46 protein-coding genes (1 of these 46 running past the window's edge) are annotated in these 57,671 nt (G+C 71.4%); 32 read left to right on the top strand and 14 right to left on the bottom strand.

The window, feature by feature from the left end; genetic code table 11:
- The first annotated feature begins 218 nt into the window (after positions 1 to 218).
- Together AB6V29_RS15505 and AB6V29_RS15510 are read left to right on the top strand one after the other, a co-directional pair.
- Complete coding sequence (locus AB6V29_RS15505) at positions 219 to 1,847, top strand: DUF4407 domain-containing protein (RefSeq protein ID WP_369359749.1); 1,629 nt, start codon at positions 219 to 221, stop codon at positions 1,845 to 1,847.
- Positions 1,847 to 2,326, top strand: coding sequence for an NUDIX domain-containing protein (locus AB6V29_RS15510; RefSeq protein WP_307313546.1), 480 nt, complete (start codon positions 1,847 to 1,849; stop codon positions 2,324 to 2,326). The genes AB6V29_RS15505 and AB6V29_RS15510 overlap by 1 nt, the downstream gene beginning before the upstream one ends.
- A 511-nt stretch (positions 2,327 to 2,837) precedes the next feature.
- On the opposite strand, the gene AB6V29_RS15515 is transcribed toward AB6V29_RS15510, so the two are convergent.
- A complete protein-coding gene (locus AB6V29_RS15515) occupies positions 2,838 to 3,812 on the bottom strand; it encodes a zinc-binding dehydrogenase (RefSeq protein ID WP_210076023.1) in 975 nt (324 codons plus the stop codon).
- A 103-nt stretch (positions 3,813 to 3,915) separates the two neighbouring features.
- Between AB6V29_RS15515 and AB6V29_RS15520 the strand changes: the two genes are divergently transcribed.
- Positions 3,916 to 4,485, top strand: a complete 570-nt coding sequence (locus tag AB6V29_RS15520; protein ID WP_369359752.1) for a TetR/AcrR family transcriptional regulator — start codon at positions 3,916 to 3,918, stop codon at positions 4,483 to 4,485.
- Positions 4,486 to 4,502: 17 nt separating this feature from the next.
- Here AB6V29_RS15520 and AB6V29_RS15525 read toward each other — a convergent pair whose 3' ends face one another.
- On the bottom strand, positions 4,503 to 4,817 hold the full coding sequence (locus AB6V29_RS15525) for a YbjQ family protein (RefSeq protein ID WP_210076028.1): 315 nt from the start codon (positions 4,815 to 4,817) through the stop codon (positions 4,503 to 4,505).
- 144 nt (positions 4,818 to 4,961) lie between these two features.
- Here AB6V29_RS15525 and AB6V29_RS15530 point away from each other — a divergent pair, with 144 nt between their 5' ends.
- From AB6V29_RS15530 to AB6V29_RS15550, 5 genes are read left to right on the top strand one after another with little or no spacing between them, the layout of a single operon-like run.
- The gene (locus AB6V29_RS15530; RefSeq protein ID WP_369359755.1) at positions 4,962 to 5,591 is read left to right on the top strand and encodes a GntR family transcriptional regulator; all 630 of its coding nucleotides are present in this window, start codon (positions 4,962 to 4,964) and stop codon (positions 5,589 to 5,591) included.
- Positions 5,588 to 7,114: an MmgE/PrpD family protein gene (locus AB6V29_RS15535; protein WP_369359757.1), complete on the top strand. Its 1,527-nt coding sequence runs from the start codon at positions 5,588 to 5,590 to the stop codon at positions 7,112 to 7,114. The genes AB6V29_RS15530 and AB6V29_RS15535 overlap by 4 nt, the downstream gene beginning before the upstream one ends.
- Positions 7,114 to 8,013 carry a methylisocitrate lyase gene (gene prpB / locus AB6V29_RS15540; RefSeq protein ID WP_369359759.1) on the top strand — a complete coding sequence of 300 codons (900 nt, stop codon included), beginning with the start codon at positions 7,114 to 7,116 and terminating at the stop codon, positions 8,011 to 8,013. The genes AB6V29_RS15535 and prpB overlap by 1 nt, the downstream gene beginning before the upstream one ends.
- A gap of 36 nt (positions 8,014 to 8,049) precedes the next feature.
- Complete coding sequence (locus tag AB6V29_RS15545) at positions 8,050 to 9,234, top strand: bifunctional 2-methylcitrate synthase/citrate synthase (protein WP_369359761.1); 1,185 nt, start codon at positions 8,050 to 8,052, stop codon at positions 9,232 to 9,234.
- Entirely contained in the window at positions 9,234 to 10,412 is a 1,179-nt protein-coding gene (locus AB6V29_RS15550; protein ID WP_369359763.1) for a thiolase family protein, read from the top strand. The genes AB6V29_RS15545 and AB6V29_RS15550 overlap by 1 nt, the downstream gene beginning before the upstream one ends.
- 142 nt (positions 10,413 to 10,554) lie before the next feature.
- Here the strand turns inward: AB6V29_RS15550 and AB6V29_RS15555 are convergent, their stop codons facing one another.
- Positions 10,555 to 10,989: an N-acetyltransferase family protein gene (locus AB6V29_RS15555; RefSeq protein ID WP_369359765.1), complete on the bottom strand. Its 435-nt coding sequence runs from the start codon at positions 10,987 to 10,989 to the stop codon at positions 10,555 to 10,557.
- A gap of 49 nt (positions 10,990 to 11,038) precedes the next feature.
- Here AB6V29_RS15555 and AB6V29_RS15560 point away from each other — a divergent pair, with 49 nt between their 5' ends.
- Complete coding sequence (locus AB6V29_RS15560; protein WP_369359767.1) at positions 11,039 to 11,755, top strand: Type 1 glutamine amidotransferase-like domain-containing protein; 717 nt, start codon at positions 11,039 to 11,041, stop codon at positions 11,753 to 11,755.
- A 127-nt stretch (positions 11,756 to 11,882) separates the two neighbouring features.
- On the opposite strand, the gene AB6V29_RS15565 is transcribed toward AB6V29_RS15560, so the two are convergent.
- Positions 11,883 to 15,632 carry a choice-of-anchor I family protein gene (locus tag AB6V29_RS15565; RefSeq protein WP_369359769.1) on the bottom strand — a complete coding sequence of 1,250 codons (3,750 nt, stop codon included), beginning with the start codon at positions 15,630 to 15,632 and terminating at the stop codon, positions 11,883 to 11,885.
- Between the two features lie 160 nt (positions 15,633 to 15,792).
- On the opposite strand from AB6V29_RS15565, the gene AB6V29_RS15570 reads away from it, so the two are divergent.
- The 3 genes from AB6V29_RS15570 to AB6V29_RS15580 all read left to right on the top strand — a co-directional run bounded on the left by AB6V29_RS15570 (position 15,793) and on the right by AB6V29_RS15580 (position 18,667).
- Positions 15,793 to 16,530 (top strand): VIT family protein, encoded by a 738-nt coding sequence (locus AB6V29_RS15570; protein WP_369359771.1) that lies wholly within the window; start codon positions 15,793 to 15,795, stop codon positions 16,528 to 16,530.
- Positions 16,531 to 16,610: 80 nt separating this feature from the next.
- On the top strand, positions 16,611 to 17,789 hold the full coding sequence (locus AB6V29_RS15575; RefSeq protein ID WP_369359773.1) for an acyl-CoA dehydrogenase family protein: 1,179 nt from the start codon (positions 16,611 to 16,613) through the stop codon (positions 17,787 to 17,789).
- An 89-nt stretch (positions 17,790 to 17,878) separates the two neighbouring features.
- Positions 17,879 to 18,667, top strand: coding sequence for an enoyl-CoA hydratase-related protein (locus tag AB6V29_RS15580; RefSeq protein ID WP_307313525.1), 789 nt, complete (start codon positions 17,879 to 17,881; stop codon positions 18,665 to 18,667).
- A 4-nt stretch (positions 18,668 to 18,671) separates the two neighbouring features.
- On the opposite strand, the gene AB6V29_RS15585 is transcribed toward AB6V29_RS15580, so the two are convergent.
- Positions 18,672 to 19,199: a MarR family winged helix-turn-helix transcriptional regulator gene (locus AB6V29_RS15585; RefSeq protein WP_267788399.1), complete on the bottom strand. Its 528-nt coding sequence runs from the start codon at positions 19,197 to 19,199 to the stop codon at positions 18,672 to 18,674.
- 136 nt (positions 19,200 to 19,335) lie between these two features.
- Here AB6V29_RS15585 and AB6V29_RS15590 point away from each other — a divergent pair, with 136 nt between their 5' ends.
- The 3 genes from AB6V29_RS15590 to AB6V29_RS15600 all read left to right on the top strand — a co-directional run bounded on the left by AB6V29_RS15590 (position 19,336) and on the right by AB6V29_RS15600 (position 22,673).
- On the top strand, positions 19,336 to 20,112 hold the full coding sequence (locus tag AB6V29_RS15590; protein ID WP_369359776.1) for an electron transfer flavoprotein subunit beta: 777 nt from the start codon (positions 19,336 to 19,338) through the stop codon (positions 20,110 to 20,112).
- A complete protein-coding gene (locus tag AB6V29_RS15595; protein ID WP_369359778.1) occupies positions 20,112 to 21,077 on the top strand; it encodes an electron transfer flavoprotein subunit alpha/FixB family protein in 966 nt (321 codons plus the stop codon). The genes AB6V29_RS15590 and AB6V29_RS15595 overlap by 1 nt, the downstream gene beginning before the upstream one ends.
- 225 nt (positions 21,078 to 21,302) lie before the next feature.
- Complete coding sequence (locus AB6V29_RS15600; protein WP_267788396.1) at positions 21,303 to 22,673, top strand: cytochrome b/b6 domain-containing protein; 1,371 nt, start codon at positions 21,303 to 21,305, stop codon at positions 22,671 to 22,673.
- Between the two features lie 128 nt (positions 22,674 to 22,801).
- Here AB6V29_RS15600 and AB6V29_RS15605 read toward each other — a convergent pair whose 3' ends face one another.
- Complete coding sequence (locus AB6V29_RS15605) at positions 22,802 to 23,371, bottom strand: TetR/AcrR family transcriptional regulator C-terminal domain-containing protein (RefSeq protein ID WP_369359780.1); 570 nt, start codon at positions 23,369 to 23,371, stop codon at positions 22,802 to 22,804.
- Between the two features lie 65 nt (positions 23,372 to 23,436).
- Between AB6V29_RS15605 and AB6V29_RS15610 the strand changes: the two genes are divergently transcribed.
- Genes AB6V29_RS15610 through AB6V29_RS15620 form a run of 3 tightly spaced genes read left to right on the top strand, consistent with a single transcriptional unit; the run spans position 23,437 to position 25,324 of the window.
- Positions 23,437 to 24,033, top strand: coding sequence for a biotin transporter BioY (locus AB6V29_RS15610; RefSeq protein WP_267788394.1), 597 nt, complete (start codon positions 23,437 to 23,439; stop codon positions 24,031 to 24,033).
- Between the two features lie 38 nt (positions 24,034 to 24,071).
- Entirely contained in the window at positions 24,072 to 24,734 is a 663-nt protein-coding gene (locus tag AB6V29_RS15615; protein WP_267789355.1) for an energy-coupling factor ABC transporter ATP-binding protein, read from the top strand.
- A complete protein-coding gene (locus tag AB6V29_RS15620; protein WP_267788393.1) occupies positions 24,728 to 25,324 on the top strand; it encodes an energy-coupling factor transporter transmembrane component T in 597 nt (198 codons plus the stop codon). Before AB6V29_RS15615 ends, AB6V29_RS15620 begins: the two co-directional genes overlap by 7 nt.
- Positions 25,325 to 25,466: 142 nt before the next feature.
- Here the strand turns inward: AB6V29_RS15620 and cofE are convergent, their stop codons facing one another.
- Complete coding sequence (cofE, locus tag AB6V29_RS15625) at positions 25,467 to 26,249, bottom strand: coenzyme F420-0:L-glutamate ligase (RefSeq protein WP_369359783.1); 783 nt, start codon at positions 26,247 to 26,249, stop codon at positions 25,467 to 25,469.
- Between the two features lies 1 nt (position 26,250).
- Complete coding sequence (locus AB6V29_RS15630) at positions 26,251 to 26,757, bottom strand: N-acetyltransferase family protein (protein WP_369359785.1); 507 nt, start codon at positions 26,755 to 26,757, stop codon at positions 26,251 to 26,253.
- Positions 26,758 to 26,899: 142 nt separating this feature from the next.
- Here AB6V29_RS15630 and AB6V29_RS15635 point away from each other — a divergent pair, with 142 nt between their 5' ends.
- Positions 26,900 to 27,460, top strand: a complete 561-nt coding sequence (locus AB6V29_RS15635) for an acyl-CoA thioesterase (protein WP_267788389.1) — start codon at positions 26,900 to 26,902, stop codon at positions 27,458 to 27,460.
- Positions 27,461 to 27,538: 78 nt separating this feature from the next.
- On the opposite strand, the gene AB6V29_RS15640 is transcribed toward AB6V29_RS15635, so the two are convergent.
- Both AB6V29_RS15640 and AB6V29_RS15645 read right to left on the bottom strand, forming a co-directional pair.
- On the bottom strand, positions 27,539 to 28,516 hold the full coding sequence (locus AB6V29_RS15640) for an acetylxylan esterase (protein WP_267788387.1): 978 nt from the start codon (positions 28,514 to 28,516) through the stop codon (positions 27,539 to 27,541).
- 67 nt (positions 28,517 to 28,583) lie between these two features.
- Entirely contained in the window at positions 28,584 to 29,699 is a 1,116-nt protein-coding gene (locus AB6V29_RS15645) for a S1 family peptidase (protein ID WP_267788384.1), read from the bottom strand.
- Positions 29,700 to 29,970: 271 nt separating this feature from the next.
- Here AB6V29_RS15645 and AB6V29_RS15650 point away from each other — a divergent pair, with 271 nt between their 5' ends.
- Positions 29,971 to 35,466, top strand: coding sequence for an alpha-L-arabinofuranosidase C-terminal domain-containing protein (locus AB6V29_RS15650; RefSeq protein ID WP_369359787.1), 5,496 nt, complete (start codon positions 29,971 to 29,973; stop codon positions 35,464 to 35,466).
- Positions 35,467 to 35,701: 235 nt separating this feature from the next.
- Here AB6V29_RS15650 and AB6V29_RS15655 read toward each other — a convergent pair whose 3' ends face one another.
- The gene (locus AB6V29_RS15655; protein WP_267788380.1) at positions 35,702 to 36,826 is read right to left on the bottom strand and encodes a S1 family peptidase; all 1,125 of its coding nucleotides are present in this window, start codon (positions 36,824 to 36,826) and stop codon (positions 35,702 to 35,704) included.
- A 230-nt stretch (positions 36,827 to 37,056) separates the two neighbouring features.
- Between AB6V29_RS15655 and AB6V29_RS15660 the strand changes: the two genes are divergently transcribed.
- The 4 genes from AB6V29_RS15660 to rocD all read left to right on the top strand — a co-directional run bounded on the left by AB6V29_RS15660 (position 37,057) and on the right by rocD (position 44,799).
- Positions 37,057 to 40,755, top strand: a complete 3,699-nt coding sequence (locus tag AB6V29_RS15660; RefSeq protein WP_369359790.1) for an aldehyde dehydrogenase family protein — start codon at positions 37,057 to 37,059, stop codon at positions 40,753 to 40,755.
- A 167-nt stretch (positions 40,756 to 40,922) separates the two neighbouring features.
- Positions 40,923 to 42,437 (top strand): alpha-N-arabinofuranosidase, encoded by a 1,515-nt coding sequence (locus AB6V29_RS15665; RefSeq protein WP_369359792.1) that lies wholly within the window; start codon positions 40,923 to 40,925, stop codon positions 42,435 to 42,437.
- A 263-nt stretch (positions 42,438 to 42,700) separates the two neighbouring features.
- Positions 42,701 to 43,585 (top strand): dimethylargininase, encoded by an 885-nt coding sequence (gene ddaH, locus AB6V29_RS15670; RefSeq protein ID WP_267788374.1) that lies wholly within the window; start codon positions 42,701 to 42,703, stop codon positions 43,583 to 43,585.
- Positions 43,582 to 44,799 carry an ornithine--oxo-acid transaminase gene (gene rocD / locus AB6V29_RS15675; protein WP_369359794.1) on the top strand — a complete coding sequence of 406 codons (1,218 nt, stop codon included), beginning with the start codon at positions 43,582 to 43,584 and terminating at the stop codon, positions 44,797 to 44,799. Before ddaH ends, rocD begins: the two co-directional genes overlap by 4 nt.
- 135 nt (positions 44,800 to 44,934) lie before the next feature.
- On the opposite strand, the gene AB6V29_RS15680 is transcribed toward rocD, so the two are convergent.
- Positions 44,935 to 46,473, bottom strand: a complete 1,539-nt coding sequence (locus tag AB6V29_RS15680) for a molybdopterin-dependent oxidoreductase (RefSeq protein WP_369359796.1) — start codon at positions 46,471 to 46,473, stop codon at positions 44,935 to 44,937.
- A 145-nt stretch (positions 46,474 to 46,618) separates the two neighbouring features.
- Here AB6V29_RS15680 and AB6V29_RS15685 point away from each other — a divergent pair, with 145 nt between their 5' ends.
- From AB6V29_RS15685 to AB6V29_RS15715, 7 genes are all read left to right on the top strand, one after another.
- Entirely contained in the window at positions 46,619 to 47,665 is a 1,047-nt protein-coding gene (locus AB6V29_RS15685) for an acyl-CoA dehydrogenase (RefSeq protein ID WP_369359798.1), read from the top strand.
- Positions 47,659 to 49,026, top strand: coding sequence for a PIG-L family deacetylase (locus AB6V29_RS15690; RefSeq protein WP_369359800.1), 1,368 nt, complete (start codon positions 47,659 to 47,661; stop codon positions 49,024 to 49,026). The genes AB6V29_RS15685 and AB6V29_RS15690 overlap by 7 nt, the downstream gene beginning before the upstream one ends.
- A gap of 5 nt (positions 49,027 to 49,031) precedes the next feature.
- On the top strand, positions 49,032 to 49,742 hold the full coding sequence (locus AB6V29_RS15695; RefSeq protein ID WP_369359802.1) for a glycosyltransferase family 2 protein: 711 nt from the start codon (positions 49,032 to 49,034) through the stop codon (positions 49,740 to 49,742).
- A gap of 86 nt (positions 49,743 to 49,828) precedes the next feature.
- The gene (locus AB6V29_RS15700; protein WP_307313482.1) at positions 49,829 to 51,010 is read left to right on the top strand and encodes a zinc-dependent alcohol dehydrogenase; all 1,182 of its coding nucleotides are present in this window, start codon (positions 49,829 to 49,831) and stop codon (positions 51,008 to 51,010) included.
- Positions 51,011 to 51,077: 67 nt separating this feature from the next.
- On the top strand, positions 51,078 to 52,805 hold the full coding sequence (locus AB6V29_RS15705; protein ID WP_369359804.1) for a circularly permuted type 2 ATP-grasp protein: 1,728 nt from the start codon (positions 51,078 to 51,080) through the stop codon (positions 52,803 to 52,805).
- Complete coding sequence (locus AB6V29_RS15710) at positions 52,799 to 53,731, top strand: alpha-E domain-containing protein (protein WP_115917012.1); 933 nt, start codon at positions 52,799 to 52,801, stop codon at positions 53,729 to 53,731. The genes AB6V29_RS15705 and AB6V29_RS15710 overlap by 7 nt, the downstream gene beginning before the upstream one ends.
- A 46-nt stretch (positions 53,732 to 53,777) precedes the next feature.
- The gene (locus AB6V29_RS15715; RefSeq protein WP_369359806.1) at positions 53,778 to 54,623 is read left to right on the top strand and encodes a transglutaminase N-terminal domain-containing protein; all 846 of its coding nucleotides are present in this window, start codon (positions 53,778 to 53,780) and stop codon (positions 54,621 to 54,623) included.
- 135 nt (positions 54,624 to 54,758) lie between these two features.
- On the opposite strand, the gene AB6V29_RS15720 is transcribed toward AB6V29_RS15715, so the two are convergent.
- A complete protein-coding gene (locus tag AB6V29_RS15720) occupies positions 54,759 to 55,394 on the bottom strand; it encodes a helix-turn-helix domain-containing protein (protein WP_369359808.1) in 636 nt (211 codons plus the stop codon).
- Positions 55,395 to 55,466: 72 nt separating this feature from the next.
- On the opposite strand from AB6V29_RS15720, the gene AB6V29_RS15725 reads away from it, so the two are divergent.
- Positions 55,467 to 56,936, top strand: a complete 1,470-nt coding sequence (locus AB6V29_RS15725; protein WP_267788361.1) for an MDR family MFS transporter — start codon at positions 55,467 to 55,469, stop codon at positions 56,934 to 56,936.
- Positions 56,937 to 56,951: 15 nt separating this feature from the next.
- Here AB6V29_RS15725 and AB6V29_RS15730 read toward each other — a convergent pair whose 3' ends face one another.
- Positions 56,952 to 57,671 carry the 3' portion of a LacI family DNA-binding transcriptional regulator gene (locus AB6V29_RS15730; RefSeq protein ID WP_307313472.1) on the bottom strand. The gene runs 276 nt beyond the window's last position, so only the last 720 of its 996 coding nucleotides appear in the window; its start codon lies off the right edge, out of view; it ends in the stop codon at positions 56,952 to 56,954.

The raw sequence follows: 57,671 nt of genomic DNA on the forward strand, positions 1-57,671 counted from the left end.
GAAACGCTTCCTGCGACGGGAAACGCGGTGTGCTCGTGTTTCCCGTCGCGTACAGCGTTTATGCGTGAGGGGGTGGATGCCGCGGACGCGGTGCTGGCGTCGGCGCAGTGCCGCGGGGGCGACGGCAGGTATCAGGCCGGCGCGGAGCGGTGGCGGCGCCCGGCTGCGCCTCAGGCCCCGCTCAGGAGAGAACGGTGCGGGCGTCGTACCCTGTGCGAATGTCCTTTTCCGCTCACCGGCCCGGCCGTTTCGGCTCCGACGGCCGTATCGAGTTCACGACGGACGAGGAACGCGAGCAGTATCTCGACGACATCCTCGCCGCGCAGAACGCGGCGAACCGTCCCGCCGAACCACAGGATCACACTGCCGAGCCGTGGGGCGCGCCGCCCGCCGACGACGACCCACGCTCCTCCATCGCCGCCGACCCGAGCGATACCGATCCGCTCGACGTCGACGCCGCCGACGCCCGCGACACCGTCGTGATCGATCGCGCCGAGCGTGCGCGCGCCGACGACGAGACCGCGGTCCCGTCCGACGAGGCGCCCGAGCCCGCGGCATCCATCCCCGTGGCATCCGAGCCGCGCCAGCCCCGCCTGCGCCGACATGACCCGCGCCGCCCGCGCCTGTCTCTGATCCGCCGCATGGCCGTGCTCGGCGGCGCCGACAACGACGTGCTCGACGAGGTGCCCGAAGAGGTGCCGCGCTTCGTGCAGATGTTCCTCGTGCTCGCGGGAACCGCTCTCGTCTCGTCGCTGTCGATGATGTTCGCGCTGCTGACGGGCGTGCGGGTCAGCCTCTGGCTCGCGATCCCCCTCGCGATCGTGTGGGGCCTCATCATCTTCAACCTCGACCGCTTCCTCACCTCCACGATGCGTTCGACGAAGAACATCTTCCGGCTGCTCGGTCTCGCCATGCCCCGCGTGATCATGGCCGCTCTCATCGGCATCGTCGTGGCCGAGCCCCTGGTTCTGCAGGTGTTCCAGAACGACATCGTGCGCGAGGTCAACTCCACGAACGTCACGCAGGCCCTCACGGACCAGGATGCCGTCACCAACGGCCCCGAGAAGCAGGCGCTCGACGCCGCGAGCGCGCAGGTGTCGGCGCTCGAGAACCAGGCGGCGACCGGCATCGTGACCGGCACCTCGTCGACCTCGGCCGAATCCGCCGCTGCGCAGCAGAGCGTCGACCAGCTCACGCAGCAGCTCGCCGCCCAGCAGAGCGTGATCGACCAGGCGCGCGCCGTGTACCAGTGCGAGCTCACCGGCCAGGGCGCCGGAACGGTTCCGGGCTGCACCGGTGTCGCCGGCAACGGCGCGAGCTCCGATGCGGCGCAGGCGCAGCTCGCACAGGCGCAGTCGGCATACGACTCGCTGTCGACCCAGCTCGCGCAGGCGCAGTCGACGCTCGCCGCGGCGAACTCCGCCGGCGCCGAGGCCGCCGCGTCGTCCGCCGACCAGAACAAGCAGCAGGCCGAAGACCAGCTGCCCGCCGCTCGCGCCCAGTACGACTCGGCGCTCACGGCGTACAACGCGAGGGCGTCGTCGGTCGCCGACGGCAATGCGGGAGCGGTGGGTCTGCTGAGCCAGATCACGGCCCTCGAGCGCCTGTCGGATCGCGAGCCGACGCTGCGCTCGGCGCACTATCTGATCGCAGCGCTGTTCTTCATGATCGAGCTGCTGCCCGTGCTGGTGAAGGTGCTGACCGGCTTCGGCGGCCCTTCGCTCTACGAGAAGGCCGAGAAGATGCGTGGGCAGATCGCCCTCGACCGGGTGTCGGCCCGCACCTTCCGCAGGCGCGCCGACATCATCGCCGACGAGGCGAACCGCGTTCCGGCGACCGTCTCCTGATGGTCGTGTGGAGCGCGGGACTCCTGCTGTACCGGCTCGCGCCCGAGCCGCAGGTGTTCGTCGCGCACATGGGCGGCCCGTTCTGGGCGAAGAAGGACGCCGGCGCCTGGTCGATCCCGAAGGGCGAGTACGACCCCGACACCGAGGGGGCGCTGGATGCCGCCCGCCGCGAGTTCCGCGAGGAGCTCGGGGTCGATGCGCCCGAGGTCGAGTGGGCCGAACTCGGCACGTTCGCGTATTCGAGCGGCAAGAAGGTGGTCGTGTTCGCGGGTGACGGCGCCGGCTTCACGGCATCCGACTTCGCTTTCGGCACCTTCGAGATGGCGTGGCCACCCCGCTCGGGCAAGACCGCGACGTTCCCCGAGGTCGACCGCGCGGAGTGGATGGGGCTGGATGCCGCGCGCGAGGCGCTCGTGAAGGGGCAGCGCCCCGCGATCGAGGCGCTCGCCGTCGCCCTCGAGGGCCTGGGTGGCGATTGAGGCGCTCCCCGCTGGGGGTGGAGGTCGTGCGTAACTCCTGAGAAGCCGCGGCGCAGCCGGATATCCGCGCCGGTTCTCCCGGCGAACAGGCGGCCCCCTCCGCGCTTCTCAGGACTTGTGTACGCCCCGGCCATCCCCGGCGCGTGCCGCCTCCTTCGCCCGTGCCGCCGCTACCCGCGTGCCACCCCTCGGCCGCGCACGCCGCGGCGGCCGCCTCGATCGGGCCGTGGAATGGTGCGTAACTCCTGAACGGAGGCGGCCCCGTCTCCTCGGCGCCCCGGGATACAGGGCACAGCGCCCGGCGTGCGCCGTTCTCTCAGGAGTTACGCGCGGCGACCCTCCCCGCGCTGCCGCTCCGCCCGGGGCTCCGCATCGCCTTGGGCGCCCGCGCCCCGAACGCACGAGTGTCCAGAACACCCGGACGTTTCGAAAAATCGTCCGGGTGTTCTGGACACTCAAGAGGGGCTCGGGCCCGCGCGTCGCGGGACGCGAGCCCCGCGGCGCGACCCGCTTACGGGCGGATGAGGATTTTGCCGACGCGGGGCGCGTCGCTCGCGGTGACGGCTTCGACGATGTCGTCGAGACCGAAGGTGGCGGCGACGGGCAGGGTCAGGGTGCCGTCGGCGAGGTAGCGCGACAGCTCGCCGAAGAGGGCGCCGCGGGTCTCGGCATCCATCGTCTTGCTGACGACACTGCCCCAGAAGCCCTTCACGGTGGCCTGGCGGAAGATGAGGTCGCCGGCGCCGAGCTCCAGCTTGCCCGCGCCCATCGAACCGAAGATCACGAGGGTGCCGTTCTCGCTCAGCAGCGAGAGCACCTGGCCGGCGGCGGGGCCACCGACGGAGTCGACACCCGCGACGACCCGTCCGTCGCCCACGAGGGCGAGGGCCTGGTCGCGCCAGTCGTCGGCGTCGGTCGACACGACGTTGTCGATGCCCTGGGCGGCGAGCTCCTCGACGGCGCTCTGACGGCGCACGAGGCCGACGACGTTGACGCCGCGCGCCTTGGCGATCTGCGCGACCATGCGGCCGACGGCGCCGTTGGCGGTGTTCTGCACGATCCAGTCGCCGGCCTTCAGGTCGAGCGAGTGCAGCAGGCTGATGGCGCTGAAGGGCATCGAGACGAGCTGCGAGGCGACCTCGTCGCTCAGGCCCTCGGCGACGGGGATGAGGCCCGCGGCCTTGGCGACGACCTGCTCGGCCCACACCCCGAACGTGCCGCCGGTGGCGACGCGCTGGCCGACGGTCAGGTTCTCGACACCCTCGCCGAGTTCCTCGATGACGCCGACGGCCTCGGTGCCGGCGCGGGCGGGCAGCTCGGGCTTGAAGCCGTAGGTGCCGCGGATGGTCCACAGGTCGTGGTTGTGGATGGGCGACAGGAGCACGCGCAGGCGCACCTCGCCGGGGCCGGGGGTCGGGTTCTCGACCTCTTCGACGCCGACGACGTCGGCCGGCTCGCCGAACTGGTGGTGGATGACTGCGCGCATGGATTCCTCCTGTGGTTATTTTGTAACGACCGGTCTAATATAGACCTCGGGCCTGCGAATGCAACCCAAGACGTCAAGTGGCGAGAGAGAGAACATGGGCAGGATGCCGAGCTTCGAACGCTCCGCCGTCGTCGACGCCGCGCGCGACGTCTTCTGGCGCCGCGGGTACGCCGAGACGGGCATCGCCGAGCTCGAAGAGGCCACGGGCCTCACCCGCTCGAGCCTCTACAACGCCTTCGGCAGCAAACGCGGACTCTTCGACGCCGTCCTCTCGGCATACCTCGACGACGTCGTGCGCACGCGCCTCCGCCCCCTCGGCGGGGGAGACCCCGGCGCGCTCGAGGCCTACGTCGACGAGATGCGTTCGGCCATCGAGACCGACGCCCCGCGCGCGCGGCTCGGCTGCCTGCTGCTGAACGCGGGTTCGTCTCCGCTGGCGAGCGACGACGCCGAGGTGCGCACCCTCGTCTCGGACTACGCCGCCGAGATGCGCGCCGCGATCCGCTCGGCGGTCGCCGACCGGCGTCCGGATCTGACCCCGGATGCCGTGGACGCCCTCGCCGCGGTGTGCGCCTCGCTCGTGGTGGCCGGCCTCACCCTCGCGCGGGCCGATCGAGACGCGGCGCTGGCGACCCTGGCATCCGTCTCCTCGACCCTGGAGTCTTGGGGCTGAGTCGGCCCCCGGCGGTGTCAGCCCAGCTTCACGGCCGTGCCGTAGGCGACGACCTCCTGGAAGTTCTGCGCCACCTCGCTCGTGTCGAAGCGCATGGCGATGACCGCGTCGGCCCCGACGGCTTCGGCGGCCTCGACCAGGCGCTGCTTGGCTTCGTCGCGACTGTCCTGCAGCTGCTTGGTGAGGCCCTGGAGCTCACCGCCGAAGATCGACTTGAGTCCGGCGCCGAACTGCACGCCGATGTTGCGGGCGCGCACGGTCAGGCCGGTCACCTCGCCGTACACCTCGACGATCTGGCGGCCGGGGACATCGTTCATGGTCGTGACGAGCATGCGCCCAGTGTGGCAGGTGACGGGCCGCTCCGCGAGGGGTGAATCGAGCCGCTCTGTGTATACCTAGACGGCATGCGGGAGGCAATATATCCCCGTTTCGTCCGCGGATTGCATACACTGGAGCAATGACGGCGAGGGGGCAGCATGCGGGCGAGTGAACGCGCCTACGCGACCCTCCTCGACGAGATCCAGACCGGCACGCTGGCGCCGGGGACCGTCCTCGCCGAAGTGGAGCAGTCCACCCGCCTCGGAGTCAGCCGCACCCCTCTTCGCGAGGCGCTGCGCCGATTGGCATCCGACGGCCTCGTCGCTCAGGCTTCGGCCCGCGTGACCGTGGTCGCCGGCATCGACGCCGACGACATCCGCTCGCTCTTCGACCTGCGTCGGGCGCTCGAGACCGAGGCGGCGCGACTGGCCGCCCGGCGCGGCGATCGCGGGGAGTTCCGACGCCTCGCGACCGAGTTCGCCGCCGTCGACACCACCGACGCCGACGCGTACTACGCCCTGATCGCCCGCTTCGACGCCGCGATCGACGACGCCGTCGACAACGCCTATCTCTCCGCCGCGCTCCGGAGCGTGCGCACCCACCTCGTGCGGGTGCGGCGCATGGCGCGGGACAACCCCCTTCGCCTCTCGGCCTCGGCCGGGGAGCATGAACTGATCGCGAGAGCGATCGGCGCCGGCGACCCCGAACTCGCCGCCCACGCCGCCCATGTGCACCTGCACAACGCCCTCACCACCATCCTCGAAGCCCTCACGGAGGACCCCTCATGACGATCACCCACCACGTGCGCGTGCACCGCAGCGACGAGAACCTCGCCCGTGAGGGTCAGCTCGCCTGGGCCCTCGCGCGCGTCGCGGTCGACCCGGTGGCCGTCGACGACGACGTGACCGACATGATCGTCAACCGCCTCATCGACAACGCGGCCGTCGCCGCCGCCTCGATCACCCGTCAGCCCGTGAGCGCTGCGCGTCAGCAGGCTCTCGACCACGCCGTCTCGATCGGCGGACCGGGCGCCACGGTCTTCGGCTGCCTGCTCGAGCGCCGTACGAGCCCCGAGTGGGCGGCATGGGCGAACGGCGTGGCCGTGCGCGAACTCGACTACCACGACACCTTCCTCGCCGCGGACTACTCGCACCCCGGCGACAACATCCCGCCCGTGCTGGCCGTCGCCCAGCACACCGGTCGCGACGGCGCCGCCCTCGTGCGCGCTCTCGCCACGGCCTACGAGATCCAGATCGACCTCGTGCGCGCCATCTCGCTGCACAAGCACAAGATCGACCACGTCGCCCACCTCGGTCCCGCCGCGGCCGCCGGCATCGGTACCCTGCTCGACCTCGACCAGGAGACGATCTACCAGGCCATCGGCCAGGCCCTGCACACCACCACCGCCACCCGCCAGTCGCGTAAGGGCGAGATCTCGACGTGGAAGGCGCACGCTCCCGCCTTCGCCGGGAAGATGGCGATCGAGGCCGTCGACCGGGCGATGCGCGGTGAGACCAGCCCCTCCCCGATCTACGAGGGAGAGGACGGCGTGATCGCGTGGATGCTCGACGGCCCCGACGCCTCGTACGACGTGCCCCTTCCGGGTGAGGGCGAGAGCAAGCGCGGCATCCTGGACTCGTACACGAAGGAGCATTCGGCCGAGTACCAGGCGCAGGCCTGGATCGACCTGGCCCGTCGCCTCGGCACGGAGCGCCCCGATCTGCGCGACCCCGCGAACGTGGCATCCATCGTCCTGCACACCAGCCACCACACGCACTACGTCATCGGCTCGGGCGCGAACGATCCGCAGAAGTACGACCCCACCGCGTCGCGCGAGACGCTCGATCACTCGATCCCGTACATCTTCGCCGTCGCCCTGCAGGACGGCGCGTGGCACCACGTCGACTCCTACACCCCCGAGCGCGCGGGCCGCGAAGACACCGTCGCGCTGTGGCACAAGGTCACCACGGCCGAGGATGCCGAGTGGACGCGCCGCTACCACTCCGACGACCCGAACGAGAAGGCCTTCGGCGGTCGCGTCGTGATCACCCTGACCGACGGGTCGATCGTCGAAGACGAGATCGCCGTCGCCGATGCCCACCCGCTCGGCGCCCGGCCGTTCGCGCGCGAGGACTACGTGCGCAAGTTCCGGCTGCTCGCCGAGCCCGTGCTGCTGCCCGACGAGATCGAGCGCTTCCTCGAGCTCGTGCAGCGCCTGCCCGAGCTGACCCCGGCCGAGGTGATGCAGCTCACCATCGTGGCGAAGCCCGGCGTGCTGGCCCTGGCACCCGCGCCGAAGGGGCTGTTCTGATGCTCCACGCCCAGACCACCGCTCAGCAGAAGCGTCGCGCGCTGCGCGAGAAGCTGGCATCCGGTGAACTCGTCCGGATGCCGGGAGCCTTCAACCCGCTGTCGGCCCGACTCATCGAGCGCAAGGGCTTCGACGGCGTCTACATCTCGGGCGCGGTGATCTCGGCCGACCTGGGTCTGCCCGACATCGGCCTCACGACCCTCACCGAGGTCGCGGGTCGCGGTCAGCAGATCGCGCGCATGACGGAGCTGCCGGCGATCATCGACGCCGACACCGGGTTCGGCGAGCCGATGAACGTCGCCCGCACGATCCAGACCCTCGAAGACGCGGGGCTTGCGGGCACCCACATCGAGGACCAGGTCAACCCGAAGCGCTGCGGCCACCTCGACGGCAAGAGCGTGGTCGACGCCGACACCGCGGTCAAACGCATCCGCGCCGCGGTCGATGCCCGCCGCGACCCCGACTTCCTGATCATGGCGCGCACCGACGTGCGGGCGGTGGAGGGACTGGATGCCGCCATCGACCGCGCGAAAGCCCTGGTCGACGCGGGCGCCGACGCGATCTTCCCCGAGGCGATGCGCGACCTCGCAGAGTTCGAGGCGATGCGCTCGGCGCTCGACGTGCCGATCCTGGCGAACATGACCGAGTTCGGCAAGAGCGAGCTGTTCTCGACGCAGCAGTTGCAAGACGCCGGGGTGAACCTGGTGATCTGGCCGGTGTCGCTGCTCCGACTCGCGATGGGCGCGGCGGGCCGCGGCCTCGACGCCCTGGCATCCGAGGGTCACCTTCGCGACCAGCTGAGCGAGATGCAGCACCGCGCCGACCTGTACGACCTCATCGACTACGAGGGCTACACCCGCTTCGACGCCGACGTGTTCGATTTCACCGTCGAACGCTGACGCGGCCGCACACGAGCACGACTCAAGGGAGAGACGATGACCGACATCAAGAAGGGCCTCGCCGGGGTCACGGTCGACGAGACCGCCGTCAGCAAGGTGAACCCCGAGACCAACAGCCTGCTGTACCGCGGTTACCCCGTGCAGGAGCTCGCCGCCACCCAGCCGTTCGAAGCGGTCGCGTACCTGCTGTGGAACGGGGAGCTTCCGGATGCCGCGCAGCTCGCCGACCTGCGCCGGACCGAGCGTGCGCACCGCGCGTTGAGCGACGACGTCCGCGCCGCGATCGACCTTCTGCCCACGAGCGCCCACCCGATGGATGAGGTACGCACGGCCGTGAGCGTGATCGGCGCGCGCGAGACCGCGGGGATCTCGAACGTGATGGATGCCGTGGGCACGCCCGAACAGAATCTCGAGCGCTCGATCCGCCTGTGGGCGCAGCTGCCCGCCGTGGTCGCGTACGGTCAGCGTCGCCGCCGCGGAGAGGAGCTGGTCGAGCCCCGCGACGACCTCGACTATGCGGCGAACTTCCTCTGGATGACCTTCGGCGAGGAGGCCGACGAGGTCGTCGTCGATGCGTTCAACCGCTCGACGATCCTGTACGCCGAGCACTCCTTCAACGCCTCGACCTTCACCGCTCGCGTCATCGCTTCGACCCTCAGCGATCTGTACTCCGCGGTCGTCGGCGCGATCGGCGCTCTCAAGGGTCCCCTGCACGGCGGGGCGAACGAGGCCGTGCTGCACGTGTTCACCGAGATCGGCTCGGCCGAGAACGTCGGGCCGTGGCTCGACACCGCCCTCGCCGACAAGCGCAAGATCATGGGCTTCGGTCACCGCGTCTACAAGCGCGGCGACTCGCGTGTGCCGACGATGAAGGCCGCCCTCGACACGCTCGTCGAGCACTACGGTCGTCCCGACGTCGCCGCCCTCTACGCCGCGCTCGAGTCGCAGTTCGTCGAGCGCAAGGGCATCTACCCGAACCTCGACTACCCCTCGGGTCCGGCCTACGACCTGATGGGTTTCGACACGCTCACCTTCACCCCCCTCTTCGTCGCCGCGCGCGTGACCGGCTGGACCGCGCACATCCGCGAGCAGCAGGCGTCGAACGCCCTCATCCGCCCCCTCTCGGAATACGTCGGTCCCGACGAGCGCCACGTCGAGGGCTACGTCCCGGATGCCGCCGACGTCGAGGCCCAGGAGCGCCCCGAGGAAGCGGCCGGCTGATGTCGTCTCCGAAGATCGTTCTGGTCTCGGGCGCCCGCACGCCCATCGGCTCGTTCGGCGGAGCGCTCTCGGGCGTGGACGCCTACGAGCTCGGCGCGGTCGCCGTCACCGAGGCCCTGCGTCGCGCCGGCGTCGAGAAAGGCGCGGTCGACGAGGTCGTGATGGGCTGCATCGCCCAGAACGGGCCCGATGCCTACAACGCCCGTCGCGTTGCGCTCGCCGCGGGCCTTCCCACGCGCGTGCCCGCGTTCACGGTGAATCGCCTCTGCGGTTCGGGTCTGCAGGCGATCTGGTCGGCCGCCCAGGAGCTTCGCTGGGGCGGGATCGACGTCGCCGTGGCCGGTGGCGACGAGAGCATGTCGCGCACGCCCTTCCTCGAGTACGGTGCCCGCGGCAACGCACGGCTCGGCGATCGGCAGCTCCTCGACGGCACGCTCGCGATCCTCGCCGACCCCTTCAGCGGCCGGCACATGGGCACGACGGCCGAGGTCGTGGCATCCCGATACTCCGTCTCGCGGACGCAGCAGGACGCCTTCGCCGTCGAGAGCCAGCGCAGAGCGGCGACGGATGCCGCGCGCGCGGCCTTCGCGGAAGAGATCGTGCCGGTGACCACCGGCGGCCGCACGCCCGTCGAGGTCTCGGTCGACGAGCACCCGCGTCCGGGGACGACCCTGCAGGCCCTCGCGGACCTGCGCCCGGCGTTCGAGAAGGACGGATCGGTCACGGCCGGCAACTCGTCGGGCATCAACGACGGCGCCGCGGCTACCGTGCTGATGCGCGAGGACGACGTGCGCGACCGCGGTCTGTCGGGGCTCGCGACGCTCGAGGCCGTGACCACCGCCGGCGTCGACCCCGAGATCATGGGCTACGCGCCCGTCATCGCGCTGCAGCGGCTGTGGGAGCAGACCGGGCTCAGACCGGCCGACGTCGACGTGATCGAGCTGAACGAGGCCTTCGCCGCCCAAGCGGTGGCGGTGATCCGCGACGCGGGCCTCGACCCCGAGAAGGTGAACCCCTACGGCGGCGCGATCGCCCTCGGCCACCCGGTCGGTGCGACGGGCGCGATCCTCACGGTGCGCGCGGCCCTCGATCTGCGCCGTCGCGACCTGGAGTACGCCGTCGTGACGATGTGCATCGGCGGCGGACAGGCCCTGGCCGCGCTGCTGCGGCGGTACTGAGTCGGGTTTCGCCCTCACCAGGCGGGCCGTCCCGCGGAGTTCGTCGGCGACATGCCGGGTCGGCGGGCTGGTGGGCGGTGTGTCGGGGGTGGGGTCCGCGGGACGGCCCGCCCAGGGCGATGCGGGCCGCGGCGCGGGGGCATCAGGTGTGCGCCGGGCGGACCAGGAACACGTCGACCTCGTCCTCGGAGTCGAGGGTGAATCCGGCGCGCTCGTAGAGGCGGCGGGCGGGGCTGCCCTGCAGCACGTTCAGGCGCGTCGGGCCGTCCCACGGTTCCGCCAGCACGCGAGAGAGGACCTCGCCGCCCACGCCCCGACCCTGCAGAGCGGATGCCAGGTAGAAATGCTCGATCCAGCGCGACGCCCCGTCGGTGCGGACGGTGAGAGAACCGGCATCCGCCCCGTCGACGACGATGATGCGCGTGTGTTCGGGACGGAACCCGGTGCGCAGGCGCTCGCGGACGCGATGCTCGTCGAAGCGGCCGAGGCGCTCGAGGTCGGCGCGCAACACCTCGGCGCGCAGCTCGACGAGCCAGGTGATGTCGGCGGGCACGCTCGGCCGGAGGCGGATGTCCATGCGTCGAGTCTAGGAATCGCGACGTGGACGGGCCCGCGATACTGGGCGTATGAGCGTGTTCCTTCTCGGTGGCGGGCGCGATGTCACGCGCTGCGGCGACCTGCTGCGTCCCTTCGTCCGCGAGGCGCGCGAGCGCGCAGGCGAGCGCGCTCCGGTGATCGCGCTGCTGCTCGTGCTCGAGGCCGAAGACGACACCAGGATCGCCCTCCACCGCGCCATGTTGGACGCAGCGCAGGCGGTGCCCGCCGAGATCCGCGTCAAGACGATCGTTGAGGGCGAAGTCTTCGATGCCTCGGCGCTCGCCGCCGACGCGCTGTTCGTCGGCGGCGGCCTCACCCCGGCCTACCTGGATGCTTTCGCGCAGATCCGGGATGCCGTGATCGCGCGTGTCCGCGAGGGGATGCCGTACGCCGGGTTCTCCGCCGGCTCCGTGATCGCCGCCGGTCCGGCGCTGGTCGGCGGATACCGTCTGGGCGGGGTCGAGGTCGTGTCGGAGAACGCCGGCGAGGAACTCGACGAGCTCGAGGTCCGCGCGGGCCTCGGACTGCTGGACTTCGCCGTCGATGTGCACGCCGCCCAGTGGGGGACCCTTTCTCGTCTGGTCGCCGCGGTCGATGCCGGGCTCGTCTCCGACGGCGTGGCGATCGACGAGCACACGGCCCTGGTGATCTCGGCACAGGCGGCCCCGGCCGTCCGCGGCGGCGGGCAGGTCTGGCGCGTGGAGTCCTCGGCATCCGGAGTCCACGTCCAGGTGCTCCGCGCCTGAGGCGCCGCGCTCGTCGCGAGCCGCCGGGATCTGTCTCTCGCGCGAGTCCTGACGCGGCGGAGTCCGGCGATTCCTGCACGCAACGGCCCCCACCCCGAGGGGTGAGGGCCGTTGCGGAATCCGCGCGTCAGGCGGTGCGGCGGCGACGCAGGGCGAAGGCGAGACCGCCCGCGACCACGAGGAAGCCGCCCGCGAGGGCGATGCCCCACGGCGCTTGCGCGCCCGTCGCCGCCAGGGCCCCCTTACGGACCACCTCGACCGCGAGAGCGGGGAGCACGGTGCCGTCGGCGCGCTTGATGACCACCGTGTGCGCCCCGGGTTCGAGAGTCGCGGGCACGTTCACCCGGAAGGTCACGGTGCCGGAGGCATCTGCGGCCGGGATGCCGGTGATCACGATCGGCGTGCTGTTGAGCGTGGCCGTCAGCTGCTCGCCGGCGTTCAGCCCCGAGACGGTGACGGTGAACGACCCGCCCTGCTCGACGCGCGCCGCGCTCGCCGTGATGCGCGCCGAGGTCGACGGCGAAGCCGTGGGGCTGCCGGTGGGCTGACCCGTGGGGTTGGCGGTGGGCGTCGGCTTCGGCGTGCCTTCGTCGACCGGCGTCGAACCGACCAGGTACGCCCGGCCGAGAGGTGAGGGCGCGATGGTCTTCTTCGCGGTGAAGAAGTCGACCGTGGCCTGCAGGTCGATCTGGCCCGAGTCGGCCTTGTTCGTGCCCTGCGCGAAGACGCCGAAGTTGTCGCCTCCCGCCGCGAGGAAGGAGTTGGTCACGACGCGGTACGAGGTCGTCGCGCCGATGGGCGTTCCGTTCAGTGCGATCGATGAGATCCGCGAGCCCTCGGCCGCCTTCGGGTCGTACTGGAAGGTGAAGCCCTTCGAGACGCCGAGCGCGAGCACCGGGCGAGCCGCACCCGACGGCTGCCACTGCTGCTCGAGCACCTGCTTCAGCTGCGCGCCGGTGAGCGACAGCGTCACCAGCGTGTTGCCGAAGGGCTGCACGTTGGCCGCCTCGCGGTACGACACGGAGCCGTTGTCGGAGCCGTAGAGCAGGTCGGCCCGCAGACCGCCGGGGTTCATGAACGCGATCTGCGCGTCCTGCCCGTTGAACGAGGGGTTCTCGCTCGTGGCCCAGAGGTACACGTCCGCGACGGTGTTGCCGAGCGTGGAGTACGCACCGCGATCCTCACCACCCGAGCTGTTCTTCGCGCGCGTGATGTCAGCGGTGATCGTGCCGACCTCGACCTTGCCCTTCGTGTCGGCGGTGGCCTTGGCATCCGCGACGACCTTCGCCGCGGCGGCCTGGGGGTAGGCGATGTACTGGCCCACGGTGGAGTCGTAGAGCGAGCGCACGCCGGGCGCGATCGAGACGAGCTTGCCGGTGGCATCCAGATCGATGTCGAGCGTGCCGAGGTTCGTGCCGTACGAGCCGGTCTGGATGACCGAGCGGCCCCCGATGGTGCACGAGTACTTCTGGTGCGTGTGCGCCGAGACGATCGCGTTGACGTCGGCGGAGGCACCGCGCACGACGGCGCCGAAGTCGCTGGATTCGGTCGCGATCGTGGTGCAGTCCGTGCTCTCCGAGCCGTCGTGGACCAGCACGATGACGATGTCGGCACCTGCCGCGCGGGCGTTCTTCGCCTCGCGGTTCACGGCCTCGGTCTCGTCGCCGAACTCGATGTCGGTGATCTTCGAGGGGTCGACCATGCCGGCCGTCTGCGGAGTGACGGTGCCGACGAAGGCGACCTTCGTGCTGCCGACCTGCTTGATCGTGTAGGGCTTGAGGGCGGGGGTGTTCGTGCCCTTCTTGTAGACGTTCGCGCCGAGAGCGAAGTCGCTCGATGCTCCCGTGTTGCCGCCGTAGGTGGGAATGACCCGCTCGGTCAGGTCGGCGAAGCCGCGGTCGAACTCGTGGTTGCCCACCGCGCTGACGTCGAGCGTCGCGGCTTTGAGGGCCTTGATGGTCGGGGTGTCCTGGTCGATGAACGACTCGAAGGCGCTCGCGCCGATGTTGTCGCCGGCCGAGACGAACAGGGTGTTCGGGTTCTGCTGGCGGTACTTCTCGACGGCGCCGGCGAGCACCGCGGCCCCGGCGACGCCACCGGTCTCCTGCAGCAGGCGCCCGTGGAAGTCGTTGATCGTGAGGATCTGCAGGTCGGGGGTCTTCGGCTTCGTCGGACGCACCTCGAACACGGTCGTGGTGCCCGAGACCTCGTTGCCCGTGACCAGCAGCGGCACGCCGGTGGGCGAGCGCAGGGCTGACACGAAGGTGATGCCCTCGGGGCCGAGGTCACCGGACGCGGCGAAGTCGATCGTGTCGTCCGCCTTCGTGGTGTTGACGTTGCGGTTGTTGACGTAGGTGACGTAGCTCGCCTTCGTCGGGTCGGTGATGTCGTAGACCATCACGCCGCCCGCGCGCTCGAGGCCGATGAAGGCGTAGGTGCGGCCGTCTACGACGCCGATGGTGACGTTCTCGGGCTCGGGGCCCTTGTCGTCGCTGCGGTCGTCGAGGGTGTTGTTGTCGTTCGAGACGTTGAACAGCTGCGGGGCGACGTTCTTGAGCTTCTGCTCGAACTGGTCGCCCGAGTCGAAGACGAGAGCGCCCTTGGTGTCCCAGATCGAGAAGGAGCGCCCGCCGTAGGCGTAGAGCTCGCTGTAGCAGCCGTCCGCTGTCTTGCCGAGGTCCGTGACGACCTTGAGGCGACCGGCGGCGTCATTGGCGGTCTGGCCCGCGAGCGGGCTCGAGGCGCAGATGGGCGCCAGGCCGTTCTTGCCGAAGGCGTTGATGCGCGCCTCGTCGTCGAAGGAGCCCCACTTGCGCCCGTCGCCCTCGTTGGCGGTGACGAGGTAGGTCGTGGCCTTGCCGTTGGTGTTCGCCGAGTACGAGGCGATTCCGTCGGGCATGTAGAGGCCCTTGAGCCCAGCGACGGTGTGGATGCTCTCGGCGGCCGTCGTGCCGTCTTTGTCGCTCGGGTCGAGTCCGACGGTGCCCCAATCCTTGTAGCCCAAAGGCAGGATGCCGGTCACCTCGGCCTTCGTGAGATCCACCGTCGCAACGGCGTTGTTCTCCTGCAGGGTGACGTAGGCCACCGTGCCGTCGGTGGTGATGTACTCGGGTTCGAGGTTGCGCGAGACGCGGTTGGTCGACAGGGTCGCCGGGTCCTGGCCCGGGGCGGCCACGTCGGGGCCGAAGACGCGCACCTTCGCATCGAGCGTCTTCGTGCCGCCCGGCTCGAAGGCGCGGAACCCGGCGGTCTTGACCGCGCTCTGCGCGGGGGCGGCGAGAGCGGAAGACACCGCGACGACGCTGACCGAGCCCTCGGGGTCGACCGAGAAGTCCGCCGCCGGCTCGCCCTCGTTGGCGACGACGACGTACGAGCCGTCCTTCGAGAACGTCACCATGTCGGGCAGGGCGCCGACGGTGACCTCGCCGAGCTTCGCACTCGCGGCATCCGACTTGTTGGCGTCGAAGAAGACGAGGTGACCGGGGTCGGTCTTCGTCCTGGCCTCGAAGGCGATCACGCCGAGACCGTCGTCGCGGACGGCGACCGAGTTGGCGACACCGTTCGACGAGATGTCGAACAGCTTGACGGGCTTTTTGGGATCGCTGTTGTCGAGCACCGTCACGGTGCCGGCCTGCGCGTTGACGACGAACAGGCGGTCGCGGTAGGCCTGCACGATCTCGGCGGCCGACTCCTTGTAGACGCCGGTGTCGTACGAGCCGACCGGGGTCACGCTGATCGCGGCGTCGGAGACGCTGTTCGAGACGGGCTGCGAAACGATCGCGGCGGATGCCGCGGTGGTACTCGACAGGGCGAGAGCGCACACCGCCGCGGTCGTCGCGGTGAACGCGGCGGCGCGGCGAAGGAAGGTCGAAGGCATGGCTGTGTCCTCGGATTCGGGTGGGGGAGCGACCCGCGCGGGCGGCGCGATCCTGTGGATTTTGCCTGGAGTTCGTGACGACCCGGTGAACGGGGAGGGAACGCGACGGCCGTGAACCGTCATCGGCCCGTCGGGACGGACGCGGTCGTACGCTCGTCGCATGACCGAGAACGCGCCCGCGGCGACGCCCCCGGGGCCCCACTCCGATGAGCCCCATCGCCAGGGGCTCTCGCAGAGACTGAACTGGTTGCGCGCCGGCGTGCTCGGCGCCAACGACGGCATCGTCTCGACGGCCGCGGTCGTGGTCGGTGTCGCGGGGGCCATGAGCGACACCGGTCCGGTGCTGATCGCGGGCCTCGCCGCCCTCGTCGGTGGGGCCATCTCGATGGCGCTCGGCGAGTACGTCTCGGTCTCGAGCCAGCGCGACAGCGAGCACGCCCTCATCCAGAAAGAGAGGCGTGAGCTCGCCGATGACCCCGAGGCCGAACTCGCCGAGCTCGTGGGCATGTACGAGGCCCAGGGGCTCTCGCGTGACACGGCGACGCGCGTGGCGAACGAGCTCACGGCATCCGACGCCCTCAAGGCCCACCTCTCGGTCGAGCTCAACATCGACGCAGAGGATGTCGTGAGCCCGTGGGCCGCGGCCTTCGCCTCGGCGGTCGCCTTCACCATCGGCGCGCTGCTGCCGCTCGCGACGATCCTGCTGGCGCCGGTCGAGATCCGCGTTCCGCTCACCTTCGTCGCCGTGCTCATCGCGCTCGCGATCACGGGCTACGTCGCCGCCGTGCTCGGTGGGGCGCGGCGCGGGCGGGCGGTGCTGCGCACGGTGGTCGGCGGTGCGCTCGCGCTCGCCGCGACCTACGCGGTCGGCGCGTTGTTCGGGGTCTCCGCCTCGTAGTCGGTACCTCTATCAATTAGTAGGACGTCCAGGTAATCTGAGGGGAGCGACGACGCCGTCGCTTTCCGAAGGAGAGCCGCATGGACACCACCCCTGCTCCCGCGCTCGACGCCCCGTCGACCGGCACCCTGAGTTCCGACGAGCGCGATGCCATCCTCGACGCGGTGCGCGACTTCGCGGCGACCGAGTTCGCCCCGCGCACCCTCGAATGGGATGCCGAGAAGCACTTCCCCCGCGACGTGCTGCGCCGCGCGGGGGAGCTGGGTCTCGGCGGCGTCTACGTCAACGACGACGTGGGCGGCGCCGGGTTGTCGCGCGTCGACGCGGTGGCGATCTTCGAGGAGCTCGCCTACGGCGACCCGACGGTCACGGCCTACATCACGATCCACAACATGGTCGCGTGGATGATCGACACCTACGGCACCGCCGAGCAGCGCGAGCGGTGGCTGCCGTCGCTGGTGGCCATGGAAGATCTCGGCGCCTACTGCCTCACCGAGCCCGGCGCCGGGTCCGACGCCGCGGCCATCACCACCTCGGCGATCCGGCACGGCGACACCTACGTGCTGACGGGGGTCAAGCAGTTCATCTCGGGCGCGGGCGAGGCGTCGGTCTACGTCGTCATGGCTCGCACGGGGGAGCCGGGAGCGCGCGGCATCAGCGCCTTCCTCGTGCCCGCCGACTCCGAAGGACTCTCGTTCGGAGCGAACGAGAAGAAGATGGGCTGGAACGCGCAGCCCACCCGTCCCGTCATCTTCGACGAGGTGCGCGTGCCCGCCGAGAACCTCCTCGGCGGCGAGGGACGCGGCTTCTCGATCGCGATGAACGCCCTCAACGGCGGTCGCCTGAACATCGCCACGTGCTCGATCGGCGGGGCGCGCTGGGCGCTCGATCGCGCGATCGCCTACGTGCACGAGCGTTTCACCTTCGGCGAGGCCCTCGCCGAGAAGCAGTCGGTCGTGTTCGCGGTGGCCGACATGGCGACCGAGCTCGAAGCCGCACGACTGCTCGTGCGCGATGCGGCGTCCGCCCTGGATGCGAAGACTCCGGACGCCGCGACCCGGTGCGCCATGGCGAAGAGGTTCGCGACCGACGTCGGCTTCCGCGTCGCCAACGAGTCGCTGCAATTGCACGGCGGATACGGCTACCTGCAGGACTACGGCATCGAGAAGGTCGTTCGCGATCTGCGTGTGCACCAGATCCTCGAGGGGACGAACGAGATCATGCGGCTCATCGTGGGTCGCAGCGTCCTGGCCGCGTGACGCGCGCGGAGGAAAGGCCCGGGCGGATGTCGGCGGGTCGTGCGAGCATGCCGGTGCGGGCTTCGCCGCGCCGATGAGACGGGAGTGACATGACGGATCACGATGCAGGGTACGAGACGATCCGCGTCGAGCAGCGCGCACGAGTCGGGTGGATCACCCTCGATCGCCCCGAGGCGCTGAACGCGCTCAACACACGGACCATGACCGAGGTCGTCGCGGCTGCCGAGGCGTTCGACGCCGACGAAGGCGTCGGCGCGATCGTGGTGACCGGCAGCGAGAAGGCCTTCGCGGCCGGGGCCGACATCAAAGAGATGGAGCAGAAGTCGGGTCTCGACATGATGCTCACCGACCACTTCGGCGCCTGGGCGCGCTTCGCCGCCGTCCGCACGCCCGTGATCGCCGCGGTCTCGGGGTACGCCCTGGGCGGCGGGTGCGAGCTCGCTCTCATGTGCGATGTGATCCTGGCATCCGATCGCGCGAAGTTCGGCCAGCCCGAGGTGCAGCTCGGCGTGATCCCGGGCATGGGCGGCACCCAGCGGCTCGTCCGCGCGCTCGGGTACTACAAGGCCGCCGAGCTCGTGCTCACCGGACGCATGATCGACGCCGCCGAGGCCGAGCGCGCCGGACTCGTCTCTCGTGTGGTGGCGTCGGCCGACCTGCTCGACGAAGCCGAGGCGGTCGCCCGCACGATCGCAGAGAAGCCGCTCCCGGCCTTGTACGCGGCCAAGGCCGCTCTCGACGTGGCCCTGGAATCGACGCTGGCCGAGGGCGTGCGCTTCGAGCGGCAGGCGTTCGCGGCGCTGTTCGACACCGCCGATCAGAAGGAGGGGATGGCGGCCTTCCGCGAGAAGCGGTCGCCGTCGTTCACGCACCGATGAGCGCTCAGAGCGGATCGGGCACCGGCGCGGGGTCGGCGAAGTCGCCGGCGCCCTTGCGGAAGCGCGCGATGATCCGCACCAGTGCCGTCGCGTCATCGTCGTCGAGGCCCAGATCGGCGAACACCTCGTTCAAGGCCGTCGTGGCGTCGTCGACCCGTCGACGCCCGTCCTCGGTGAGCGCGAGCAGGGCCGCACGCCCGTCGGTCGGGTGCGGTTCGCGCGTCACGAGCCCGTCTCGAGCGAGGCGCTCGACCGTGTTCGTGACGCTCGTCGGGTGCACCTGGAGGCGCGCGATCGCGCTGGCCATCGGCATCCGGCCCTCTCGCGTGAAGGCGAGCAACCGCAGCATCTCGAACCGCGAGAACGACAGGTCGAAGGGCTTGAGCGCACGATCGATGGATGCCAGGAGCAACTGGTGCGCGCGGATCACCGAGGTCACGACCGTCATGCCGTCGGCGGCGGCGTCCCACCCGTGTGCGAGCCACTGGCGCTTGGCCTCGGCGATCGGGTCGACCGGTAATCGTCGCGTCATCGGTCCTCCTCGCGTTTCACGGTACCGCTCGCCCGCGGGCCGCGCTGCCCGGCGGCGGCTGAGCCCGTCGGCGCTCCGAGTCCGGCCGCTGCCGCGGGGCGGCGGCATTCGTCCTCTCACCGAAGGAGCATGATCGATGAAGATCGTGGTGCTGATCAAGGAAGTCCCCGATACCTGGGGTGAGCGTCGCCTCGACCTCGAGACCGGGCTCTCCGACCGTGCCGCGTCGGCCCCGGTGCTCGACGAGATCGACGAGCGCGCGGTCGAAGCCGCCCTCGCATACGCCGACGCGAACCCCGGCACCGAGGTCGTGGTGCTCACGATGGCTCCGGCCTCGGCCACGGCGACCGTGCGAAAGGCGCTCGCGATGGGCGCGACCTCGGCCGTGCACGTCGTCGACGACGCCCTGCGCGGTGCCGACCTGCTGTTGACCGCCGACGTGCTCGCGGCAGCCATCCGGCGCACGGGGTTCGACCTGGTCATCGCGGGCAACCTCTCCACCGACGGCGGTGGGGGAGTCGTTCCGGCGATGGTCGCCGAGGTGCTCGGCGTGCCGCAGCTCACCGCGCTGTCGAGTCTCGAGGTGACCGACGACACCGTGTCCGGTGACCGCGTGAGCGATGCCGGGACGATGCGGGTGTCGGCGTCGCTTCCCGCGGTGGTCTCGGTGACCGAGGCGCTGCCCGAGGGGCGGTTCACGACGTTCAAGGGCATCATGGCCGCGAAGAAGAAGCCGTACGAGACCCCGGATGCCGTCGAGCTGGGCGTCGAGGCCGAAGACCCGGCGCAGGCCCGGTACATCATGCTGTCGGTCGCCGAGAGGCCGCCGCGAGAGGCCGGGACGAAGATCATCGACGAGGGCGATGCCGGCGAGAAGCTCGCGGCCTTCCTCGTGGCCGAGGGGGTGGCGTGATGAGCACTGCTCTTGTGCTGCTCGAGGTGCTGCCCTCCGGAGCGCTGGCGGCCTCGTCCCCCGGGCTGCTCGTGGCCGCGGACTCGGTGGGAGAGCCGGTCGCGGTGATCGCGGCCCCCGCCGGGGTGCTCGACCGCGCCGCCCGGGAGGCCGCGGAGCTCGGGGCGGTCCGCGTCCTCTCCGCCGAGGTGGACCCCGCCCTCCTGACCGGCCCGGTCGTCGACGTGCTCGCGGCCGCCGTGGCAGCCGAGAACCCCGACCTGGTGCTCGCCTCGAACGCCATCGAATCGCGTGATGCGGTGGCCCGCCTCGCGGTGCGGCTGCGCCTTCCCCTCGCCACCGACGTCGTCGGCGTCGCTCGAGACGACCTCGGTGTGGTGGCCCACCATTCGGTGTTCGGCGGTGCCTTCACCGTCGACGGCGCGCCCACCTTCGGGCCCCTCGTCGCGACCCTGCGGCCCGGGGCGGTCGAGGGGCGCCTCGACGCGCAGCCGCTCGCCGTGCGAGACCTCGAGGTGCCGGCATCCGCGATGCCCTCCGCGCGCGTCGAGGCGTTCTCCGAGACGACCGCTCCCTCGAGCCGGCCGGAGCTGCGCGGCGCGGCGACGGTCGTCGCCGGGGGCCGGGGCGTGGGATCGAAAGAGGACTTCGTCCTCGTCGAGCAGCTCGCCGACGCCCTGGGCGCTGCCGTCGGCGCCTCGCGCGCGGCCGTCGACGCGGGGTACGTACCCGCGACCGCGCAGGTCGGGCAGACGGGGGTGTCGGTCTCGCCGAGGCTGTACGTCGCCCTGGGGATCTCGGGTGCGATCCAGCACCGCGCGGGCATGCAGACCGCTCGCACGATCGTCGCGATCGACAAGAACCCCGAGGCGCCGATCTTCGACATCGCCGACTTCGGTATCGTCGGAGATCTGTTCACCGTCGTCCCGCAACTCATCAGCGCGCTCGAGGCTCACAAGAAGTAGATGGCGTCCACACCCCGCACTCCGCGTCGCGGGCTGCCGCGCGTCCCCGGTGGGGAGCCCTGGCCGCTCGCGGGCTCGGACGCGCCCTCGACGTCTTCGCCTCACGATGACGCGGACGGCCCCGCAGCGGCCGTCGAGAAGCGCGGCGCCGGCTCTCCCGCAGCGGATTCGAATTCGTCCACGGGAATTGGGTCGGAGGCACCGTCGCGCCCGGATCCGGGGCACGTGTCCGAATCCGTCGAGCTCGCGAGCCCTTCGCTCGGTCCGGAACAGCAGAGCGTGACGTCGGATGCCGCGGCGACCGGCGTGCGCCGAGGTCTGCCGCGCGAGCCCGGCGGGGAGCCCTGGCCTCCGGCATCCGGTGCTGCATCCGGTGTGCGCTCGGCGTCGGATTCGGGAGTGCGCAGCGGAATCGGGTCGGAGGCGCCGTCGCGTCCGGATCCGGTGCACGCGTCCGAATCCGCTGGGGCGTCTGCGGCGACAGTCCCCGCCGAGCCGGCTGACGGCGCGATCGGCGCGACCTCGGTGCCCGTGCCCCCGGCCGAGGCACCCGGGGCCCTCGCGCACCCGGCCCCGCGGCCGCCCCTCACCGTTGCACGCACCGTCTGGCCCGGCGCCGCGGCCCGTCGCTCCGCGACTCGCGCGGTACCCGGCGCGAAGCCCCGGGTAGCCGCCCTCGGCGACTACTCGCCCGTCCAGCTGCTCGGATCGACCGCCGTTCTCGGCGTCTTCGCACTCGCTCTCGTGGGCATCGTCGTGCTTCTCGCGCGATTCGTGCTCGCGATCGGCCCCGGGCGGGAGTTCCTCGCGGCATTCCCGGGCGAGTACCACCTGCCCGCATCCGCTCCGGTGGGGCTTCCGGCGTGGCTGAACTGGTCGCACTTCCTCAACAGCTTCTTCCTGCTGCTGATCATCCGCACCGGGTGGCAGGTACGCCGAGAGAAGAGGCCCTCGGCCTTCTGGTCGCCGCGCAACAACAAGAAGCGCCGCATCAGCCTCGCGCTGTGGTTCCACCAGGCGCTCGACATCCTCTGGATGGCGAACGGCGTCGTCTTCGTGGTGCTGCTGTTCGTCACCGGGCAGTGGATGCGGATCGTGCCGACGTCGTGGGAGGTCTTCCCCAACGCGCTCTCGGCCGCGCTGCAGTACGCCTCTCTCGACTGGCCCACCGAGAACGGCTGGGTGAACTACAACAGTCTCCAGCAGCTGTCGTACTTCGCGATCACCTTCGTCGCCGCGCCTCTGGCGATCGTCAGTGGTGTGCGTCTGTCGGGCGTGTGGCCCAAGAACGCCGAGAGGCTCAACCGTCTGTACCCGGTCGAGTGGGCGCGCAAGGTGCACTTCCCCACGATGCTCTTCTTCGTGGCGTTCATCATCGTGCACGTCGCCCTCGTCCTCGCCACCGGCGCCCTGCGCAACCTGAACCACATGTACGCCGCGCGCGGGGCGGTCGATCCCGAGGCGTTCGTGAGCGATCCCACCGGATTGCTGATCTTCGCGGCATCCCTCGTCGTGATGGCCGCGGCCTGGGTGGCCGCGCGCCCCGCGGTGCTCGTGCCGATCGCGCGCCTGTTCGGCGAGGTCAAGCAGCGCTGACGCTGCCGCGGGTCGCCGTCCCCGGGATCACGAGCCGGCGGGCCAGATCACGAGCCGATGCGCGGCATCTCGGGTCGTCTCGGGGAACGCGGGTGGTCCCTGTAACTCCCCTGGTGGCCGCTCGGGCCTCAGACGCGACCGTTCGCGCGCAGCCCCGCGGCGATGAGATCGAGGCCGAAGGTGAAGTCGTCGGCGGAGGATGCAGCGGTGAAGGGCGTATCCCGTGCTCCCTCTCGGGCCCCGGCGCTGTCGTACTGCAGGCGCTGCTGCTCGTGCCAGACGAACCCGAGGACGTAGTGCAGCACCGTGGTGGCGACCCGCCGAGCGGTGTCGGGGGCGAAGCCGTCGGCGGCGACCGCCTGGGTCAGTCGGTCGAGCGCGAGGGTCGAGCCCAGGCCCAGAGCGAGCGTGCTCGAGACGACCTCGGCGCCGTCGCGGTAGGCCAGTAGGGCATCGCGCAGGGCACCGGCCCGAGAGCGGAGGTCGTCGGAGGTGCCGGATGCCATGCGCCCCATGATCCGATCGGACAGCTCCGCGAGCAGGGACTGCTTGTTGGGGAAGTGCCAGTACAGGGCGCTGGCCTGCACGTCGAGGGCGGTTGCGAGGCGACGCATCGTCAGGTCGGGGAGGCCGTGGTCGTCGAGGATCCGCAGGGCGGTGCGCGCGACGTCGTCGGCCGTATGTCCTCGCGGTGCCATGAGTCTGAGTATAGTGAACGCCGTTCAGGTGAACAGTGTTCAGGTACCCGATCCGAAAGGCCCCCATGCGCCGCTCCCTCGATGCCACCGACCTCGCCCGCGTGGCCGTCTTCGCCGCCCTCATCGCCGTTCTCGGGCTCCCCGGGAGCTTCCCGGTCTTCGGCGGCGTGCCGATCACCGCACAGACCCTCGGGGTCATGATCGCGGGTGCCGTCCTCGGCCCGGCGCTCGGCGCCCTCTCGGTCACGGTGCTGCTCGCCCTCGTCGCGGCGGGCTTCCCGCTGCTCGCGGGCGGACGCGGCGGCATCGCGGTCTTCTTCGGGCCCACGGCGGGCTACGCGCTGGGGTGGATCCTCGGGGCGGCGGTCATCGGCCTCGTGGTGCACGCGGGCGGACGGCGGCCCGTCGTCTGGCGTACGGGTCTGGCCATGGTCTCGGGCGGGATCGTCGCGATCTACGCCGTCGGCATCCCCGTGCAGAGTCTCGTGACCCGGCTGCCGCTCGGGGAGACGGCGCTGTCGAGCCTGGTCTTCGTCCCCGGAGATCTGCTCAAGGCCGCTCTCGCGACCGTCGTGGTCTCGACCCTCGTCCGCGCCTACCCGCGGGGCTTCCGACGCGACTGGGGCACTCCGGTGCGCCCCGCGGCGATCGCCCGCGCGTGAGGCCGACGATCCGCGGAGGAACCGTCCGCTGCTCTCGCCTGGCCGCACGCCTCGACGGCCGAGACGTCCTCCGCGACGTGACCCTCGACCTCGATGCCCGCACGATCGCCGTGATCGGCGACAACGGCTCCGGCAAGTCGACCTTCGCCCGCGTCGTCGCGGGGCTCGTGCCCCGGTCCTCGGGCGCGCTCGAGGTGCTCGGAGCGGATCCGGCGACGGATGCCGCGACCCACCGCCGCCGCATCGCCCTCGTGCTGAGCAACCCCGACGCGCAGATCGTGATGCCGGTCGTGTCCGATGACGTCGCCTTCTCGCTGCGTCCCGAGCGCCTGCCGAAGCCCGAGCGGGCGGCGCGCGTGGCCGCGGCCCTCGAACGGTTCGGTCTCACCGACCTCGCGGACCGTCCCGCCTCGGACCTGTCCGGTGGGCAGAAGCAACTGCTCGCGCTTTGCGGCGCCTTCGTGCGCGACCCCGCGCTGGTCGTCGCCGACGAGCCCACGGCCCTCCTCGACGCACGCAACGCCCGCCGGGTGGCCGACCATCTGCTCGGAGACGGACGCCACCGCGCGCTCGTCGTCACCCACGATCTCGCCCTCGCACGACGATGCGAAGCCGCGGTGCTCTTCGCGGACGGTCGCGTGCTCGCCGCCGGCGCGGCATCCGGGATCGTCGATCGCTATGAGCGGTCGCTGACGTGCTGACCGTGTATCGGCCGGGGACGGGGGTGTTTCATCGGCTCCCCGCCGGCCCGAAGATGCTGGCGGTCGCGGTGCTCGCCCTCGCGGTGGCGGTGCTGCCGACCACCCTGTGGGCCGCGGGGGTCGCGGCGGCGGCGGCGGGGGCCTCCTACGCGGTGTCGGCTCTGGGGGCTCGGGAGCTGGCCAGACAGACCTGGGCCCTGCGATGGATCGTCGTCGTCACCGCGGCGGGGCAACTGCTGTTCCTCGGCATCGAACCCGCCGTCGCGAACACCGCGCGCGTGACGGCGGCGCTGCTGATCGCGGCCCTGCTGCCGTTGACGACGCGCGCGGACGAGCTGCTCGACGCCCTCGAGCGAGGACTCGCCCCGCTGCGGCGGGTCGGAGGCGATGCCGAGCGCGCAGCGCTGCTGCTCGCCGTCACGGTCACGACCGTGCCGGTGCTGGCGCGACGGGCTGCCGAGGTGCGCGAGGCGCAGAGGGCCCGCGGTGTGCGGCCGTCGCTGCGACTCTCGATCGTGCCGTTCCTCGTGCTGTCGCTTCGGCACGCCGACCAGCTCGGCGAGGCCCTCGCCGCCCGCGGGGTGCGCTGAGTCGGCGCCGAGACCGCGGGCGCCCACCGTCGGTGCGATGCGTCCTCTTCGCCGAACGGCTGCGGTCTCGACACGCGAGAGCGGTGGCAAGGCGCGGACGACGCGACCGCGGCGTCAGCACCCCGCGCGATGACCCGCCGCGTCAGCCCGCGGCGGCCCGCCCCGCGGCGAAGCCCTCGGCATAGGCCTCGTCGGCTCCCTGACGGAACATGTCCCGCACGGGATCGCGCACGATCGAGCGTGCTCCGGGCAGGTCGAGCTCTCCCACCAGGTCGCCGCGGCCGCGCACGACCGCCACGGGGCGGCGCGCGGCCTTGCCCTTGACGAGGTCGGTGGCCGCGGCGATCTCGTCGGCCACGCAGGGCAGGGTCACGACGAGGGGGCGGCCCTCGGCATCCGTCGTTCCGCGCAGGTCTTCGAACACGTGCACGCCGCCCGCGCCGATGGCGTGATCGGTCTGGCCCTCGCGCCAGGCGCGGCCGAGCGTGTCGGTGATCAGGACGCCGACGTGGGCCCCGGTCGCGGCGCGCAGCCCGGTCGCCAAGGCGCGCGCGGAGGCGTCAGGGTCGATCGGCAGCAGCAGCACGGTGCCCTCGGGGGTGTTGCTCGCGTCGACGCCGGCGGCGGCCGAGACGATGCCCAGGGGGTTCTCGACGATCCGCGTCACGTGCCCGGTGGGGGAGGTGCGCGATGCCACGAGACGCACGGTCTCGCGCGTGATGGCGTCCTCGCGGTCCGCGGCGCGGATGATCCGGCCCTCGGCCTTCGACACGATCTTGCTGGTGACGACCACGATGTCGCCGTCGCGGAGCGACCCGTCGACACCGTCACGCAGGGGTTCGGTCGTGGCATCCAGGATCACCCGGACGAGGTCGTCGCCCGCGGTGATCTCGGGAATGCCGTCGAGGGCCCAGATCTGCAGCACGTCAGCGGACGAAGCGCACCTCGGTGAGCTCCTCACCGAGGAAGGGCTGCACCTGCGAGGCGCCGTCGAGGGTGAAGCCGTTGCGCGTGTAGAAGCGGTGCGCGCGGGGGTTGTCCTCGGCGACCCAGAGGTACACGCCCTCACCGTCGTCGATCGCAGCGTCGAACAGCTGCTGGCCGATACCGGTGCCGTGGTACGCGTCGAGCAGGTAGATGAAGTACAGCTCGCGCTCGCGCGGAGCGTCGTCGTCGCGCGCCGGGCCCGAGCCGACGAAACCGACGATCTCGCCGTCGACGAGGGCCGCGTGCATGCGGTAATCCTCACCCTGGGAGGCCCAGTGGGTCCAGAGTTCGGCCATGCGGCGAGGCGAGACGGCCTCGAGGGCGGCCTTGCTGATCAGGTGGTCGTAGGTCTCGTGCCAGCAGGTCGCGTGCACGCGGCCGAGGGCCTCGGCATCCACGTCTCTTACCGGACGGACGACGATGTCGGTTCGGGCTTCCGCAGTCATGGCGCGACTCTACGCGGGCGCTCGTCGCGGGTGAAATCGAGGCGCTCCGGCTCCCGGATGCGCTATATGGCGAGCTGGCCACCTTGTCGCTCGTCTACAACGGGATCGCCGACCCGTGGTCGGATCGCTACGCTCGCCCCTCGTGAACGTCCTCTGGCGCACCCTGCTGGTGCTCGCTCGTGCCCGCCGTCGTCTTCGTCGCGAAGGTCCCATCGATCCGAACACCGTGGCCCGCGTGTCGATCCGCGTCCTGCCCACCGACATCGATCTGCTGCGCCACCTGAACAACGGACGGTACCTGTCGCTGTTCGACCTCGGGCGGTGGGATCTGCTGACCCGCACCGGTCTGCTCGCCGCGATGACGAAGCAGGGCTGGTACGCGGTGGTCGCCGCCGAGACCATCACGTTCCGTCGTTCCCTCGAGCTCGGGCAGCGGTTCGTGCTCGAGACCCGTCTCATCGGGCACGACGATCGCGCGGTCTACCTCGAACACCGCGCGCTGGTGAGGGGCGAGATCTACGCCCGGGCGATGATCCGTGCCCGCATCCTCCGCCGTACCGGCGGCACGGTCCCGCACGACGAGCTGTTCGCCGCCGTCGGGCGCCCCGAGGGGCTGCCCGACATCGAGTCGTGGGTGCACGACTGGGCGGCGGGTTCGGCCCTGCCGTCGACGAAGCGCCCCGCGCCGAGCGTGTGGGGGTGAGGGTTCACCCCTCCTATGCGCGGCAGGGCGCGGCGCAGTCGAGACGCGGGGTCGGGGCCACCGGTGCTAAGACCGGCCCTACCGGTCCAAGCGCGCGTCGAGCCAGGCGACCTGGCGCATCCAGTGGCGGTGGCCGCCGCCCTCGTGGCCGTTGTAGGTGTACTCCTCGATCGCTGCGTCGTCGGAGGCGAGTGCGTGGAACGCCGCGAACACTCCGGACGGTAGAACGATGTCGTCCATGAAACCGACGGAGAAGTAGGCGGGCGCGCTGATGCGGCGCGCGTGGATGGCGCCGTCGATGTGCGAGAGGGTGTGCAGGGCGCGCTCGGCCTCGTCGCGGTGCACCGACAGGTACCGCGTGATCTCGGTGAAGGGTGCCGACGGCGTGCGGACGATCGCGTTCGGGATGTCGCACAGGAACGGCACGTCGGGCATGACCGCCGCCACCGCATCGCCGCTGAGGGCGGCCGCCGCGATCGACAGGGCCCCGCCCTGGCTGCCCCCGGTGACGGCCACGCGAGAGGGATCGACGCCGGGGAGCTCGCGCACCACATCGACGAGACGTGCGGCGTCGGTGTAGAGGCGGCGGTAGTAGTAGTCGCGGGGGTCGAGGATGCCGCGCGTCATGACACCGGGGAACGCAGCCGCCGAGCCGTGCGGGTCGGGGGTGTCGCCTTTGCTCCACGTGGAGCCCTGGCCGCGCGTGTCCATGATGACGTGGACGTATCCGGCTGCCGCCCACGACAGCTTCTCGCCGGGCAACCCACGGCCGCCGCCGTAGCCGATGTACTCGATGACGGCGGGGAGGACCTCGTCGCCGTGCGGCCGCACGACCCAGCCGCGGATCTCGTCCCCCGCGAAGCCGGTGAACGTCAGATCGTGAACGCTCAGCGCTCTGACGGGGGCCTCGACAGGGGTGAGGGACGCGGGGCGGGCGGACTCCCGGGCCGTGGTCAGGGTCTCGCTCCAGAAGTCGTCGAATCCCGCGGGCTCCACCAGGGAGGGGCGGTACTCGCGCAGCAGGTCGAGTGGCATGTCGGTGAAGGTCACGGCCATGGACATCGACAGTAGCGGGCACGGCAACGCCCCGACTCCACGAGGGTGATCGGGGCGTTGCGGGTGCTCAGTTCGTGAGCAGGGTGAGGCCGTAGGCGTCGAGGATCTCGTTCACCGGCTGGAACCAGGTCTGACCACCACTGCTGCAGTCGCCCCATCCGCCGGAGGTCACGCCCTGGGCTTGATCACCGGCGAGGAGCGAACCGCCCGAGTCGCCGGGCTCGGCGCACACGGTGGTCTCGATGAGACCGTTGACGGTGTCGCTGCCGTACTGCACGGATGTGTCGTAGGCCAGGATCTCGCCGCAGTGCCATCCGGTGGTCGACCCGGACCGGCAGACCGTCGCTCCGACGGGGGCGGGCGTGGAACCCTTGACCGCCACGTTGCCGCCCGACCAGTCGACGACCTCGCCCAGGGGGTTGTGATTCGGGGTGGAGACCCAGGCGTAGTCGTTGTCGGGGAACGACGAGCCCGCGAAGGTGCCGTAGTTCGTGCTCTCGCCCTGGCTGCCGCAGTGGCCGGCGGTGACGAAGCCGCCCACGACAGCGAAGCCGATCGAGCAGCGGTACTGGTTCGAGATGTAATACGCGATGCCGCCGCGCAGGTCGTCGAAGGTCTGCGGCGTGCCGCCGGCCGTCTCGACGCGCACCGCGTCGGCGTCGACGCCGAGGCCGGTCACGAAGGCGGTCACGCTGGCCTCCGAGCCCGGGAGGGCCTCGACGACGACATCGTTGGCCGCGACGTCGACGTGCCACGAGGCGACCCCGGCGGGGCGGTCTGCGGCGCTGACACGCGCGGTGACACCCTCGAGCTCGTTCAGCGAGTGCTCGGCCGCGACCGGAACGGCACCGGCGTTCGCGACGAGGGCGCGGGCGACCTCGCTGGTCGCGGCGGCGTAGACGGCGCGGCTGCTCTCATCGATCCACGAACCGGCGTAGGCGTCGCCGGCGACAGCCGAGGCATCGGCCGTGAGGGCGGCGGCGTCGGCCTGGAAGCGCAGGACGTCCTGCGCGCCGGCGACGTCGGTGCCGAGGGCTTCGGCCATGGCACCGAGCAGCTGCGTCTCGGAGGAGGGGGAAGACGCGGCGGGTGACGGTTGGGCCAGCGCGGGCGCTGCGGCCGCCGAGACGAGGATCAGCCCGAGGGCGGACGCGCCCACGGTCATTTTCGATATGCGGTTCACGGAGTGACCTTCCATCCAGGGGGATAAATGGTGTGGGTACCCGCCGGAAGTAAAACATCGTTGTGGCCGTAAAACGCAGTCGCGCAGCTTTCTTTCAGTTGCCTGTTGCTTCTGTGAAGCTTCACATCGCCCGCTCGAAACGCACAAAGTGGCGCATTCATGCATTGACTTTGCCGTTGGGAATCTCAGACACTACTCATAGTGAGCGCTCACATTCAGCGCCGCTGCACGCCGGCTGTCAGCCGGCCACCCATCGTCGAGGAGGACGATCATGGTGCTGTCACGACCCCATCTGCCCGGGGGACGGATTCGACGCGCGGGCGCGATCGCCGCAGCCGCCGTCGTCGTTCTGACCGGCCTCGTTCCGGGTGCCGCCGCGTCGGCGGCACCGCTGCCCGCGCCGCTGGCGTCGTACGACTTCGCCGCCACCTCGGGCACCGTCGTTCCCGATGCCTCGGGTCACGGTCGCGATGCGACCGTCGTCGGCGCCGGGGCGACGGTCGAGGGCGACGCCCTGTCGCTCCCCGGCGGCGCGGCGGGTTCGTCGGCGGCGTACGTCGAGCTGCCGAAGGGATTGTTCGACGGCAAGAGCACCGTCACCGTCTCCGCGTGGCTGCAGGACCGCACCGGCTCCGGCAACCAGGCCGCGATGTTCTTCGGCACCACAGAGAACCTCCCCCAGCAGTACTGGCTGCTCAACCCCGCCAATCCGGCCGGTCAGGTCAAGTCGGTCCTCACCGACGGGCCGCGGATCGCCCAGCCCTGGACCCTCGAGCGCGGGATCGCTCCGACTGACGGCACCCGCGGCATCCCGGGTCCTTCCTCGACGTCCGAATGGGCGCTGTACACCACGGTGATCACGCCCACCTCGATCACCGCCTACCTGGGCGAGACGAAGATCGGCACGGTCGCCACCTCGCGTTCGATCGCCGACTTCGGCTCCGGTCTCGTGGGCTACATCGGTCGTTCGTCCTATCCCGATCGCTCGTGGAAGGGCGGCGTGCGCGATGTCGCGATCTTCGACAGCGCGCTCAGCGACGACGACGTCAAGGCGCTCGTCGCGCAGGGCACCCCGACGAACGCCCAGGACGTCGACACCGCCGCGAAGGCCCTCTCGATCCCGGATGCCGACGACGTGCGCGGCAACGTGACGCTGCCCACGGTCGGGTCGAACGGCACATCGGTGGCGTGGTCGTCGTCGAACGCGCAGGTCGTGACCCCGACCGGCGAGGTCGCGCGACCGGCCACCGGGTCGGCGGCCGTGACCGTGACGCTCACCGCGACGGTCGCGAAGGGGTCGAGCGAGACCACGCGCACCTTCGACCTGGTCGTCCAGCCGAAGCCCGCGCAGCAGAAGCTCGAGGGCTACTTCTTCCCGTTCTTCACCGGTGAGAGCACGACAACGGACGAGGAGATCTCGTTCGCCACGAGCCGCGGGAACGACCCGAAGAGCTGGCTGACCCTGAACGACGGGCAGCCCGTGCTCACCTCGGACCAGGGCGAGAAGGGCATCCGCGACCCCTTCGTGATGCGTTCGCCCGACGGTGACCGCTTCTACATGCTGTCGACCGACCTGAACATGTACGACCTCTACAACGGCGACTTCGGCCGCGCACAGGAGGTCGGCAGCCGCACGCTCAATGTCTGGCAGTCCGACGACCTCGCGACCTGGAGCCCGCTCCGGCAGATCACCGTGTCGAGCGAGCTGGCCGGCAACACCTGGGCCCCCGAAGCCACGTGGGACGCCGACCGCGGTGAGTACGTCGTCTACTGGGCATCGAACCTGTACCCGAGCGCGTCCACCGCGGGCCGGAAGGCATCGGACACCTACAACCGCATGATGATGGTCACCACGCGCGACTTCGTCACCTTCAGCGAGCCGCAGCCATGGGTCGACGTCCAGCGCGGCGCGGGTAAGGGCACGATCGACGCCACCGTCGTGCGCGACGGCGACACGTACTACCGCTTCATCAAAGACGAAGCGTCGATGACCGTGCGCCAGGAGCGCTCGACCTCGCTCACCGCGACCGTATCCGGCTCCCTTCCCACCCCGACCTCCAGCCCCGGCTGGCAGCTCGTGAAGGAGCAGATCGGCGTCGGTCAGCCCAACCCCTGGGGCGGGACGTTCACCAACGGCGAGGGACCCACGGTGTTCGCCGACAACGCCGAGGCCGGTCACTGGTACATGCTCATCGACCAACCGAGCTACCACGGCGGTCAGGGCTACATGATGTTCGAGACCCGAGACATCGGTTCCGGGAACTGGACGTCGGTTCTGGATGCCACCCTCCCGGCGCGTCCGCGTCACGGAACCGTCCTGCCGATCAGCGCGGCGGAGCAGCAGCGGCTGCTCGCGGCGTACCCGACGGACGAGACCGCGGACTACTCGATCACGGCTGACCCGAGCCAGAACGGCGCCGAGATCGATGACGCGATGTACGGCGTCTTCTTCGAAGACATCAACAATGCCGCAGACGGCGGCCTGTACGCCGAGCTCGTGCGCAACCGCTCGTTCGAGTTCCTGCCCGTCGACAACCGGGGCTTCACCGGGATGACCGCGTGGACGCCCGTGGCCCTGGGCGGCGGTGCGGGATCGGCGAAGCCGGTCGACGACGACGAGCGCATGAACGAGCGCAACCGCACCTACCTGCAGCTCGACCTGAACAGCGGCGCGGGGACGTACGGCGTGGAGAACGCGGGCTTCGACACCGGGGTGGCCCTCACGAAGGACGGCGTCTACGACGTGTCGTTCTGGGCGCGCACCACCGCGACCAGCGGTACCCCCGTCTCGCTCGCGCTGCGCTCCGCCGACGGTACGGTGCTGTCGAACCCCTTCACCGCGACCGTGGGCGGAGACGGCTGGGTGAAGTACCGCGGCTCCGTGACGGCGACGGCCACGACCGACGCCGCGCGCGTGCTCGTGCAGGCGGCAGGGGCGGGAACGCTCCGGCTCGACGAGGTCTCGGTGTTCCCGCGCGACACCTTCAAGGGCCGCGAGAACGGTCTGCGCAAGGACATCGCGCAGAAGATCGCCGACCTCCACCCCAAGTTCGTGCGCTTCCCCGGCGGCTGCATCGTCAACGTCAACAGCCACGAGGACTACTCGGCCGACTCGAACTGGGAGCGCGCCCGGTCGTACCAGTGGAAGGACAGCGTCGGCCCGGTCGAGACCCGAGCCACCAACGCCAACTTCTGGGGCTACAACCAGTCGCTGGGCTTGGGGTACTACGAGTACTTCCAGTTCGCGGAAGACATCGGCGCCAAGCCCGTCCCCGATGTACCGGCCCTGATGAACGGCTGCGGTCAGGCCCTCCAGCCGACCGACCCGGCCCTGCTCCAGCGCCACATCCAGGACACCCTCGACCTCATCGAGTTCGCCAAGGGCGACGTGACGACGACGTGGGGCAAGCTCCGCGCTGACATGGGCCACCCCGCCCCCTTCGCGCTCGACCGCATCGAGATCGGCAACGAGGAGAACTACCCCGAGGCGTTCATGGCGAACTTCGTGCAGTTCCGGGATGCCATCATGTCGAAGTACCCCGACATGATCCTGATCAGCAACTCGGGCCCCGACGCCGAGGGCGCGAGTTTCGAGAAGCACTGGGAGCAGAACAGGGCCGAGAAGGTCGACATGGTCGACGAGCACTACTACCGCGACCCCTCGTGGTTCCTCTCGCACAACCAGCGGTACGACTCGTACGACCGGGGCGGACCCAAGGTGTGGATCGGTGAGTACGCCTCGCGTGACAACCGGTTCGCGAACGCTCTCTCCGAGGCCGCGTACATGACGGGCCTCGAGCGCAACGCCGACGTGGTCAAGATGGCGTCGTACGCGCCGCTGCTGGCCGACACCAGCAACGTGCAGTGGAGCCCCGACCTCATCTGGTTCGACCGCGACCAGGTGTGGGGCTCGGCGAACTACGAGGTGCAGAAGCTCTTCATGCGCAACGTCGGCGACCGGGTCGTTCCGACCACGGCGGGCGGAGACCTGGCATCCACCGCTGTCTCCGGTGCCGTAGGGCTGTCGACGTGGAGCACCTCCGCCCGCTACGACGACGTGAAGGTCACGACGCCCGACGGGAAGACGCTCTTCTCCGACGACTTCGCCGACAAGAACGACGACGGATGGACCAAGCTCGCGGGCGCGGGTTCGTGGTCGGCCGCCGACGGCAGCTACGTGCAGTCCTCGACGACGGCGAACAACACGCTGGTCGCCGGTCCCGCACTGACCGCCACCGACTACGACGTCTCGCTCAAGGCCACGAAGCTCGCCGGCGCCGAGGGCTTCCTCGTGGGCTTCGGCGTGAAGGGGTCGGCCGACTACCTGTGGTGGAACCTCGGCGGATGGGGGAACACCCGCAGCGTCGTGGAGAAGGCCGTGGACGGTGCGAAATCGATCGTCGCCGACACGGGTACCCCCCGCGTCGAGACCGGTCGGACCTATGACCTGCGCGTCCAGGTGCGCGGCGCCCAGGTGACGCTCTTCGCCGACGGCGTGCAGCAGGGGCAGTTCTCCAACACGGCGGTCGAGCCTTTCGCCCAGGTCATGACGAAGGACGAGTCAACGGGAGACGTGATCCTGAAGGTCGTCAACGCCCAGGCCAAGGCGGCGGTGACGAAGGTCGATCTCGGAGGGCTCACGGTGCTCCCGACCGCGGACGTGACGACCCTGCAGGCGGCTCCGACGGCGCTGAACACGGCGACGTCGACGCCCGTGGCCCCGAAGGCCTCACAGATGCCGGTCTCGAACTCCTTCACGCACTCGTTCGAGCCGTACTCGGTCACGTTCGTGCGGATGCACACGCGTCCGGCCGACAAGACGGCGCCCACGGTGGCCGTGACGGCCGATCCGATCTCGCCCGATGGAGCCGACGGGTGGTACGTGTCGCAGCCGACGGTCACGGCTTCGGCGACCGACGACCTCGACCCGGCGCCGCGCCTCGAGTTCAGCGCCGACGGGGGGACGACCTGGGCGACGTACACCGGCGCGGTGACCCCGGCGGAGGGGACGTGGAACCTCGCGTTCCGCGCGACGGACGCCGCGGGCAACGTCTCGGAGTCGGTGACGGCGGCGGTGAGGATCGATCGCACCGCCCCGGCGACGACGGCGACGGTGGATGCCGCGGCCCGCACGGTGACACTCCTCGCGAGCGACAGCGGGTCGGGAGTCGCGCGCCTGGAGTACCGCGTCGGCGACGCGGCGGCCTGGACGACCGCGTCCGGGGAGCGGGCGGTCGCGAGCGTCGGTGCGGGCGTGACCACCGTGTCGTACCGGGCGGTGGACGTGGCCGGCAACGTCAGCGGGATCGGATCGACCTCTGTCGGCGCGAAGGCGGGAGACCCGACTCTGTCGGTCTCGGGCGACCTCACCGCCGGCGGGGTCATCACCGTGTCGGGCACGGGCTGGCCGGCGAACGCCGACGGTGAGCTCGAACTGCGCTCCACTCCGGTCCAGCTGGGCACGGTCCGCACCGACGCCGCCGGGGCGTTCCTCGTGAACGTCACGCTCCCCTCGGACAGCCCCGCGGGCGTCCACCGGGTGATCGCGCGCATCGGCGGCGTCGAGGCCGCGGTGGGTATCGAGGTCACGGCTGCCGCCACGGGCACCACCCCCGTCGTTCCCCCGGCTCGGGACGACGCTGCAGATTCGAGTACGGCACCGCTCGCGGTGACCGGTGGTGCGGTCTCGGGCGCGGCCCTCGCCCTGGGACTGCTCGCGGTCCTGGTCGGGGCGGCCCTGAAGCGCCGCCGCCGGGCGATCAGCTGACGACGGAGTCGAACGGTGCCCCGGCCGTCGCAAGGCGACCGCGGCATCCCGAACAGGGGACTGGCAAAGACGATGCCCCGGCCGCGGTGAGGTGACCGCGGCATCCCGGACAGGAGACGGGAAAAACGGTGCCCCGGCCGCCGTAAGGTGACCGCGGCATCCCGGACAGGAGGCTCGAAAAAACGGTGCCCCGGCCGCCGTGAGGCGACCGGGGCACCGGGGTACCGGAGGGGGATCAGCTGGTGAGCAGGCGCAGGCCGTAGGTCTGCAGGATCTCGTTCACGGGCTGGAAGTACGTCGTTCCGCCGCTCGAGCAGTTGCCCGAGCCGCCCGAGGTGACGCCCTGGGCCTGGTTGCCGGCGAGCAGTGAGCCGCCGGAGTCGCCGGGCTCGGCGCAGACGTTGGTGCGGATGAGGCCCGAGACCGATCCCTCGGCGTAGCGCACCGTGGAGTTGTAGGCCTGGATCTGGCCGCAGTGCCAGCCGGTGGTCGAGCCCGAGCGGCACACGGTCGCGCCGACGGCGGCGGCGGTCGAGCCCTTCACGGCGACGGAGCCGCCGGAGTAGTTCGACACCGAGCCGACGGGGGTGTGGTTGGGCGTGCTGACCCAGGCGTAGTCGTTGCCGGGGAACGAGGAGCCCTGGAACGTGCCGTAGGTGGTGCTGTCGCCCGCGTCGCCGCAGTGGCCGGCGGTGACGAAACCGCCCTGCACCGCGAAGCCCACCGAGCAGCGGCTCTGGTTGTTGATGTTGTAGGCGATGCCGCCCTGGATCGTCGCGAAGGTCTCCGGGGCCTCGGCTCCGGTCTCGAGGCGCACGGCGCCCGCGGGGGCGTCGAGCGTCGCGACGAAGTCGGCCGCGGCCTGGTCGCCGCCGGCCACCACGTCGACGACGAGGTCGTTCTGCTCGACGTCGATCCACCACGAGGGGATCGCGTCGGGAACGGGGCTCGCCGCAAGCTTCGCGGCGAGCGCCTCGAGGTCGTCGAGGGAGTGCTCCGCGGCGACGGGGACGGCGCCCGCCTCGGCGGCCGCTTCGCGAGCGGCATCCGTGGTCGCCGCGGCGTACACGGTGCGCGTCGACTCGTCGAGCCAGGTGCCGGCGAAGGCGTCGCCCGAGACGGCGGCGACCTCGTCGGCGGTCCCGGCCGCGTCGGCCTGGAAACGCAGGACGTCCTGCGCTCCGGCCACGTCGGTGCCGAGGTCGGCCGCCATCGCTTCGAGCAGCTGGGCGTCGACTCCGTCGACGGCCGCGCCGGGCGATGACGTGGGGGTCTGCGCCAGCGCGGGAGCGGTGGCGGCGGTGGTCAGGAACAGGCCGAGAGCGGTGGCGCCCACGACGGTTTTCGATATGCGGTTCACGTGGAGTGACCTTCCATCCAGGGGGATAAATGGCGGGGTACCCACCGCCATGAAAACACGACCCGGACGAAAAGCGAAGGAATTCCTGTGAATTTCTGATCAGAGTGCAAATATGTCGCCCATTCGGGGGACACGCGATTCGGCCCCGTGAGCTGCGACCCGGCCGCCGATCCGCGGGTTGCGCGGCGGGCCGCCGAGGTGCCGCGCACGCGCTAATTAGGCTGACGGGCATGAGCACGAACGACCCCGGCGCCCCCGTTCCCGCGCTCTCTCCGGGCCTTCCGGCCCGCGCCGCTCGCGTCGCCGCGACGTTCTCTCGACGAACGGCCCCCGCCTCCGCGCCGCGTCGTGGCGAACTGCCCGCCGACCCCGCCGCCGCGGCGTTCCTGGCCGCAGCCGTCGACGGCGTCTCCCGACCGGAGTCGCTGACCTCGGCCGCCTCCGCGCTGCACCGGCTCGCCGGTGACCTCCCCGCGTCTCTCCCGTGGTTCGTCCGCGGTGCCCTGCAGCTCGGCGGAGCCGTCGCGCCCGTCCTGCCGAGTCCCGCCGTACCGCTCGCTCGCCGCGCGCTGCGCGATCTCCTCGCCGCCCTCGTGCTCGACGCGCGCCCCGAGCGGCTCAGCCCCGCGCTCGATGCGCTCGGCTCACCGGTCGAGGTGCGCCTCGTCGGGCCCGCCGTCGTGGGTGACGCGGGTGCGCGACGCCGGGTCGACGGCATCCGTTCTCTTCTCTCCCGCGAGGACGTCCCGCGGGTCTGTCTCGCGATCTCCGATGTCGTGGTCAAGCCATCGCCGTGGGCCTTCGACGCCGAGGTCGAGCACGCCGCCGAGCGGCTGCTGCCGGTCTTCCTCGATGCGCTCGCCGCGCGCACCCACGTCACCCTCGTCGCCGAAGGACGCGACGACCTCGATCTCACCGTCGCGGTGCTCACCCGCGTGCTCGAGGAGCCGCGCCTCACCTCGCTCCGGGCCGGTGTCCAGCTGCCGGCGGCGGTCGCCGAGGTCCCCGAGGCCGTCCGGGAGCTGTCGGCGTGGGCGCGCGTGCGCACCTCCGAGGGCGGCGCCCGACTGACGCTGCGTCTGAGCGATGCCCCCATCGAGACCCCGGATGCCGTGTCGGCGGCGCGCCACGGGTGGCTCGCCCCGGCGGTCACGGCTCGAGACGACGTGGATGCCGCCCTCGTGCGCGGCCTGCGCGAGGCCCTGAGCCCGAGGGGGATCGAGGGCTTCGCCCTGGAGCTTGCGACCGCCGACCCCGAACGTGCCGCCCTCGCCCTGTCCCTCGCGACGGAGGCCGGGGCCGAGCTCGCGCTCGCCGTGCCGCACACCGCGCCGTGGACACCGGGGGAGGGGCACCTGTGGACGGCGCCGACCGCGTACCCCGACGACGTCGATGCCGTCGTCGCGCGCCTCGCCGCCCGCTACGCGATCGCGGTGGCCGGTGCCCCCGACCTGCCGCTGGCGGTGCCCGCGTCGGAGGATGAGCCCGACGAGAGCACGCCCGAGGACGCCCCCGAGACCGCATCCATCGCGGCCCGCGCTCGACGCGCCCTGGCCGCAGCTGACCTTCCCTCGCCCGCCGTGCGCGCTCCGCAGCGCGACACCGAGGCCGATCCGGCGATCCTGCGCGAGCGCGCGGCCGACGACGCCGCCGAGCCCGGACTCACGCAGGCGGTGCTGGGCATCGCGCGCGAGGCCGCGGCATCCGCCGACACCTCCGCTCTGGGCCCCGACGTGCAGCAGATGCTGTTCGGCGGACAGGCCTTCGTCGACACCGCCGTGTTCTCGGCTCGCGAGAGCGCGGAACTCGCGGGCGGCGCACCCGGGTTCCGCAATGTGCCCGACACCGACCCGACGCTCCCCGCCGACCGCGCCTGGTCGATGGCCGCCCTCGGCCGGGTCGCCGGTTCGACCGCCGGAGACGCCACGGCCGCCGCGGGACGCATCGACGACGAAGCGGGGCTCGACGCGGTCATCGACCGCGTGCGCACCGCCGCAGAGCCCTGGGGTGCGCTCGCCGCCGCCGACCGGGCCGCTGTGCTGCAGTCGGTCGCACGCAGCCTCGAGCAGCGCCGGGGCGAGCTGATCGAGGTTCTCGCCTCCGAGGGCGGGGCTCTGCTCGCCGAGGCCGACACCGAGGTGAGCCAGGCCGTCGACGCCGCCGCGTACTACGCCGCCACCGCGAAGGAGCTCGATCGCGTGCCCGGGGCCGTGTTCGTACCCGATCGGCTGAGCGTCGTCGCCCCGCGTTGGAACGCCCCGGTCGGGCTCTGCGCCGCCGAGGCCGTCGCCGCGCTGGCCGCCGGATCCGGGGTGCTGCTCACGCCCTCGCCGCGCGCACGGCGCTGCGGAGCCGTCGTGGCCGAGGCTCTCTGGGCCGCGGGGGTGCCGCGCGACGTGCTCGCCTATGTCGACCTCAACGAGGACGCCTCGGGCCGCGCGCTCATCGCCCACCCCGGCGTCGACCGCGTGCTGCTGGCGGGAGCCCGGACGACGGCCGAGCGCTTCGCCGCCTGGCGACCGGCCCTGCCCGTGCAGGCGCTCACCGCCGGGCGCAACGTCGCGATCGTCGCCCCCTCCGCCGACGTGGATGCCGCCGTCGCCGACATCGTCGCCGGGGCTTTCGCCCGAGCGGGCCAGGCCGCCACGGCCGTGTCGCTCGTCATCCTCGTCGGGGCGGTCGGTCGCTCGCCGTGGTTCACCGAGCAGCTCAAGGACGCGGTCTCGTCGTTGCGTGTGGGTCCCGCCGACGACCCGCTCTCCGACATCGGTCCGCTCGTCGAAGAACCCGCGGGCGAGGTGCGACGCGCCCTGACCGTCCTCGGCGACGGCGAACGCTGGCTCGTGGAACCGCGAGAGCTCGACCTCGGACCCGACACGGCCGGCCGCTTCTGGTCGCCGGGCGTGCGTACGGGCGTCACCGCCGGGTCTCACCTCACCCGGGCCGCGGTCGCGGCGCCGGTGCTCGGCATCCTGCACGCTCCCACCGTGACACGCGCGATCGAGCTGCAGAACGCGATCGGCTCGGGTTTCGTCGCCGGTCTCCACACGCGCGACGAGGCCGATCTCGAGCTCTGGCTCGACACCGTCGAGGCCGCCGTGCTGCGGGTCAACCGTCCCTCGACGGGGGCCGTCATCCAGCGCGAGCCGCTCGGCGGGTGGGGCGAGGCGTCCGTGGGCGACGGGGCGATGTCGGGCGGGCCGAACCGTCTCGTCACCCTCGGATCGTGGCGGCCGTCGTCAGGAGGGGCGTCGTCGTCGACCCTGCACCTGCGCGGACTCGACTCGCGCATCACGGCCCTGATCGAAGCGGCCCAACCGACCCTGTCGTACGAGGCGTTCGACTGGCTCCGTCGGGGCGCCCTCGCCGACGCCGTCGCGTGGGATCGCGAGTTCGGCCGCGTCCGCGACGTGTCGCGCCTGGTCGTCGAACGCAACCTCCGGCGTTACCGTCCGGTCGATGTCGCCGTGCGCGCCACCGCCGACGCCGCGTGGGAGGCGGTGCTGCGCGTTCTGGTGGCCGCGGTGCGCTCGGGCTCGGCCTTCAGCCTCAGTACCCCGGTGGGTCTTCCCGCCGCCGTCCGACACCTGCTGGGCGACAGCGGGGTCGCGGTCTCGGTCGAGAGCGACGCCGAGTGGTTGCAGCGTCTGGCGGGTGGCATCCCGGATGCCGCCGACGGCGATGCCGAAACCCTCGTCGTCGCCCCGCGCCCCGGGCGCCTGCGCCTCGTGGGCCCCGCCGAGACAGTGGCGACGCTGCGCGCGGCCGTTGCCGAGACGGTCGCGGGCGACGTCTCGCTCACCGTGTACGCGGACGAGGTCACGACGGCCGGCCGCCTCGAGCTGCTGCCGTTCCTGCGCGAGCAGGCGGTGTCGATCGGCGCGTTCCGCTTCGGCGCCGTCGACGCCTGGAGCGCGTCGGTCATCTGACCGGCCCCGCGCTCCGCGCCCGACCCGCGCCCGACCCGCGCTCCGCGTCCGCGGCGGCCTCGCCGAACGACCGCGCCCTCGGCGGTACGGCGCCTCCGCGGGGTTTCGAAAACGTTTAGCGCGGCGCCCGCGCCGGGGTACCGTCGTCGAAACCGCGAGGAGCACCGATGACCGCTGCCCGACTGACCGTCGACCCCCGTTTCGCGATCGGCCCCGTGCGCCGGCGCCTGTTCGGGGGGTTCGTCGAGCACCTCGGCCGCCACGTCTACGACGGCCTCTACGAGCCCGACCACCCCGAAGCCGACGAGCGCGGGTTCCGCCGCGACGTGATCGCCCTCGTCCGCGAACTCGGGGTCTCGACGATCCGCTACCCCGGTGGCAACTTCGTCTCGGGCTTCCGGTGGGAGGACAGCGTCGGGCCCCGCGCCGAGCGGCCTCGTCGCCTCGACCTCGCGTGGCACTCGACCGAGACGAACGAGGTCGGCCTGCACGAGTTCTCGGACTGGCTCGAGGCCGTCGGCAGCGACCTCATGCTCGCGGTCAATCTCGGCACGCGCGGCACGCTCGAGGCGATCGACCTGCTCGAGTACGCCAACGTCCCGGGTGGGTCGGCGCTGTCGCAGCAGCGCATCGACAACGGCCGCACCGCACCGTTCGACGTGCGCGTGTGGTGCCTCGGCAACGAGATGGACGGCCCGTGGCAGCTCGGCCACCGCTCCGCCGACGACTACGGAAAGCTCGCCTCCCGCACGGCGAAGGGCATGCGCCAGCTCGACCCCTCGATCGAGCTCGTCGTGTGCGGCTCGTCGGGTGCGCAGATGCCCACCTTCGGCGAGTGGGAGCGGGTGGTACTCGAGCACACCTACGACGACGTCGACATGATCTCGTGCCACGCCTACTACCAGGAGCACGACGGTGACGCGGCATCCTTCCTCGCCTCCGCCGTCGACATGGATCGCTTCATCGAGGCGGTCGTCGCCACCGCCGACCACGTCGGCGCGGCGCGCGGCAGCACGAAGCGCATCGGCATCTCGTTCGACGAGTGGAACGTCTGGTACATCGACCGCGTGGATGCCGTGAAACCCACCGCCATCGACGACTGGCCGATCGCCCCGCGCCTGCTCGAAGACGTGTACTCCGTCCTGGATGCCGTGGTCTTCGGCAGTCTGCTCATCTCGCTGCTGAAGCATGCCGACAGGGTGGCGTCGGCGTCTCTCGCTCAACTCGTGAACGTCATCGCGCCGATCATGACCGAGCCCGGCGGCCCCGCCTGGCGCCAGACGACCTTCTTCCCCTTCGCGATCTGCTCGCGCCTGGCTCGAGGGCGAGCGGTGCGACTGCCCCTCGAGGCCCCGACGCTCGACACCGCCCGCTACGGGACGGTTCCCGCGGTGGATGCCGTGGCCACCGTCGACGACGAGGCCGGAACCGCCGCGGTCTTCGTCGTCCACAGGGGGCTCGAACACCCCGTCGCCGTCGACATCGACGTCAGCGCCCTCGGCGAAGTGGAGGTCGCCGAGACCCACCTCCTCCACGACGACGATCCCGGTGCCGCGAACACCCTCGACGAGCCCGAGCGGGTGCGGCCGCGGGCGGTCGAGACGCGCCTGGTGAACGGCATCCTGTCGGTGTCCCTCCCGCCCGTCGCGTGGATCGCGCTGTCGCTGCGGCGCACGGGCTGAGGGACGCGGGTCTCGCGGGACGACCCTCTTCGCGCGCGCAAGGCGCGAGGCCCGGGCTTTCTCGCGGGACCACCGGCGGCAGGGCGGACCGCCGCGTCGCGCCGCTCGCCTCCGCGCGCACACGCGTGCGACAATGACACCGGCGTGCTCGGACCGACCTTTCCCCGCACGGCGCCACATGCAGCTGATGGGTGCCGCGCGGGTTCGAAGGGCCACCGAGCCCCAGGACAGCGTCCGCCGCACCTTTCCTCCGAGGAGCAGAGATGTCCGCTACCCCCGTCGCCACCCCCGCCGAGGTCACGCCCGCCGAGCGCGTGCAGCAGCACCGTCGGTACCTCATGTGCCGCCCCGAGCACTTCACGGTGAGCTATAGCATCAACCCGTGGATGGAGCCCTCGCGGCCCACCGACACGAACCTCGCCGTGCGGCAGTGGCAGTCGCTGTACGACACCTACACGCAGCTCGGGCACGAGATCGAGCTGATCGACCCGCTCGAGGGACTGCCCGACATGGTCTACACGGCCAACGGCGGCTTCGTGATCGACGGGGTCGCGTACGGCCCCAAGTTCCGCTTCCGTGAGCGCGCGGCCGAGGCCCCCGCGTTCATCGACTGGTTTGCCGCGAACGGCTTCGAGGTCGCCGAGCCGGTCGAGGTCAACGAGGGCGAGGGCGACTTCCTGCTCGTGGGCGACACGATCCTCGCCGGCACGGGTTTCCGTTCCACCGGCGACAGCCACCGTGAGGTGGGCGAGGTCTTCTCGCGCGAGGTCGTGTCGCTGACGCTGACCGACCCTCGGTTCTACCACCTCGACACCGCGATCGCCGTGCTCGATCCCGTGGAGGGCCCCGGCGGCGTCGAGAAGGCGAACATCGCCTACCTCCCCAACGCGTTCGACGATCGGAGCCAGGCGATCCTGCGCGAGCGCTACCCGGATGCCATCCGCGTGTCCGACAGCGACGGTGCGGTGTTCGGGCTGAACTCCGCCAGCGACGGCAAGAACGTCATCATCTCCCCCCGCGCCGTGGGCTTCGAGGCGCAGCTGCGCGAGCGCGGATACACCCCCGTGAAGGTCGATCTCTCCGAGCTGCTGCTCGGCGGCGGCGGCATCAAGTGCTGCACGCTGGAGCTGCGCGGCGGTTCGCGATGAGCACCACCGTCGACAACCTCGGCGCTCGTCTGATCGCCGAAGAGGGCGCGCACCTCGCCCACAACTACCACCCGCTGCCCGTCGTGGTCTCGCGCGCCGAGGGCGTATGGGTCACCGACATCGAGGGCAAGCGGTACCTCGATCTGCTGTCGGCCTACTCGGCGCTCAACTTCGGCCACGGACACCCGGCGATCCTCGCCGCCGCCCGAGAGCAGCTCGAGCGCCTGACTCTCACCAGTCGCGCGTACCACAACGACCGTCTCGGTCCCTTCGCCGCCGCGCTCGCGCAGCTCTGCGGCAAAGATCTCGTGCTGCCGATGAACACCGGCGCCGAGGCCGTCGAGACCGGGATCAAGCTCGCGCGCGCCTGGGGCTATCGCACCAAGGGCATCGCCCCGGATGCCGCGACGATCATCGTGGCGAACGGCAACTTCCACGGCCGCACCACCACGATCGTCGGCTTCAGCGACGACCCCACGGCGCACGACGACTTCGGTCCCTATGCGCCGGGCTTCGTGCACGTGCCCTACGGCGACGCGGATGCCATCGCCGCCGCGATCGACGAGAACACCGCGGCCGTGCTGCTCGAGCCCATCCAGGGCGAGGCCGGTGTGGTGCTCCCGCCCGAGGGCTTCCTGCAGCGGGTCCGCGAGATCTGCACCGAGAACAACGTGCTCTTCATCGCCGATGAGATCCAGTCGGGTCTGGGACGAGTGGGCGAGACGTTCGCGTGCGATCGCGAGGGCGTCGTGCCCGACGTCTATCTGCTCGGCAAGGCGCTCGGCGGCGGCATCCTGCCCCTGTCGGCCGTGGTCGCGAACGAGGACGTGCTCGGCGTCATCCGCGCCGGCGAGCACGGCTCGACCTTCGGCGGCAACCCGCTGGCCGCGGCCGTGGGCCTGCGGGTCGTCGAGATGCTGGCATCCGGAGAATTCCAGACCCGCGCGAAGGCGCTGGGGGCGCACCTCGAGGCGTCGCTGCAGTCGCTGGTCGGAAACGGTGTCACGACCGTTCGCATCGCGGGCCTGTGGGCGGGCGTCGACATCGACCCCGCGTACGGCACCGGGCGCGAGGTGGCCGAGAAGCTGCTGACTCGTGGCGTGCTCGTGAAGGACACGCACGGTCAGACGATCCGCATCGCGCCGCCGCTGACCATCCGCGCGACCGAGCTGGACTGGGCCGTCGAGCAGGTTCGGCACGTGCTGTCGGCCTGAGCGCCGAACGGCCCCGCGCCCGCGCCCGCGCCGAGGCGTGCGTGTCCCACTTCGTGCGGACCCCGTGCGGATCTTCTGCACGAAGTGGGACACGGGCCGTCGCGCCGCGGACGGGCGTCGCGCCTCTGAGCGCGCTCAGGCCACCGAGACCGTGCGTTCGTCCCAGCCTGTCGCGCCGTCGGGGGCGGGGGCGGCCACGTCGCTCGTCTGCGTCTGACCGTCGGCCGAGATCGCCCGGCACCGGATCGTGTGCGATCCGCTCGTGGCGTTCCACGGCAGGCTCCACTGCACCCAGGTGTCGGCCGAGATCGCGGTCGCCAGGGTCGCCGCCTGCCACGGGCCGTCGTCGATCTGCACCTCGACGCCCGAGACGCCCACGTGCGTCCGCCAGGCGACGCCCGCGATGACGGTGTCGCCTGCACCCACCCGAGCGCCCGACCGGGGCACGTCGATGCGCGACTGCAGCTTGACGGGTCCGCGTTCCGACCAGCCGCGCGAGGTCCAGTACCCCTCGGCCCGGTCGTAGCGGGTGACCTCGAGCTCGCTCACCCACTTCGTCGCCGAAACGTACCCGTACAGGCCCGGCACGACCATCCGCACGGGGAAGCCGTGCTCGATCGGCAGGGGTTCGCCGTTCATGCCGATGGCCAGCAGGGCGTCTCGGCCGTCGGTGAGGGCTTCGAGCGGAGTGGATGCCGTGAACCCGTCGACCGAGTGCGAGAGCACCATGTCGGCCTCGGCCGTCGGCTTCGCCCGCTCGAGGATGTCGCGAAGGGGAACGCCGAGCCAGCGGGCGTTGCCGATGAGAGACCCGCCCACCTCGTTCGACACGCACGCGAGGGTCGCGACGGTCTCTTTCTGGGGGAGGGCGACGAGGTCGTCCCACCGCAGCACGACCTCTTGCTCGACCATGCCGTGCACGCGCAGGGTCCAGGTCGCGGGGTCCACCTGCGGAACGACGAGGGCGGTGTCGATGCGGTAGAAGTCCGACGAGGCGGTGATGATCGGCCCGAGCCCGTCGATGCCGAGGTCGGCTCCGGCCGGGACGGGCGTGGTCGTCGCGGGCGAGGGCAGGCGCAGGGCGGAGCGCACCGCGCTGACGGCGCGCGCGCCCCCGCTCACGGCGACGGATCCGACGGCGGCGAGGGCTCCGGCCATGACGGCCACCCCCGACAGCGCGAGGACGCTGCGCCGCGAGACGCCGTCGTCGGTCGGGGCCTTCGTCGACCGTCGCCGGAGCCGGGCGACCAGCAGCCCGGACACCAGGGCGGCGGCGGCTCCCGCGACCAGCGACGGGAGGGGCGACAGTGTCCCGGCATCCGCCCGCGTCATCGAGACGATCGCGCCGATCACCCCGAGCGCCACGAGGACGACCCGCCCCCACGGGGCCTTGCGCCGTTCGAGAACTCCGGCGACCCCGGCGACGATCAGCAGCAGTACCGCGATCCCCACGAGCAGGGCCGCCTTGTCGCCCGTGCCGAACAGGTCGATGGCCAGGTCTTTCGCCCAGGCCGGGGCGAGGTCGATCATGCCCCCGCCGATGACGGCGAACGGGCTCGCGGTGGGCGAGACGACCGCCGCGGCGAGCTCGCCGAGGCCGGCGCCGAACACGGTGGCGGCGATCGAGGCGACTATCGCCGCGAGATCACGGCGGCGGGAAGATGCGGGGGTCACGAAGGGAGCCTAGGGAGCCCCGGGCACCCGGGCGCCGCGCGTGCGATATTCACAGGCAACCGGCACCCGTCGCCGCACGGGGTCGCAGACGGAGGGCGGTGTCAAGCTTCTATCCGAAAGTCTCCGCGATCCCCACACTGACGCGGTGAAGTACCGCGACCATTCGGCATCCCCTCTTCTCCTGTCCGACGACGCCCCCGACCTCGACGATGTCCGCGACGCGCTGGCGGGCATGGATGCCGTCGACGTGCCCGGCCGCGACATCGCCGCGACCCTGGCCTGGGCGACGACCGTCACCCCGCCGCGCTCTCTCGGCGCGACCTGGGAGCTGCTGGCCTCGGTCTCGGCGCGCGACGTGGCCGCCGCGCGCGTGCTCGAGCCGCACCTCGACGCCCTCGCGATCCTCGACGAGGCCGCCCGCGAGGGGATCGACGTCGACCTCGAGCCCGGTGGGTCGTGGGGGGTCTTCGCGGCGGAGGGGCCCGGCACGCGCCTGGAGGCGCGACGCTCCGCCGGTACCTGGACACTGCACGGGACCAAGCCGTGGTGCTCGCTCGCCGCCCACCTCGATCGCGCGCTCGTGACCGCGTGGGTCGACGACGAACGGCGACAGCTCTTCGCCCTCGACCTGCGCGCCCCGGGCGTCACCGCGCGGACCGGCCCCTGGCACGCCCGCGGACTCGACCGGGTCGTCAGCGCGCCGATCGACCTCGACGAAACGGTCGCCGTCCCCGTGGGCGAGCCCGGCTGGTACCTGCGTCGGCCCGGCTTCGCGCACGGCGGGGTGGGGGTCGCGGCGTGCTGGTGGGGCGGGGCCCTGCCGCTGCGTGACGCGTTGCGCGCGGCCGCAGCCGTCGACCGCGCCGACCAGCTCTCCCGCCTGCATCTCGGCCGTGCCGATACGGCGCTCTGGGCCGCTCGCACCGTCTTGCGCGAGACGGCGGCGGTCTTCGAGGCCGGGGGTGCGGCATCCGCCGGTCTACGTGCCGCCCGCGCGCGCACCGTGGTCGCCGACGCCGTGGAGACGACCCTCGTCCAGGCCGCGCACGCGCTAGGACCGTTGCCGCTCGTCGCCGACGAGGCGCACGCGCGGCGCGTCGCCGACCTGCAGGTCTACCTGCGTCAGCACCACGGCGAGCGCGACGTCGCGCGAATCGGCGCCGAGGTCACGACGGGAGCGGTCGCGTGGTGAGCTTCGACCATCGCGATCCCGGCACCGACGAGAGCGTCTGGGCCGAGGCTCTTCGCCGAGACCTGCCCCCGCTCGATCTCGACGTCGACCATCTGATCGTGGTGGCCGCGCACCCCGACGACGAGAGCCTCGGAGCCGCGGGTCTGCTCGCGACCGCGGCGGCCCGCGGCATCCCGGTCGATCTTCTCGTCGTGACCGACGGCGAGGGCTCTCACCCCGATTCGCCCACCCACGGGCCCGCGACCCTCGCGCTGATGCGCCGCCGCGAGCTCTACGATGCGGCGCGCATCGTGGGGCTGGTCGGTGAACCGATCTTCCTCGGCCTGCCGGACGGCGGGACGGAGGAGTATCGGGATGCCGTCTCCGCGGCGCTGCGCGAAACGCTCGACGCCGCGGCCGGTCGGCGCGTGCTGGTGCTGTCGCCGTGGCGGGGAGACGGGCACCGCGACCACCGGGTCGTCGGCGAGATCGTCGAGCAGGTCTGCGCCGCCCGCGGGGTGCGCTCGCGGGCCTTCCCGATCTGGCTCTGGCACTGGGGCGGCCCTGACGACGTGCCGTGGGACCGCGTCGAACGTCTCGTGCTCGATACCCGCGCGCGCGAGGCCAAGACCCGCGCCCTCGACGCGCACCGCAGTCAGCTCGAGCCGCTGTCGCGAGCACCGGGGGACGAGGCGATGATCCACGCCGGAATGCGCGCGCACGCCGAGCGCGACGCCGAGTTCTTCGTCGTTCCGGAGCGCCCCGCCGCCCCGGCGGCCAGTGTCGGCCGGGAGTACTTCGACGACATGTACGCCCGCCACGACGACCCCTGGGGCTTCGACTCGCGGTGGTACGAGGAGCGCAAACGCGCCGTGCTCCTCTCCGCCCTCCCGCGGCGCCGCTACCGTTCGACCCTCGAGGCGGGGTGCTCGACCGGAGCGCTGACCGCGCAGCTGACCGATCGGAGCGATCGGGTGCTCGCCGTCGATCTCGCCCCCGCGGCCCTGGAACGCGCACGGACGCGTCTGGCGGGGCACGACAACGTCGAGCTGCGTCTCGCGACGCTTCCCGGCGCGTGGCCGGAGGGCGAATTCGACCTGGTCGTGCTGTCGGAGGTGGCGTACTACTGGGCGGGAGTCGACCTCGATCGCGGGCTCACGGCGGCCGCCGCCTCGCTGAGCGTCGACGGCCACCTGGTCGCCTGCCACTGGCGGCATCCGGTCGCCGAGTATCCGCTCAGCGGCGACCAGGTGCACGACGCGCTCGCCGCCCGGGGCGACCTCGTGCGCCTCGCGCGGCACGACGAGGAGGACTTCGTGCTCGAGGTGTACGCGCACCCGGGCGTGCGATCGGTGGCGGCCGAGTCCGGACTCGTCCCGTGAGGGCGGTGGCCGTGGTGATCCCGGCGCACGACGAGGAGGCCCTGATCGGGCGCTGCCTGGCAGCGGTCGACCGGGCCGTCTCCCACGCGAAGGAGCGCACCCCCGACCTGGATGTCGCGGTCGTCGTCGTGCTCGATGCGTGCACCGACACCACCGCCGCGCAGGTGCGGCGCTGGCCGGTCGAGGCGGTCGAGATCGGCGCTCGCCGCGTGGGCACCGCGCGGCGGGTCGGCGTCGCTCATGCGCTCGGGGCGCTCTCCGCGAGTCCGGCCGATACGTGGATCGCCATGACCGATGCCGACACCGTCGTGCCGTCGAACTGGATCTCGCACCAGCTCGACCTCGCCGAGGCCGGGGTCGACCTCGTGCTCGGAACCGTCCGCCCCGACTTCGCCGACCTCAGCGCCCGCCACGCCGCGTACTGGCGTGCCACGCACCATCGGGGCGCACCGCCCGGGAACGTCCACGGGGCCAACCTCGGCGTGCGGGCGAGCACGTACGCCCGGGCGGGCGGCATCCCGGATCTCCTCGAGCACGAGGACGTGGCCCTCGTCGGCGCGGCTCGGGCCCTCGGCGCGCGGGAGCGGGCGAGCGATGCGCACGAGGTCGAGACCTCCGGCCGATTCACGGGGCGCACGCCCGCCGGCTACGCGGCGTTCCTCGCGCGGGTGCACGCCTGGGTCGATGCGCCACCCCTGGCGGCCCCCGGCGCCTGACGCATCGGGCGGGGGCTCGTCAACCACCTCGGCCGTCGCGCACGCGCGTCGCAGACTGATCGTCCCCCGGAACGAGAGGCAACACCATGAAGGCACTGACCTGGCAGGGCAAGCGCAACGTAAGCGTCGAGGAGGTCCCCGACCCCGAGATCCTCGAGCCGACCGATGCGATCGTGAAGATCACCTCGACCGCGATCTGCGGCTCCGACCTGCACCTCTACGAACTCTTCGGCCCGTTCATCGACAAAGGCGACGTGCTCGGCCACGAGCCGATGGGCGTCGTCGTCGAGGTGGGCTCGGCCGTGACGAACCTGGCCGTCGGCGACCGCGTCGTCGTTCCCTTCAACATCTCGTGCGGTCACTGCTTCATGTGCCGCCGCGGCCTGCAGTCGCAGTGCGAGACGACGCAGGTGCGCGAGTACGGCAGTGGTGCGGCGCTCTTCGGCTACACGAAGCTCTACGGGCAGGTGCCCGGCGGTCAGGCGGAGTACTTGCGCGTGCCGCTGGCCGACTACAACCACATCCGCGTCGGCGACGACCTGCCCGACGACCGCTACCTCTTCCTCAGCGACATCGTGCCGACCGCCTGGCAGGGAGTGCAGTACGCGAACGTCCCCGAGGGCGGCACGCTCGCGGTGATGGGCCTCGGCCCGGTGGGGCAGTTCGCCGCCCGTATCGGCGTGCACCTGGGCTACCGCGTGCTCGCGATCGAGCCCGAACCCGAGCGCCGCGCGATGGCCGAGCGCCACGGCATCCTGACCTACGACCTGACCGACACGGTGGTCGACGAACTGATCGATCTCACCGAGGGTCGCGGGGCGGATGCCGTGGTGGATGCCGTGGGCATGGAGGCCCATGGAAACGGCGGCATCAGGCTGGCGCAGAACGCCGTGGGGCTGCTCCCCGATGCCCTCGCGCAGAAGGTCATGGACAAGGCCGGACTCGACCGCCTCGCCGCGGTCTACGCCTCGATCGACCTCGTGCGCCGCGGCGGCACCGTCTCGTTGAGCGGCGTGTACGCCGGTGAGGCGGACGTGCTGCCGATGAAGACGATGTTCGACAAGCAGATCGCCATGCGGATGGGGCAATGCAACGTCAAGCGCTGGATCGACGACCTGCTGCCGCTGGTCGAAGACCCCGCCGACCCGCTCGGCGTGATGGACCTGGTGACGCACCACGCCCCGCTCGAAGATGCCCCGGGCCTGTACGAGACGTTCCAGAAGAAGGAGGACGGCTGCATCAAGGTGGTCCTGCGCCCCGGCGTCTGAGCCGTTCGGCGGCGCCGCGCGCGGGTGGGAAACGTGGGCGCAACACGGCGCTGAGTAGAGTCGACGCATGGGTGACCTGTTCGACGGTTACGGCTCCACGCTGGCGCCGCGCAAGACCGCTTCCGGCATCCCGGCGTTCGACGAGATGTTCGGCGTTCCGGCGAGTCCCGGAGATACCGCCCCCTCGCGCGAGGCGTACCGGGAGCTGTACCAGACGCTCGCGCAGATGACGCAGGAAGAGCTGCGCGGGCGCACCGAGTCGCTCGCCAGCTCGTACCTCGCGCAGGGCGTGACGTTCGACTTCGCGGGCGAGGAACGCCCTTTCCCGCTGGATGCCGTGCCCCGGGTCATCGCGTACGACGAGTGGTCGCGCATCGAGGCCGGCGTGAAGCAGCGCGTCAAGGCTCTCGAGGCGTTCCTCGACGACGCCTACGGCAATCAGCACTGCGTACGCGACGGCATCCTGCCCGCGGGTCTCATCTCGTCGTCGCAGTACTTCTACCGTCAGGCCGCGGGTATCCGCAGCGCCAACGGCGTGCGCATCCAGGTGTCGGGCATCGACCTGATCCGCGACGAGCACGGCGAGATGCGCGTGCTCGAAGACAACGTGCGCGTGCCCTCCGGCGTCTCGTACGTCATCTCGAACCGCCGCGTCATGGCGCAGACGCTGCCCGAGCTGTTCGTCTCGATGCGGGTCCGCCCCGTCGGCGACTACCCGAACAAGCTGCTCGCCGCCCTCCGCGCCTCGGCCCCGCCCGGGATCGACGACCCGAACATCGTCGTGCTCACCCCGGGTGTCTACAACTCGGCGTACTTCGAGCACACGCTGCTCGCGCGCCTCATGGGCGTCGAGCTCGTCGAGGGGCGCGACCTGCTCTGCATCGGCGGCAAGGTGTTCATGCGCACGACCCGAGGCCCCCAGCGTGTCGACGTCATCTACCGTCGCGTCGACGACGACTTCCTCGACCCGCTCCAGTTCCGCGCCGACTCGATGCTCGGCGCCCCCGGGCTCATGCTCGCCGCGCGTCTGGGAAACGTCACGATCGCGAACGCGGTGGGCAACGGCGTCGCCGACGACAAGCTGCTCTACACGTATGTTCCCGACCTCATCCGGTACTACCTCGCCGAGGAGCCGATCCTCAAGAACGTCGACACCTGGCGGCTGGAAGACCCGGGCGCTCTCGAAGAGGTGCTCGACCGTCTTCCCGAGCTGGTCGTGAAGCCCGTCGACGGTTCGGGCGGAAAGGGCCTGGTCGTGGGGCCCGACGCCTCGCCCGCCGAGCTCGACGCCCTGCGCAAGCGGCTTCTGGCAGACCCGCGCGGGTGGATCGCCCAACCCGTCGTCATGCTCTCGACCATCCCGACCCTGGTCGAAGACGGCATGCGCCCTCGCCACGCCGACCTGCGCCCCTTCGCGGTCAACGACGGCGACGACATCTGGGTGCTGCCCGGGGGCCTCACCCGCGTCGCCCTCCCCGAGGGGCAGTTGGTGGTGAACTCCAGCCAGGGCGGCGGCTCGAAGGACACCTGGGTCGTCGGCGGCTCGGCCCCCTCCCACGTGGAGTACGGGCAGGGCAACGGCGTCTCGGGGCTCGTCGCCGACCAAGCTGCGGTGACAGAGGCGATCCCGATCGTCTACGAAGGTCAGTCCGCCCCCTCGACGTCGCCGCGCGACCCGCGGCCCGGCTCGACCTCCGGCAAGGAGCAGCAAGAGCAACAGCAGCAGGATGCCGCCGTGCAGCACGGTCCGCAGGCCGAGCAGCAGCAGCAGTCGCAGGAGGTGCCCGGATGCTGAGTCGCATCGCCGAATCGCTGTTCTGGATCGGGCGCTACATCGAGCGCAGCGACGGAACCGCCCGCATCCTCGACGTGCACCTGCAGCTGCTGCTCGAGGACCCGTGGATCGATGAGGACACCGCGTGCCGTTCGCTGTTGAGCGTCATGGGTTCCGCCTGGCCCGAGAACGTCGACTCCGTACGCCGCGACGACGTCCTCGCCCGTCTCGCGGTCGACCGCATGAACCCGTCGAGCATCGCCTATTCGCTGACCGCGGCGCGCGAGAACGCCCGGCGCGCGCGCGAGATCGTCTCGACCGAGCTGTGGGAGATCCTCAACACCACGAACGCCCGGATGCCCCGGCGCCTGCAGACCGACAAGGTGCACGAGTTCTTCCAGTGGGTGCGCGAGCGCGCGGCCCTCGCGATCGGCATCGTCGACTCCTCGACGAACCGCGACGAGGCCTGGCAGTTCTTCACCCTCGGGCGCAGCATCGAGCGCACCGACATGACCGCGCGCTTGCTGGCGACGCGCTCGCTCACCGAGGTCTCGGGCCCGTCGTGGACGACGATCCTCCGCTCGTGCGGCGCGTACGAGGCGTACCTGCGCACCTACCGCGGCATGCCGAGCGCCCGCAACGCGGCGGAGTTCCTCCTGCTCGACCGGCTCTTCCCGCGCTCGATCATCTACTCGATCCAGCGTGCCGAGGACTGCATGAGCGCCATCGACCCGCGCGCCGACCGCGTCGGTCACTCCAACACGGTGCTCCGGGCTCTCGGCCAGATCCGCAACGACCTCGAGTACCGCCCCGTCAGCGACATCCTGGCGGAGCTGCCCGAGCACATGCAGCGCGTGCAGACGGTGACCCGGGAGGCGTCGGAGGCGATCCGCTCGCGGTTCTTCCCGACGCAGGCCGAGCCGAGCTGGATCGGAGAGATCTCATGACGGATGCCGTGGCCACTGCCCGGATGACGACCTCGGGGAGCCGTCGATGAAACGTCTGCGCATCGAACACCAGACCGGGTTCGTCTACCCGGGCGACGTCGTCGCCTCGTACAACGAGGCGCGCATGCTGCCGCACTCGACCGACAGTCAGTTCGTGCTGAGCTCGTCGCTCGACATCGAGCCGTCGACCTCGGTCAACCAGTACGTCGACTACTTCGGCACGCGGGTGGCGGCGTTCGACGTGCTGTCTCCGCACGGGGCGCTCACGATCACCGCGCGCTCCCTCGTCGAGGTGCGTCCGCGTCCCATCGAACACGCCGACATCACGTGGGAGCAGCTGGCCTCCGAGGCCGCCCGCTCGATCACGACCGTCGAGCAGTTGACGCAGACCCGTCGCACGACCCCGCACCCCGAGGTGGCGGAGCTCGCCCGCTCGATCGCGGCGCAGCACGACCGGCCGGGCCCCGCGGCGCACGCGATCGCCGAGGCGATCGGCGACGCCATCGACTACATGCAGGGCGTCACCGGCGTGCACTCCACGGCGGTCGACGCGTGGGAGGCGCGAAAAGGCGTCTGCCAGGACATCGCGCACATCGCGATCGGGGCCCTGCGCGAGGTCGGTATCCCGGCCCGCTACGTGTCGGGCTACCTGCACCCGAAGCCCTCCGCCGAGGTCGGCGAAGCGGTGACGGGGGAGTCGCACGCGTGGGTCGAGTGGTTCGCCGGCGACTGGCAGGGCTTCGACCCCACCAACAACATCGAGATCGGCGACCGGCACGTGCTGGTGGGCCGCGGACGCGACTACAACGACGTGCCCCCGCTGCGCGGTGTGTACGCCGGCCCCGGCAAGAGCAACCTGAAGGTCAAGGTCACGATCACGCGCGAGACCTGAGGTCCCCGGGCAGGTCCGGACGCGGGCCGTCGTGCGGAGTCCGTGCTCGACACGCCGGGAGCCGGCATCCCGGACAGGCGTGTCGACCACGACGTCCGCGGGACGGCGCGGCACGGCGGAACGGGATGCCGCGGGTCAATCCTGCGGGCCGACCGCGGATGCCACGGCGCCGAGCAACCGCTGGACGTCGCGGTGCACGGCGAGCAGGTCCGCCGTCTCGCCGCGGTCGGCGCGGCGGGCCCACTCGTCGAGTGCGGTTCGCATCTCGAGCGCCGCGAGGCCGACGGCGGCCCGCACGGGGAGCTCGCTCAGGCCCACGCGTGCGGCGATCTCGGGGATGAAGCGGTCGGACGAGGTCGTCTCGCGGCGGATGGCGGCGCCCAGCAGCGAGGGCTCGTGACCGATCAGCCGGCGCACGCGGAGAAACCTCTCTCGCGCTCGGGCGTCCGCGTGCAGGCGCGCCAGTTCGAGGGCGAAGACGTCTCGGAGAGCGCGGGTGAGGGTGCCGATGTCGTCGCCGTCGGCTCCGACCTCGGCGAGGGCGGAGACGAAGCGCTCGTCGTCGATGAAGACGGCGTCTTCTTTCGTGCCCGCCAGGCGGAAGAACGTGCGCGCCGACACTCCCGCTCGAGCGGCGATCTCGTCGACCGTGGTGCGGGCGACCCCCTTCTGCTCGAAGAGGTCCAGGGCTGCTTGGCAGATCTCGAGGGTGGTCTCGCGTCGACGACGCTCTCGTAATCCCTCGCCGGCGGGTGCCGCTGCGGTCTCCATATCGGCTACAGTAGTCCATGTCTTATTGGCAGTAACTGCCAACTTGTCTTGAACTGCTCAGATTGGTCTCTCATGGTCGCCACCGGAACCGTCCCCACCGCCGCGCCACCCGGAAGGACCGCCGCCCGCCCGGGTGCGGTCATCGCCCTGCTGGTGGTCGCCGCCTTCGTCGTGATCCTCAACGAGACGATCATGGGAGTCGCGCTTCCCGAACTCATGCGTGAGCTCGACATCACCGCGGCCACCGCCCAGTGGCTCACCACGGCGTTCCTGCTCACGATGGCCGTGGTCATCCCGGCCACGGGCTTCCTCATCCAGCGCTTCCCCCTGCGCACCCTGTTCTTCACCGCGATGGGTCTGTTCACTCTCGGAACCGTCATCGCAGCCTCGGCCCCCGGCTTCGGCGTGCTGCTGATCGGACGCATCGTGCAGGCGTCCGGTACGGCGATCATGATCCCGCTGCTGTTCACGACGGTGCTCAACGTGGTGCCCGCGAACCGCCGCGGACGCATGATGGGCCTCATCTCGATCGTGATCTCGGTCGCACCCGCCGTCGGCCCGACGGTCTCGGGGCTGATCCTTTCGGTCTTCCCCTGGCGCGCGATGTTCATCGTGATGGTGCCGATCGCCCTCGTGGCGATCGCGCTCGGCGCCCGCTGGGTCAAGAACCTCACCGAGACGCGTCGCGTGAGCCTCGACGTGCTCTCGGTGGTGCTCTCGGCCCTCGCCTTCGGCGGCATCATCTTCGGCCTCTCGAGCATCGGCGAGGCGGCCGGCGGACACGCGCTCGTGCCGATCTGGGTCCCGCTCGTGGTCGGTGCGGTGGCGCTGGCCGGCTTCGTCGTGCGTCAGCTGCGTCTGGGCGCGACCGACCGCGTGCTGCTGAACCTCGCGGTGTTCCGCCACTCGACCTTCACCATCGCGGTCGTGCTCGTGGTGGTCGCGATGACGGTGCTCTTCGGGGTGTTGATCCTGCTGCCGCTGTACGTCCAGAACGTGCTGGGTCTCGGCACCTTGTCGGCCGGTCTCATGCTGCTGCCGGGTGGTCTGCTGATGGGGCTCATGGCGCCGCTCGTCGGCAACCTCTTCGACCGCTTCGGTGCCCGGCCGCTCGTTCTTCCGGGGGCGATCGTGGCGAGCGTGGCCCTGTGGGGCTTCGCGACCCTGTCGGTGGACACGTCGATCGGGTTCGTCATCGCCGTGCACTGCGTGCTGAGCCTGGGGCTGGCGTTCATGTTCACCCCGCTCATGACCTCGGCCCTCGGTTCGCTCCCTCGCCACCTCTACCCGCACGGCTCGGCGATCGTGTCGACCGTCCAGCAGCTCGCGGGGGCGGCCGGTACGGCGGTGTTCGTGACCCTCATGACGGTGGGCGCGGCGGCGTCGGCGGCGCAGGGCACCGGTGTCGTGGATGCCACGGCCTCCGGCATCCACACCGCCTTCTTCGTCGCGGCGTGCCTGTCGCTGGCGGTCATCGTGCTCGCTGTGTTCGTGCGGACGCCGAAGCAGGTCGAGGGCGCCGAGGCGACGCCCGCGCACTGACGGGCGCGCGGTGCGTCAGGAGCCCGTCGAGGCGCGGGCGATGAGCTCGGGGCGGTAGCGCACGGTCCGTGGCGCGGCGGTCGGGTCGCCGATGCTCTCGAGGAGCAGGTCGACCGCCGTCGCCCCGATCGCGTGAGCGGGCTGCCGGATGGAGGACAGCGGGACGACCGTCGCCTGGGCGAAGTCGATGTCGTCGTAGCCGATGAGGGCGAGGTCGTCCGGCACGCGGACCGACCCGAGGATCGTGGCGCCCTGCAGCACTCCGACGGCGAGCAGGTCGTTGGCGCAGAAGGCGGCATCCGGTCGGTCCTCCGCCGGGCGGGCGGCGATCCGCTCGCCCACCGCACGACCGGCCAGGACCGTCAGTGCCGGCGTCGCCAGCACCTCGAGGGTGGCGCCCGGTACCTCGTCGAGCGCGCGGCGCGCGCCGGCGAGGCGGTCGGCGACCTGGCGGACGGAGGCCGGCCCGCCCACGAAGGCGATGCGGCGTCGACCGCGTGACAACAGGTGGTGTACGGCGAGATAGCCGCCCTCGACGTCGTCGACGGAGACGGCGGCGATGCGCGCGTCGGGCAGCTCGCCGTCGACGAGGACGAGGGGGATGCCGGCGGCGGCCAGGGTGGGTGAGGCGAGATCGCTGGGTGTGAGCAGTACGCCGCGTACGCGCTGCTCGCGGAAGAGATCGAGGTAGGCGCTCTCGCGGGCACCGTCATGGCCGCCGTTGCCGAGCAGTAC

The sequence above is a fragment of the Microbacterium sp. 20-116 genome (assembly GCF_041079415.1).
GTDB lineage: Bacteria > Actinomycetota > Actinomycetes > Actinomycetales > Microbacteriaceae > Microbacterium.

Coding starts and splice junctions, on each gene's coding strand:
- rocD (WP_369359794.1), top strand. CDS start 43,582: ATGAGCACCACCGTCGACAACCTCGGCGCTCGTCTGATCGCCGAAGAG.
- AB6V29_RS15515 (WP_210076023.1), bottom strand. CDS start 3,812: ATGCGCGCAGTCATCCACCACCAGTTCGGCGAGCCGGCCGACGTCGTC.
- ddaH (WP_267788374.1), top strand. CDS start 42,701: ATGTCCGCTACCCCCGTCGCCACCCCCGCCGAGGTCACGCCCGCCGAG.
- AB6V29_RS15720 (WP_369359808.1), bottom strand. CDS start 55,394: ATGGAGACCGCAGCGGCACCCGCCGGCGAGGGATTACGAGAGCGTCGT.
- AB6V29_RS15575 (WP_369359773.1), top strand. CDS start 16,611: ATGGACACCACCCCTGCTCCCGCGCTCGACGCCCCGTCGACCGGCACC.
- AB6V29_RS15570 (WP_369359771.1), top strand. CDS start 15,793: ATGACCGAGAACGCGCCCGCGGCGACGCCCCCGGGGCCCCACTCCGAT.
- AB6V29_RS15650 (WP_369359787.1), top strand. CDS start 29,971: ATGGTGCTGTCACGACCCCATCTGCCCGGGGGACGGATTCGACGCGCG.
- AB6V29_RS15715 (WP_369359806.1), top strand. CDS start 53,778: ATGAAACGTCTGCGCATCGAACACCAGACCGGGTTCGTCTACCCGGGC.
- AB6V29_RS15530 (WP_369359755.1), top strand. CDS start 4,962: ATGCGGGCGAGTGAACGCGCCTACGCGACCCTCCTCGACGAGATCCAG.
- AB6V29_RS15595 (WP_369359778.1), top strand. CDS start 20,112: ATGAGCACTGCTCTTGTGCTGCTCGAGGTGCTGCCCTCCGGAGCGCTG.
- AB6V29_RS15590 (WP_369359776.1), top strand. CDS start 19,336: ATGAAGATCGTGGTGCTGATCAAGGAAGTCCCCGATACCTGGGGTGAG.
- AB6V29_RS15550 (WP_369359763.1), top strand. CDS start 9,234: ATGTCGTCTCCGAAGATCGTTCTGGTCTCGGGCGCCCGCACGCCCATC.
- AB6V29_RS15640 (WP_267788387.1), bottom strand. CDS start 28,516: ATGGCCGTGACCTTCACCGACATGCCACTCGACCTGCTGCGCGAGTAC.
- AB6V29_RS15630 (WP_369359785.1), bottom strand. CDS start 26,757: ATGACTGCGGAAGCCCGAACCGACATCGTCGTCCGTCCGGTAAGAGAC.
- AB6V29_RS15605 (WP_369359780.1), bottom strand. CDS start 23,371: ATGGCACCGCGAGGACATACGGCCGACGACGTCGCGCGCACCGCCCTG.
- AB6V29_RS15545 (WP_369359761.1), top strand. CDS start 8,050: ATGACCGACATCAAGAAGGGCCTCGCCGGGGTCACGGTCGACGAGACC.
- AB6V29_RS15665 (WP_369359792.1), top strand. CDS start 40,923: ATGACCGCTGCCCGACTGACCGTCGACCCCCGTTTCGCGATCGGCCCC.
- AB6V29_RS15660 (WP_369359790.1), top strand. CDS start 37,057: ATGAGCACGAACGACCCCGGCGCCCCCGTTCCCGCGCTCTCTCCGGGC.
- prpB (WP_369359759.1), top strand. CDS start 7,114: ATGCTCCACGCCCAGACCACCGCTCAGCAGAAGCGTCGCGCGCTGCGC.
- AB6V29_RS15510 (WP_307313546.1), top strand. CDS start 1,847: ATGGTCGTGTGGAGCGCGGGACTCCTGCTGTACCGGCTCGCGCCCGAG.
- AB6V29_RS15525 (WP_210076028.1), bottom strand. CDS start 4,817: ATGCTCGTCACGACCATGAACGATGTCCCCGGCCGCCAGATCGTCGAG.
- AB6V29_RS15565 (WP_369359769.1), bottom strand. CDS start 15,632: ATGCCTTCGACCTTCCTTCGCCGCGCCGCCGCGTTCACCGCGACGACC.
- AB6V29_RS15520 (WP_369359752.1), top strand. CDS start 3,916: ATGCCGAGCTTCGAACGCTCCGCCGTCGTCGACGCCGCGCGCGACGTC.
- AB6V29_RS15555 (WP_369359765.1), bottom strand. CDS start 10,989: ATGGACATCCGCCTCCGGCCGAGCGTGCCCGCCGACATCACCTGGCTC.
- AB6V29_RS15725 (WP_267788361.1), top strand. CDS start 55,467: ATGGTCGCCACCGGAACCGTCCCCACCGCCGCGCCACCCGGAAGGACC.
- AB6V29_RS15560 (WP_369359767.1), top strand. CDS start 11,039: ATGAGCGTGTTCCTTCTCGGTGGCGGGCGCGATGTCACGCGCTGCGGC.
- AB6V29_RS15580 (WP_307313525.1), top strand. CDS start 17,879: ATGACGGATCACGATGCAGGGTACGAGACGATCCGCGTCGAGCAGCGC.
- AB6V29_RS15710 (WP_115917012.1), top strand. CDS start 52,799: ATGCTGAGTCGCATCGCCGAATCGCTGTTCTGGATCGGGCGCTACATC.
- AB6V29_RS15700 (WP_307313482.1), top strand. CDS start 49,829: ATGAAGGCACTGACCTGGCAGGGCAAGCGCAACGTAAGCGTCGAGGAG.
- AB6V29_RS15535 (WP_369359757.1), top strand. CDS start 5,588: ATGACGATCACCCACCACGTGCGCGTGCACCGCAGCGACGAGAACCTC.
- AB6V29_RS15610 (WP_267788394.1), top strand. CDS start 23,437: ATGCGCCGCTCCCTCGATGCCACCGACCTCGCCCGCGTGGCCGTCTTC.
- AB6V29_RS15585 (WP_267788399.1), bottom strand. CDS start 19,199: ATGACGCGACGATTACCGGTCGACCCGATCGCCGAGGCCAAGCGCCAG.
- AB6V29_RS15505 (WP_369359749.1), top strand. CDS start 219: ATGTCCTTTTCCGCTCACCGGCCCGGCCGTTTCGGCTCCGACGGCCGT.
- AB6V29_RS15705 (WP_369359804.1), top strand. CDS start 51,078: ATGGGTGACCTGTTCGACGGTTACGGCTCCACGCTGGCGCCGCGCAAG.